Raw genomic sequence first — 57671 nt, 5'->3', positions numbered from 1 at the left:
CGTTGACGCGCACCGCTACGGCACACGATTGGCAGGTTCATGCCGGGAGCAAGGCGGCGGTGAGGGAGTGAGCCGGGTGCACCAGCTCCCGCGCAGGCTGCCACTGTGCCGGCCCATGAACGGGGCGCCATGACGACAGGCTGGCCTGACGGTGGCTGTCCTCACGAGCCCGAGTCGTTGCGACGGCCCCGGCGCTTCTGTTCCCGCAGGTGCACTGTCCGTGCTTTCAGCGAGCGGGCTGCTGCCAGCTGCCTCACTTCCCCCGCTGAGGGCGGCACTTTTCCCGGCCAGGCAGCGTACGCGGGGGCGTGAACCGAGTGCCCGCAGATTCAGTACGTGCCGGGCACCGGCGCCATCCGGTGTTTGGGGATCGTGCAACGGGGTCGGCCGCAGACCGCGCCGTCTACCTTGACCGCCCGGCAGAACTCAGCGTGCCTCTTGCAACGGTCGTCGCCTGGGGCGGGCTCCGTCCGGCACATCCGGAGGGCGCCGTCGCCTGTCCATGTGCAGCGGCCGAGGTCGGCCGCGCGCTCGGGCGTGTGCATGGCACACGGTGTGCCTGCGGTCTCGACCGGGTTGAAGCACCATTTTTTCGGCATGGCCTCGGTGGGCAGAACGGCGTCCAAGGGTTCCATGCAGAGCGGGTGAGAGAACAGCTCAAGCTGCTTGGCCAGCTGAGGTTCGCCCTGGGCGTGTGCCAGGTCGGCAAGGGCCAGTAGGAGCTGGGAGGACGCCTCGACATACCACTCCGCATACTCGTCGCCGTTGACAAAGCCGGGAGTGGGACGAAGCCGGGAGGCGGCTTCGAGGGTCCTCACGACGGAATCGGTAATATCGATCATTTCGACCTTGCCAGGAGCGAGAGCAGAACTGGTGCTGTTGACCGGGCCGGCAGCCTGGTCATATCCGCAACGAGGCTCGCTCCCGAAAGTGACGTCAGGTTCGACGTCTCTCGCAGGGCCCAGGTCACTCCGCTGTGTGCACCAGCAGAGTGTCAGCGTCGCGCGGCTTCGGCATCCTCTTGCACTACCTCGGTCTCGGCGGCGGTGAAGCCTTCCTGGCTGAGAGCTTTGGCATGAGTGCTCCTGGAGCCAGCAGCGCATGGGCGTCTTCTCACCGTCGGGGGTGCGCGCGCTGATGTCGGACGGGGGTGATTTCGGCCTGTCCGGGGCGCCGGTGCGGTAGCGGGCGAGGAGGGAGAACACGTGCCGCCTATCAGGCGCAGTGCGTGGCGTGCGGCCGGCGGATTGCATCACCCGATCGGATGGCGTGCGAGAGGGACCGCGGCGCCCCAGGGCTGTCATGTGGTGGCAGCGGAAGCCCTGGGGCGCAGGCGGCCCGGTTGTTACTGGAGGACTGCCGATGGCCCGGCCACTGGGCAGTCGAGTCTGAGGGTGCCTGGCGTCTTCCGATGAGTCAGTCAGTGGCGTCGTCGTCGGTGTCCCAGTCGATGGTGCGGCGGTATGCGGGGTGGTTTTTGTCCATCTGGATGCCGGCGTGGACGGGCAGGGGGTGGCGGGTGCGGTGTTCCCAGGCCAGGGCGTGGTTGCACAGCCGGGCTGCGGTCAGGGCGTAGGGGAGTGGTTCTTCCCCGTGGGGGTGCTGGATGACGGCGATCTCGGTGGCGGTGAGGTTGTACCAGGTCTCGGCCTGCTGCTCTTTGTCGTCGCATGCCCAACGGCTCTGCGTGCGCCCGGACTTGGCAGAGGGGGTTTTGCCGTCCATCTGTTGGGGGCGGCGGCTCATGATGAATGTGGTGGCGGTGTCGTTGAGTTGGAAGAGAGCGTTGCTGGTCTTGTCGCCGTCGCTGACGTTTCCGTCTTCGTCGATCTCGTGGAAGACCGCGGGCAGGGGGATGCTCGGGCCGGCGCTGGAGGTGGTGCGGATGATCGCGCGTGGCCGGTGTTCGGGTGCGAGTGTGGCGCCGGGCAGGGCAGGCCTGCCGTTGGCGCAGCCGTCGTCGTCGGGGTGCAGGTCGGCGTTCTTGTTGGCCAGCAGTGGCCAGACGGGCCGGGTGGAGTCACCGGAGACGTAGAGGACGTAGCCGTTCTCAAGGTGTCGGCTCAGCTCGTACAGGGCCTGGTCGATGCGTCGGGGAAGAGTTTCGTCGCCGCGGCTGCCTTCGGGGATGGGGCGGCTGCGCGACAGTGCCTGGGCGCGGGCGTAGTTGCACCAGCCGCCGCTACCGTCTCGGCTGGCGGGCAGGTATGCGAGGGCGTTCCAGTGTTCGCCAACGGGTACGAACGCGGTGAGGATCCACATGAGCTTGGGTTCCTCGGTGCGGGTGCGGTGCTTGTCGCCGAGCTGGGCGCGCATGTGCAGGCCGAGGTGGGCGACACGGTCCTGGAGGCCGCCTTTGGCGGAGATGGTGCGGGTCAGGCGTGGATGGACCAGGCCGGCGGAGCGCAGCATGTCTCCGATGGCGTGGTGTCCGGGATAGTCCGCGTCAAGTTCCCTGCCGAGGGTCTCCAGCGGGGAGGTGGCCTCGCGGGCTTTTTTCTTCGAGCGCCGTTTCTTGGTTTCGGGGGTGAGGAACTGAGCGATGACGCCGTGGCGTGCAAGATGCCGGGATACCTCCGGCTTGGCGTCCAGTTCGTAGGGGTCGAGGGCGCCTTCCTCCCCTCGGCGGGCCGCTCGGCGCTGGCGGCCCCACTCTTTTGCGTCGTATTCGGTCTCGACCAGGGCCAGGATCCCGGTGTTTTCTGCTGCGAGGCCGGGCAGTGCGTCGGTGAGTGCGCCGCGCCGGTCATGGTGGCGGCCGTGGGCCAGCAGTTCTGGGGCCCGGTGCAGCAGCACCTCGGTGTGGCAGCCCAGGTGAACGATTTTGTCGTCGGGCATGCCGTCGGCGAGGTCGGGCCGGTTGAAGTGGTAGGCCAGCAGACGCTGCATGCGGGTGCGCATTTCCTGGTGCTCGTACAGGGCCAGGACGCGCAGCTTCGAGCAGCCTGCGGCGGCCATGATGTCTTTGAGGTCGGTGGCGTCGAGCAGCGTGGTATCACGGCCGTACTCGGTCTTCCGGGCGGCCACAGAGAGGACCGTGGGGACACGCGTGCCGTGGATGAGGTTCTGGCCGGTGACGGTGGCCAGGTGGTCGGCCAGGGCGGTGACGGTGTGCAGGCCGACGCCTTTGCCGATGGGGAACGATGTCGAGAAGGGGATGAGCGCGCGGAAGTGGCCGGGCTCGCCGGACAGATCCATGGCGCCTGCGGGCAGGAATTCGGTGTCCTGGGGGTTGCGGGGGAAGACGGGCTCGTCCATCAGCCGCACCCAGGCGTCCAGAGCCAGACGGCTGGTGTGCTCCAGGTGCGTGTACTGGCCCTTGCCGCCCAGGCGCAGGCAGAGCAGGGGGCGGCTGGGGGAGCGCGGCGCCCACCAGGCGGTGCGGGCGCCGTTGATTGTGTTGCTCAGCCGGGAGACGCGGGGTGTCAGGACCACCAGAGGTTTTGGCAGCGAGTGCAGCGATTTCATCGCTACCTCCACCCGGAGGGCGGCATAGTGCCGCCTGATCTTCCACCCCTCCGGCTGCAAGATCTCTTCGGCCGTGTTCTTGGCGCTGTCGTTGGTCTTCTCCTTGGCGGGGCGGGCGTCGAGCCAGTTGTTCGACCACAGGTGCTCGGTGTCCCAGACCATGACGTTGTTTCCGGTGTCCGGACGCAGTGGAATGGTGCGGCCGTCAACCTTCAGGTCGGTCTTGGTGACCAGGGAGGCGAGGTTCCAGCTGGCCGCGTCCCACACCCAGCCGTCTGCGTCCACGGCGCGCTGTCCGATGCTGACGTGGTCCCAGATGGCCACCTGTTCGGGCTCCACGGAGGCGAACAGATCGGCCAGGCTGCTGCTGTAGGCGAGGGAGATTTCGTCCGGCGGAGTCTGGAGCAGGGCCTGCTCCCACAAGGCCACCACGGCGCGCAGGTGCACTGCCGGCAGTTTTGTGGAGAGGGCGAGGAACTGGGGTGGGTTCTTCTTGCTGGTCGGGGAGAGGGAGGCGCTGGTGGAGCCGCTGGCGCGGAGCACCGTCAGCAGTGCGGCATAGGGCAGATTGGCCTTCGACCCGGTTTTGCCCCGGTAGATGGCACGCAGCTTGTTCCACTCGTGTTCGATCTTGTCCGGGAAGCGGTACAGCCACGCTGTGCCCATCAGATCAGAGGTGAGAGGACTGGCCAGCAGCGACATGCGGGTGGTGTTCTGGGGCATCACTCAGGTCCTTGGTCGTCCCCGTTCGGGGCGGGGATGAGGGTGATGGGGCTGGGCAGCAGGTTCTCGCTGTGGGCGAGGTCGAGCCAGGCGGTGAGCGTGGAGCCGTAGACGCGGCGCAGGAGGTCCTGCTCTCTGGAATCGAGTTGTCCGTAGTAGGTGCGCAGCAGGCGGGGGAAGTCGCAGCCCAACTGCTGGTTGAAGAAGGCGTGGTCGACCAGGTAGAGCTCGACGGGGGTGCCGCCGCGGCGCGCGCGCCCGGCAAGTTGGATGAGTTCGACGAGGATGCCGGCCAGGATCTCGGTCTTGAGGAATTTCGGCATGAGGGAGAACCGCGGGTCGGTGCGCAGCAGCAGCTCCCGGTGGCGGACGGCGGCGATGCGCTGGGAGGCGAGCATGGCGGCGGGGTCTGGGCTGAGCGTGCCCGCGGCGATGCCGCAGGCGTTGATACTCGCGTACATGACCGCGGGCTCGTGCAGGTGTGTGATGGGCCTGACGCCCACCCATACCGAGGCGAGCGCCGAGAGGTCGGTGTGGGGAATGAGGATGTTCAGACCACGGGAGACCACCGAGATCGGTGCGCAGACCACCTTCACCCTCGGGTGGGTGGCGGGGAGGTCTTCGAGTTGGTCGATGGTCACCCGCACCACGCCCTCAGGCAGAGCCACGGCCCGCGTGGAAGAGCCACGGTTGCTGACGAGGACCGCGACCCATTCGGGACGCCCGCACGCGGCAGCGATCCCGGTGGCCATGACCTCTGCGTGGAAGTAGGAGTTCCCGGCCAGCAGCGCCAGCTCCCGGCGCCGGTCGTTGCAGGCAGCCTTTTCCAGGTGTGACGACAGGCGGGTGTGCCAGAGCCGCTCGGCGAGCGTGCGCAGCTCGGAGGGTTTACGCCTCTCCTCCACGCCGCCGATCGAGATGGGCTGCCAGCCGGCATCGGTGGCCGACACACTCCCGGCATGGGCGGTGACCGCCCCGTCAGTGGCATCCGTCATCACGTAGGCGGGGAGGGTGTGCACGTGCTGGAGAGCGGCCCGCGGGAAGAACGCGGTGGCGGAAAGGCCGAGCACGCTGCGCCGTACCCCGGCGGTCGCCAGTGCGACGGTGTCGCCGAGGCAGACGGTGGAGGTGTGCGGGTCACCGCTCAGGGACTGCAGTGACAGGCGTCCGGTGCCGCTGGCGTTCTTGTCGAGTTTGAATCCGTACAGGTTCTGCCCGAGCGGTCCGTAAGGAATGGGCTCATCGCGAGTTATCAGCCCCATCGTGGAAACCAGGTCGGTGGCCGCGTTCAGCTGCCCGAGCAGGGGGAGGACCGACCACTTCAGGGTGTGGAGCTCGTTGTGGAGCGCTCCGAGCCAGGCCCGCACGAGCAGGTCGTTGACCAGTGCGGCCCGTTGGGAGGCGGGTACGTTGAAGGGAGCCTCGGCCAGGAGGCGCGCGATGGAGTCCTTGAAGACCGCCAGTTTTCTGCTGCGATGGGTCCCTGGAATCTTGCCGGCCAGGGCCTGGCCGATCTGGTCGGCGAGCGGCTGCCAGCCCTCCGGCAGCTCGGCGCTGGTCCGCTCGCCGGGGAAGAGGGCCAGGTATGCCTGGTGGACGTCTTCGGTGACCTCTGCATCCGCTCTGGCGCCGGTCAGGGCGCGGCACAGTTCGGCGTCCTTCTTGCCCACCATGTACCAGCCGGACCCGGGGCGGTTCTGGCGTTCTTGTTCGGACTCCAGATACAGATGTCCGGTCAGAATGTTGTCCAGGAAGGTTTCGCTCAGTCGGCGCGCTTCCATCAGCGGGCCGGTCACCAGCAGGTTCTCCAGCGCCGACAGGCCGCCTCGGTGCCGGTCGACCTCTTCCAGCCGTCCCGCATGTCCCCGGCCTCGGCTGATGAGGGTGAACTCCTGCGCGCCGTCGGTGCACCAGGTGGACTGGAAGGCGTCGACCTCATCGATGATCACGACGCGGCAGCGGCGCAGCACGAATTCCAGCACGCTCATGTTGCTGACGACCCGGTCACCGTCCACCTCGACGGGCACCTTGCAGCGGCCGCGGATCAGGTTGAGGTGGTTGGTGACGATGATGTCGGCGTCGGCGGCCTGCCGGATGTGCTCAAAGCGCCGGCAGATGCCCATACGCGGACACAGGTGCTTGCCTCCGCCCTCCGGCTCGACGGGGCCATCGACCCACTCCAGCCGGGTGCAGGGCAGCGTCGTGCGATCCAGCCGTGGGCCATCCACCTGCCAGCCGGTCATCTCACATCCGCCGGCGAACCGCTCGAACCGGTCCTCACGCCCCTGGGCGAGCGCGAGCTGCGCCTGGTCGTCGATGCTGGAGGACGCCACCCACGGCACCACTCGAAGCGGCTTTCCGGCCCGCTCGGCAGCGTCCCGCACAGTGCAGGCCGTCTCCTCGACCAGTTCGTTGTCCGCAGCCAGCTGTTCGGCCGTATTCAGCCCCTCGCGGATGCGGCCCACCACGATCAGAACCGGGCCCTGGCCGCTCGCCGCCAGCAGGTGTGCCGCATCCCGCATCAGCACGCTCTTGCCCACACCGGTGGGCGCATTCAGCAGCGTCATGGCCCCGGCCGGCAACCTCAGCTCCGCCGCTGTGCGGCCGCAGGCATCGGTGAGCCGGTCGAAGAACCCCTGAAGCAGACCAGGTTTCCACCCAAACGTCTCCGGCCAGGCCGCCGCCTGACCCACCACGCGTTCCATCACTGCTTCCCGCGTCAGACGCGCCTCCTCCAGGAACGGCTCTGTGCGCAGCCGGACCGGGGCTACGAAGGCGTTCTTCTCGCTGGCAGGGATCTCCACCGTGTACAGCCGATCGCGGCCGAAGGACCACAGACCCTCGCCCGCCGTCGGCAGCTGCCCCTCCAGACTGGCCCGGTAGCCCTCGGCCTCCTGAACAAGGTGCTCGGCCAAGGTGAGGGGCTCTTGCGCATGGCAGGCCACCAGCCAGCGGGCCTCATCCGCGTCCGAGGCATCCGGGATCCTGAACAGCGCTGCGGGCGACACGGCGTACTCCAGGGCCGCCTCGCGGAACGACTCTGGCTGCGCCAGGTCACCCTCCTGCTTGAGCGTCTGCCACAACCGGCCCACCAGCTCATATTCGGCACGCGGCAGCGATGTCCACTTCTCCCACACGTCGGTGCGCCGGGAGGCGAACATCTGGGCGAAGTCCAGCGGCACGCCGCGCCGTCCCTCGACGGTGCCGAAGGCGAAGTACTGCTCGGACAGGGCGAGACACGCTGCGATGGCGCAGCGCTGCAACGCCTCGCGGACATCACCGGCCCTCACGGCTGTGCCCGGCACCAGCGAAGCACCATGGCGACGAGGTCCTTGTCGGTCATCACCTCGAGGTCCGGCCGCCCGGCAAGGCGCACCCGCAGCCGCGGAAGGTCGGACCGGCGCCGGTGGGGGACCACGATGATCAGCGGAACCGCTCCGCCCAGCACGGGACGCTCAAGCAGCGCATCGGCCAGCGCGTCGAAGGACCGCCACGCCTTCGCATCCACCCGCCACTCCCTGGCCACCAGCGGCGCGGCAGCCGTGATGCGCAGGTCGTAGCGGTCACCCTCCGGGTACATGAAGACCTCAAGGCCGGCGATGTCTGCCAGCGCGTCCCGGATCGCGAACTCCATGCGTCCCGGCAGCGTCAGATACCGCCACACCGTCCGGGAGACCGCCAAATAGTCGCCGGCAGCCGGAAAACCTTTCACCCGACCCGTTGAGCAGCCTCCGCCCTCCAGGACCGGAGGCCCGCTGCCGCCCCGATCCTGACGGCAGGTGTACTGCGCCCCTTCCAGCAAGTGGACGTCGCACGAGACGGCGAAGACCCCGCCCCCGGCAGGCTGCGCGCGCATCGGCCAGGCGCACACAGGGCACGGGAAGCACCAGCCCGCCGCATTGCACCACGGCCAGGACGAGACCGGCTCGAAGAACCCGAACCGGCCCCACAAGCCGCCCCACTTCTCCCACAGCACACCCCGCTCCGCCACCGGATGACTCGCCAGCAGCTCACGCACCTTCGCGTAGTCCTCCGGCGGAAGGCGCCGGATCTCCGCGTACAGCTGCTGCTCCTCCTGCTCGGCGCGCAAGCGCGCCCAGGGCCAGTACTCCATCAACGCCTGCTGCGGTACGAGGTGCTCACGGCCCAGGTCCTCCACGGCATCGCACAGCAGGCCGTCCGAGTCCACCAACCTCACCTCGCCCAGAGGGTCATCGCCTTCCCCATCGATGGGCAGGAGAGGCGCGAGCCCCTGACGCAAGCCGCGCCGCAGTGTGCGCATATCCAGGGCAGCCGCTGACCCGGCGCCGTGTGCCGAGCGGAGAACTCCCAAGCAGTCGACGAGCCGGGCTGCTCGCTGGCCCGGATCACCTGTGCGGTCCGCCTCCGCCACGGCGGCTGCGCAGCACGCGGTCACCGCCAAGTCGCGGCGCCACCGGCGGGTGTTCCGTTCCACAAGACCCATGACGGGTGGATAAACGAAAGAAGTGATGAATGTCGCGTACGGTGCCGATCATGGACACCAAAACCGCCCTATCGGCTCAGTATGAAGCCGCCACCAGCATCGTCCCCTCACGCGAGTCCGCCGAGCCCTGGCTGTGGGCGGACGCCCCGGACACCCCTCTGGCCGAAGACGATCACCCCTGGAGTGGGAAGTGGCTCTGGTTCACCCCACTCAGCCTTCTGGACCGCTCCTGGGCCACCATCCGCGCCGCAACCGAAGACGGCCTTCTGGGCTACCGCAGCAAGGCAGGCACGCTCATCAACACCCGCAGAATGAGTGACGACACCCGCCGCCCCATCTGCGTCTACACCCGGGACTGGCACGACATCCCCTATGTCCAACGAGTGCTGACCAACCTGCGGGCCCTCGGCATCGTCGACGTCCTGCTCTACAAGACCGACAGCGATATCCGGCGGGGCCACTACGGCGCCGGCGCCAGCACCTATATCGCACCCGCCACCAAAACGACCGTGGTCATCCCCAAGGGCACCCGCGAAGCACTCGACCACCATCACGCCGCGCGAGCCCAGGCCCGAAAGACTGCAGCGGCCCGCAGGAAGGCGCCAGCGCTGAAGCACAACTGAGCACAGCGCGCTCGTCCACTACGCGGCAGCGGCCTGTCGCAACTCGGGGAACCAGACTTCCCACAGAACCCACGAGGGCGTCGGCAGCGCAGCGGGATCCGAGCGCTCTCGAGCAGAAGATGCCACCGGTGGAACTACGGCCAGTGCGGACCTTGCGTACGGCACCGGGCGTCGGTCATCCACCGAGGGGTGTGGGGACGCCGGGGCCGGCGGGGTGGACTTCCAGGCCGTCATCGGCGTTGAGGACGGGGCGGCGGCCGGGGTAGGTGCGTTGTGCGGTGTCCAGGTCACGTGCGTCGAAGTCGCCGGTGAAGACGAGCACACCATGGAAGAGCTCCGCCTTCTGGGCCCCGGTCGGCCACCGGCTCAGCAGTGCGTCCGCCGTCATCGGCTCGGTCGTCGGCGGCAGGTCCGGTCCGGTCACAAGCACTCCCTACGACGCGCAAGCAGGGCCTTCAAAACAGATGAGCAGGCGCGCGGCCCGGCCTCAGCCCCGCATAGCGGCTCGTGTCGCCTGCTTGAGATCTTGCCCGGCCACGAAGTGTCCGTGCTCTTCGATGAGGCCGCTTTCCTTGAGTGCGGCGATCTTCTCAGTCGTGGCTTGCCGCGCGGCCTCGCGAAGCGGCTCTGCGTCGTCCCCGGTGTAGGTGGCCAGCTCGGCGTCGCGTTCGAAGAAGATCCGCTGGAGCTTGATCAGGTGCGCGTGCTCAGGCCTGTCGGGGTCGATCACGTTGGCCATAGCACCGCATCCTACGACCAGCCTCCGACAAACCCGCCGGTCACGAAGCTGTGCAGAGTCTGTCCACGCGCACGGGAGGCAGGCCGGCCCTGCTCTGCGGGCGGGTGAAGGGGCGGCCGGGTCCGGCTTCGCCTGTCCATGGTCCGGCCGCCGGGCGGTGTGTGTGAACACCTGCTCAGGGTGGTGCCGGTCAGAGAGTGGCCGGCTGGGGGATCTCGAGGGCGTCGGCGACCTTGCGGGCCATTGCGGCCATCTGCGGGGACAGGTAGCTGTTGAGGGCGTCGACATCGTCGCAGAGCTTGGCGGACAGCCCGTACAGGCATGCTGCGGTGAGCAGCTTCTGTGGGTCGTCCTCGGGCGTCAGGGCGTCCTCGGCACGGTGCTGCCCCTGGGCGTAACGCATCGCCAGCACTCGGTCGTCGCCTTCGGGGGCGGGTTCGCCCAGCAGGCCGGCCACCTGGGCGCGGGCCCGGTTCATTTCGCGGGCGTCTGCCCGGCTCTTCTGATAGTCGGTTTGCAAGTAGTACCGGAGCGTGTCCGGGGCCATGCCGGTGCGCTCGCAGTGCGCGGCGATCAGCATGGACGCCATGGTCAGGACGTCTGCCGCGTCGGTGGACCGGTAGAGCGTCATCCGCTTCCAGTCGTGGGCGACATCAGGCTCGGTGTAGCGCAGCACCTCGAAGCAGTTGAAGACGGCTTCGGCCACGTACTGATGGACCGCACGGCGCAGCGGCTCGGGCATCGGGGTGGAATCCATGGCCGCACGGTAAGGCGAGCACCTGGCCGAACAATCGTGCTCGGTCCGAGTTGAGATCGCCGCTCATCCGAACAGCCCAGCAGCTCCCGGGGAGGCTGCAACTGCGGAGAGCGGCGGGCCGCACTACACGTCGAAGCCGATGGCGTCACTTCTCAGCGCGGTGGTGGGAGTGCCAGTGCTCGCATACCGCCTGCCAGTGCCAGCGGGCTCGGGTAAAGCTGTTCCAGCCAGGATTGGGCAGATTCTCGCCCAGATCTTCCAACGCGATCCGCACAGCGACATCCACCCACCGGGGCTGGTATCCACAGCTCACTTCTGCCCGCAGCGCCTGAGGGCTCGACGGCACTTTGCCGACCCCAGGCCCCCAAGCCCGCGCTGCTCGTACCTGCTCGGTGCTCAGCGTGCGGCTGAGCACGATAGGCACGACCAGCCGCAGATATGCCTCCTTCCGCACCTCGTATGCCTCCTGCACCTGACGCATCCGCTGCGCCGATTCTTCGTCTGTGGCAGCGGCGTCCCGGAGCTCGCGGACGCGATCAAGGGCCACAGAAGTGTGGAAGCTGGTGACCAGCCCGCGTGGCGTGGGGGAGTCGACCCCGTCGTCGGGCTCCTGGGTGAGCGAGATGATCAGTCCAGGCCCCTGTGTGCGGCTGACCAGCCGACGTCCTACACGCCGTTGCTTCGCTTCACCGAACGGCCCCTGCTTGGACCAACTCCGCTCTCGGTCCCCGCCGAGAGCGATGGGAGCCCAGTAGACGAAGCGCTGGGTCAGCTGCGCCTGTATGGCATGGAGCCGGTCAACATATTCACGGAGCGTCAGTCCGAGGTAGGCGAGATCCGCTCCGTCGCGCTGGCCGAGGATGCGGCACAAGGTCCCATCGTCCCCCCGGGCTGCTGCCCGGTGGAGGTCGTTCGCCAAGCTCTGGAACCGCCGCTTGGGCAGGCGAAGAGCGGCTTCGAGACACCCGATCCTGCTGTTGCACCCCCCACACAGCGCTCCTCTCACAAGATCACTCTCGTGAGAGTGGTCAACGCACCGAGCGATGTGCCCACAGATATCGCAGTCGGGATGCCGCGCCAGGAAGTCCTCCCGGTCCCGCTCCGTCATGTCGCTGTAGCACGCCTTCACGACCACCCCTTCCGCCCCGGACGCCCCCCTCACGAGCGCCGTTGGCATTCCGTCACGGCTAGCATGTGGCGCCGCCCATCCCGGCGAGAGGCTGCGATGACCCCCGAATACTGCCCGCACCGCCGTGTCGAGGACACCTGCCCGGGCATAGCCCGCATGCTTGCCGAGGCCGGGCTGCTCACCCCGGCCCCCGACGCACCGGCCTCCGCCGGACCTGTCATCGACATCCCGTCCGTCCCGCCCCCGAGGTGACGCGCGCCGTGCTGGCCCACCGCATCAACCTGTGGGGCCGCCCTGTCATTGACCCGAATCTGCCCCATCTGGACCTCGCCGACCCAGGCCGGGCGCGTCGTCTTGGAGGAGGTGGGCGAGGAGTGTGAGTCCGGCAGTGGCGGCGTGTTGCTGGTAGGGGCGTAGGCCCGGCGCGCCGGGTGGTGCGGGTTGGGTGGCGTTACGCTGCCAGTGTCCGGTCAGGGCGGCGAGGAAGGCCAGGCCGGGGAGTGGGTCGGTGGCGAGGCTGTGGTGGCCCCTCAGTGTGCGGGCGACATCGTGGGGCTGGTGTCCGGCGAGGGTGAGCTGGGCTGCGAGGGAGACGGCATCGACGGCGGCGGGGCCGTGGGTGGCGTGGGCCCAGTCGACGAACACGATGCCGCGCTGGTGGTCGGTGACCATGTTGTCGGCCCGCAGGTCACCGTGGATGACACGGTCGCCGTGGTGGGCGAGGGCGGGCCAGGCTTCCTCCAGCTCCCGCAGCCGTGGCAGCAGGCGACGTGCCTCGGCGGGCAGCGGGGTGTCGTAGGGGAGGGTGGTCCAGCCGTGCAGGCGGGCGGTGGCCGAGTCGCCCGTGGCCGGCAGCGCCGCCCGGTAGTTGTCGGGGGCTGGAGTGGAGGCGAGTTTGTCCAGCAGTGCCCACACCTCGCCCGCCTCCTTGCCGGGGGATAGGTCGGGGTGGGAGCCGTCCAGGTGCTCGGTCAGGACGGCGGTTCAGCCGCCGGCATGGAGGATGCCCAGCAGCGCGGGCGCGGGGGCGTGCGGAGGCAGGTAGCGGAGGGCTTCGGCTTCGTGCAGGTTCGCGGCGGTGAGGGAGTCGCCTTCGGGTGCGGCTTTGACGAAGGTGCTGCGCCGGTCGGTGAGGGTGAGGGTGCTGGCGAGCTGGTGGCCGAAGCCGCCCGGCGGGGTGTGTGCGTGGCGGACCGGGGCGCCGAGATGCGCTTCGATCGCCTCCCGCAGCGCGGCGGGAACGGTGTCCCAGGACAGACAGGTCGCGCTCCAGCGCGGCGGCGCTCGGCAACTCGCGCAAGAACCCCAACGGGCGGGTCGGCGTCTCGACCAGCCACTGGTCACGGCGCAGCGTCTGGGCCAGGGCGCAGGCCCGGCGGCCCAGGAGCCGGACGGGGAGGGTGCGGACCGCTGTCGCGTAGTAGAGGGCGGCGGTGATCTCGTGCAGGGTGCCGACCCCGCCGCCGATCGCGACGACCAGATCGGCCTCGTCGAGGTAGGCGTGCAGGCGTTCGCCCATGGTGGAGGCGTAACGGGCGTGCGTGACAAACGGGTTGAGAGGGCCCCATTCGGGTCGGCCGGCCAGTGTCAGGGCGGTGATCTCGGCGCCGTGTGCGGCAGCTCCCCGGGCTGCCGCCTCCATCACGCCGTTGTAGCCGCCGTGCACGATCCGGTACCCGGCCCGGGCCAGGATGGCGACCTGCGCACCCAACTCGCCCGCCGCAAGAACGCTGCCGGCGTCCGCGACTTCCTCGAACTGACGACGTGAGCCGGACCCCAAGGAACGCGACTTCCCCTCCGGAGCCTGAGCGAGTTGCCTGATCTCAGCGGCCGAAAGGAAGCGGCGGACGAGCGGCTCCAGGCAGTCCGCGTGCGGACCCGCCAGGCAGCTCGTCCGGTGAGCGGAGCAAGGCGATGTCGTCGAGTTCGGGTTCGCTGCGAACCTACGTGTCCGCAGCACGAGGTGCGCACCGCGTGCACAACACGCTCGAACCTCGGGTAGGGGTGCTGCCGCTCCACTCGCAAGCACCGCCGCAACGGCGCGGCCGGATCAGCGATCGGCACTCCCGACCTCCAGCGGCTCAACGGAACAGCCCGGCCGATCCACAAAGCGGACGTGGTGGTCATGCTGACCAACGGACGGTTCACCCGGGACGCCCGACCATTCAGCAAGGACACCGGAATACACCTGGTCGACCGGGACCTCCTCGCACGCTGGGCCGCGGGCTCCTGGCCCCTGTGGGACCTGCTGCCGAAAATCCCGCCGCCGCGTCGGCCAGCGCGCTGACCGACGCGGCGCTGACACCGGCGTCCGCCTGGCTGCGACGGTTCCGGGTAGCTGTAGGGCATGGACGACGTCTTCGAGGCCCTGCTCGCCGACTTGATGGTCCGCACGTGCCAGGCCGTCCAGGACGTCGGCCATCTCGCGGCACAGACCGGCATCCCGTTCGAGACAGACGACGTCGTCAACATAGTGCTGCGGCGGCTGTCGGCCGACCACCCCGGCTTGAAGACCATGAGCGTCGCCATGCTGCGCACCTCGGTCGCCGAGCTGGCGCGGACCTTCTGGGACCGCGAAGAAGCCTGACTGCCCCGCAGCCGGCGCGGGCACGCTGACCACGCCCTCGCACGGGCGAGCCGAGCCAGCCCGGGCAGCCCGGGCAGCCCGTTGCCCCTCCGGGCGCGCGCGGCCAGCCCTGTGGCCGCTACCCTCACCGGCCATGGGGCTGGGGCATGAGGAGAACAGCCTGGTGCAGATGGCGCACCGCCCTCAGCACCCCCGTCGATGCAGTCCTGCGCGAACCCGCCGTGCAACTCCGGCGGCCGCACCATGACCGAACGCAGCACCCGCACAGCACGCCCGAAGTACCTCACCGAAGGCGGCCGCTATCACGGCTTCGACCTCGGCGACTTCACCGGCGAGAACCGCGGCCAGCGCTCCCACCTCGCCTGGCTCGCCCCTCATCCTCGCCGAATGTCATCTCCTCACAAGACCGGGCGGCGCCGCATTCGTCTTCACCGACCGGCGCCAAATCCCCGTCACCACAGCCCCCGTCGCGGCGGGTCCCCCTCTACGTCAGACGCCGGACACGCGGACCGGGCGGCCGGGCCGGAGTCTCGTACGCCTCACGTCACGACACGGACACACCGCACCGGAGCCGACGTGGCGCGCACCACTATTCCCCTCTACGCCACAGCCTCTGGAGGGACCATGCAACGCCGCACCACTAACATCGGATCCGCTGCCCTGGCCGTCATTGTGGCCGGGGTCGCCACCTTCCATTTCGTCGACGACGACGCCGCCAAGGTCCTGGAGCGGGCGAAGGAGGCGGCCCAGGGCAAGGACGTCCGCGTCGGTGGCGGCGCCACAACCATCCGCGCCTTCCTGGAGGCGGACCTGGTGGACACCTTGCACGTGGTGGTGAATCCGTCGATCATGCTCGGCTCCGGTGCCCGCCTGTGGGTGTCCCCAAGCGCAGCCGTCGTACGAGGACATCGTCAAGGATTGCCGCCAGGCCCTCTTCGAGCAGTTCAAGGCGGACGTGAAGGGCAAGCCTGACGCCTGCAAGGACGTGACGAAGGACGACTACATGGCGATCGCTATGGACGTCTCCCTCGACGATCTGGGATGGACCGACGAGGACGGGAAGTTCGACAAGAACAAGATGCTGGAGGCGTGCCCCAGGGGCGTGCACTGGGCACCGGTAGCCCGTCAGTTCACGATTGCGTGACGGATCGCGTGGATCATGCGGCTCTCGATGGCGTAGACGGCTTTCTGGGCTTCATCGAGTCGGCGCATGCCTTCGTCGGTGAGGGTCGCGGGGCGGGCGCGGCCGGTTTCGGCGGTGGCGGGCCGGGTGAGTAGGCCCTGGTCTTGCAGGCCGCGCAGGACGACGTTCATCGACTGGCGGGTGACGAAGGTGGCGCGCGCGAGGTCTGCGTTGGACATGCCCGGCCGGGCGGCGAGGACTTCCAGGCAGGCGTACTGCGGCACGGTCAGGTCGTGTTCACGCAGCGCCTGGTCCATGGCACCGCGCAGGGCTGCATGGGCGCGCTTGAGGCGGTACCCCACGTGGTCGAGCACGTCCTTCGCGGGGTGGGGTGGTTTCGCGTGCTGAGTGTCCTGCATGTCCATATTTTGACACCTGCGAGGTTGGGGCCTAACGTTGAGGCTCGAGGAGGAGACCATGCCCGTCAGCATTGATGGCCCCGACTTCATCGCGCTCCAGGTCCGCGACCTGGAGGCGGCGGCCGAGTTCTGCGAGAAGAACCTTGGCCTGCGCCGTGCCCCTGCCTCGCCCCCCGGTGCGGTCGTCTTCGACACCAAGCCGGTCGCCTTGGCTGTGCGTGACCCGTTGCCCGGCACCGACCTGGACGTCGGCCGACCGGGCCTCGGTGTGGCCTTGTGGTTTGCCACCCCTGATACCCAGGCGTTCCATGACCAGCTCACCGCGCATGGCGTCGAGATCCTCACGCCGATCTCGCCGAGCCCGTTCGGCCCGATGTTCTCCTTCGTCGGGCCTGAGGGCTACGTCCTGACCGTGCATCAGACGGGCTGACGGTGACCGCCGTTTCCTTCACGCCCAAGGGTCCCTTCTCGCTGGCCGCCTCTATCCGGTTCCTGGAAGGCTTCACTCCCGCCTCCTACGACCAGGCGCCCGACACGGTGCTCCGGCTGGCCTTTCCGACCGATGACGGCCAGGCCGTCATCGGCTGCGCCCTGCGCCAGAAGGGTGTGGCGGACGGTTCCGCTGCGGTGCACGCCGAGTACAGCCTCTACGTCGACGGCACAGTCACGCAGCCCGCCGACGGCACACCGGCCGCCAAGGCGGCACGGGCCCAGATCGCCCGCGTCCTCTCCCTTGACATCGATGCCACCGGCTTCCCCGCTCTGGCCGACGCCGATCCGGTCATCGCCAGCCTTCAGGCCGAATTCCCGGGCCTGCGGCCGGTGTTGTTCTACTCGCCGTACGAGGCGGCCGCCTGGACGATCATCGGGAACCGCATTCGCAGGACCCAGGCCGCTCGCATCAAAGCCTGTATCGCCCAGCAGTACGGCGAGGTCGTCGAGGTCGAAGGACAACGACTCCACGCGTTCCCCGCCCCGGACCGACTGCGCCGCATCAGCGATGTACCCGGCCTGACCGACGTCAAGATCGAGAGGCTGCGCACCCTCGCCGACGCCGCTCTCGACGGGCGCCTCGACGCCGCCCAGCTCCGGGCGCAGCCAGCCGAGTTCGCCCTCACCGACCTCAAGGAACTGCCGGGAATCGGACCGTTCTCCGCCGAGCTAATCCTCATCCGCGGCGCCGGACACCCTGACGTCTTTCCCGCCCACGAGCCCGGCGTCCATCAAGCCATGGCCGCCGCCTACGGCCTCGACAGCCAGGCGGCCGCCAGTACCACCCGCCTGGCGGCCATCGCCGACGCCTGGCGCCCCTACCGCAGCTGGATCGCCCTCCTCCTGCGCGCCCACGCGCACGAGCGCCGCGCCAACCAGGTGTAACCCGAGCAGCACCGAGCCGACCTACCGATGAGGTCCGCTCGGATCGATACCGAGGCTGGCTGGCTTCGCTCGGTTGGCGAAGGGCGTCACTGTCCGGCGTCGGCGCCATCGCGCAGGGAACAGATCATTCCCTGCAGTATCCGCAACGCGCTCGCCTGCTCGGCCTCGCTCATGCCGGCCAGCATTCTGACCTCAACGGCCCGGACCGCCGCGGACGCCTCGCGCGGGGTGCCCCTTGCGAGCGTCGAGGTGACCGTCACGCTGCTTGCTCGGCGCAGCCACGTACGACGAGTCCGGCACCCAAGTGCAGGTCACCGCATCGGCGTTGACCTCCGATGGCTAACCCGCTGCGAACGTGAGCGCCAGTACTCCCGTCGGCGATGCCCAGACCTTGATCGAGAGACGCGGTGCAGTTGCTCCGCGCTGAAGGCGCCGAGTCTCTCTCCCCCCCCCCGGCCGAGACAGCCGGGGCCCCCTCGCCGCAGGTCCGAGGGCAGATTCGCCCACGGCGGACGAGGAGGAGCCACAAGGGACTGGAACCACCCCCGGAGACCATGTCAACGTACAACCTCCCCGGAAAATACCAGGTCAGAGACGCTTCCAGCGGTGCGGTGCCAGCGGGCCGCGCTGGCTCCGTCTCCCGTCTTAACCCTGGATCCCAGCAAGGAGGCCCACCTGCCGAAAGCCGCACTTCGATCGGCACGCGTTAACTGCTCCGATCCTTCTGGCGCTCGGCGCCATGAACGCGTGGACCGCCGCCGCCGCCCAGACGTACCCGCCAACCGTGGATCCCGTGACTCCGATGCGGTATCTTATTTTGTCCAGCGGAGAGCCCGTCGGAGGCACTCGGGCTTCGGACTGAGCCGCGCCTGTCAGGAGTGACGGAATGATCCATCCGGAGCGTCAACACCTCGTGCGGACCAGGGAGCTCCTGGCGCGCGATATGGGCATGTCCATGGGAACGTTCCGCAACAAGAAGCCCTACACCGCCCAGGGCTTCCCCGCCCCCATCAGTTCGCCCCAGGCCCGGGTCCTCCTCTGGGACGGCGAGCAGACCGCGGCTTACCTCGCCGGCACCCCCGTACCTGACCTGCCGCCGGCGGGAGGAGAACAGGACCTCCTCGACCGCCACGAAGCAGCCGCCGAACTGGGAGTGAAAACCCGTAGCTGGGACGCCTACAAAACCGACCCTCTCCTGGCCTCCCACATGGTGGTCGTGTGCGGCGTCGAACACTGGCCCCGCGGCACCGTACGGGCCTTCCAGGACACGCGCCCCGGGAAGAGCAGCGCGACCGGCCGACCCAAGGGCAAGGGCAACGCGGTACCCCGGAACCAGCTGCACGCCAAAGTGGCCGCGCTACTGGACGCCAAGCCGGCCGTCACAGTCTCCGAGGTCTGCGACGCCCTCGGAGTCGCGCCGGCCACAGCACAACGCGCCCTGGCCAACCTGCGTCGTGAACGCATCGCACAGCTCGCCGGCCAAGCATCGCTCAGCTACGCCGAGGCCGCCGAGCGGCTCGGCTTCCCGCCCACAGTGCGCAGAGCGGCACTCAAGAGCCTCCAGAACGCCCCACGGTAGAGAGGAGCGCACCCGTGCCGGTTCTCACAGCGGCCACCTGGGACGCACGTTACGCGGCAGGCCGCAGATACCGCCCGGTCTCCCCGGAAGAGGATGTCGGTTATCTGTGAAGTTACGACATCGGGAGCTCTGTGAGCTGGGGTGTTGTGGGTAGGCAGAGAGGCTGGGTGAGAGCGCCCGCCATGGGACTGAGCAGGTGGTATAGGTGATTGTCGATGATGAGGTACTGCGTCTGTGACGTAGTGACCTGCGATGTTGTAAGTGCACTTGGAATGTCGTAACTGCACGGATAATTCTTTGGCGTTGGGGAGCTGGCCGGGGGCCGGGGGCCGTCAGGCTCGGCCGGTGAGGGTCCATCCGCCGGGTGCGGGGGTCAGGTTCGGGCTGAGGAGTTCGCCGATCTGCCAGGGGAGGCAGGACAGTTCGGGCAGTGGGGTGTCGGTGGTCTGGGTGGTGTGCGGGTGGGGGAGGGGGAGGCGGCGGTAGCGGCCGCGTGCGGGGCGGGGGTTCGGCTGGTGTGCGGGGTCCGGGTTCTGGTGGCGTGCGGCCCACTGGAGGGCGGGCTGGATCGCGAGGTCGGCTGGCATCTGCCAGTCGTCGAGGAGGGCGGCGACGTGGTGGAGCCATGAATGTGCCTGGTTGGTAGTGAGGGTGCCGCGCAGGCGTCGGCGTTCGCGGGCGGCCATGGCTTCGGCCATGTGTACGGCTTCGGGGTAGAGGACGAGCGGGGCGCAGCGGACGTCGTCTGTTTTGGCGGGTCGGAGGTGGTTTTGGCGCTCGCGCCACACGGGCGGGGAGAGGACGGGCAGATTCCACCAATAGGCGGCGATGGCGTAGGCGTCGGCGAACAGGGCGCGTCCGGATTCGCCGAGGCGGCGTTCCAGCGTGAGGCGTCGGTGGTGGGCTTGGATAATGTCGGGCAGGTGGTGCAGGGGGATGGAGCCGGTGTGCTCCTCGCGGCGGTTGTCCAGCCAGCGCTGGTGCCGGGTGCAGACCTGCCATGTGGTGGGTGAGATGAGGTAGGCGTTTTCGTCGGTGCCTTTGGCGCGGGCGCACAGTTCGCAGGCGCGTACCAGGTAGCCGGAGGCGGCGTCCCAGGGCCAGCGCCACTCGGGGCTCGGGCCGGTGTCCATCAGGTGGTGGGGGCGCAGGTTGGGCAGGAGCCACTGCAGGGTGGCGGCGTCGTGTCCGGCCAGGCGGGCAAGGCGGCTCAGTGCGGCGGCGTTGAGGTAGACCTCGGAGTAGCGGGGGTCGAAGATCTGCCCGCCGTTGCCGACCATGGGCCAGAATTCCTCGGGTTGAAGGCCGTTTTCTGCGGCCAGCCGTCGGGCGAAGGAGCCGGTGGACTCGCCGGCGATGAAACGGATCTGTCGTGGCAGCGGCTGGGCGGGCGCCCAGCTGGTGCGTGTGTGCGTTCGCTTCTTGCGCGGGGTCTTCGGCATGGTGGCTTGGGGCATCCTTCCGCGTGATCGGCCATGACCGTCGTGCACGTCTGCTGCGGCGTCCACCTGGTGTCCCTTGAGACGGCGGCCGGCACCGGATCAGGACCGGCCCCGCAGCGGGCTATGTTCAGCTCAACTCACCTCTGGAGTCGACAAGTTGGCTGGTTTTCGGTGCTGCGCCGATGCCGCATTTGTACAGTACCCGCGCAGATCGCCTGCCGGTCTGCTCTTGGGGATCTGCTGCGTGAGGAAGTCCGTCTCGCTCGTGTTGGACACCGAACAGATGGCCATGGAGCTATTTCCGCACCAGGTCCGGGCCCTTGCCGCGATCCGTCGGGCGGTGCGGCGGGGTGAGCGGCGGATGACGGTGGTGGCTGCGTGCGGCACGGGTAAGACGCTGATCGCCTGCCGGGCCGCCGAGCAGGTGGCCCCATCGGGTGCGGTGCTGGTGTTGATGCCCACGCTCGCGCTGGTCACCCAGACGATCTCCCGGTGGCGGGAGGCCGGCTACCAGGGGCGGGCGCTGGGGGTGTGTTCGCTGCCGCAGTCCCGCAGTGGGCTGGCTCGCTCCCAGGCGGTGATGACGAACGACCCCCTGCGTGTGGCGATGGCGCTGACCGCTGGCGGTCCGCTGGCGGTCTTCGCGACCTACGACTCCCTCCCTGTGGTCGTGCGGGCGCATGAGCTGTTCGCGCTGCCGTCGTGGGACCTGATCATCGCCGATGAGGCCCACCGCACGTGTATGGGGGTGGGGGAGGGCTGGGGCAAGGTCCATGACGACCAGCTGGTGCCGGCCAAGGTACGCCTGTACATGACGGCGACGCCGAGGATCTTCAACGGCCAGGCGCCCAGGGAGTTGGCGGAGTTCGTGGAGCGGGCGCCGACGGCCACGATGGACCGCGAGGACGTCTTCGGGCCCACCGTCTACACCCTCGGGCTGGCCAAGGCGATCGAGGAGGGGATCCTGGCCGACTACCAGGTCCTCATGCCGGTGGTCGGCGACGACGATCTGCAGACGATCCTGGCGGAGCGACGCCCGGCCACCAGCGCCCATCACGACGGGCTGCGCACAGCCGCGATCCAGGTGGCGGTGCTGCGGGCGATGGCCGAGCAGGACCTGCGGCGCGTGCTGGTCTTCCACAACCGGGTCGATGCCGCGCACCATTTCGCCGGCACCCTGCCCGCCACCGCAGCCGCCGTGCCTGCGCCGCTGCGCATCGAGAAACTGTGGGCGTACGCCATCGACGGCGAGCAGGACCCCGGCTACCGCCGGGGTGTGCTGGCCGCCTTCGGCGACGAGGCGATCGAGAAGGCCGTGCTGTGCAACGTGCGGGTGCTCAACGAAGGCGTCGACATGCCCGCGGTCGACGCGGTGGTGTTCGCCGACCCCCGCTACAGCGTGATCGACGCGATCCAGGCGATCGGCCGGGCCCTGCGCCAGCCACCCGGCAGCGGCAAGATCGCCACCTTGGTCATCCCGGTCTATCTGCCCGACAAAACGTCGCCGGGCAAGCTGCTGAAGAACTCCTCCTTCGGCGCCCTGTGGTCGATCCTGCAGGCCCTGCGCGCCCATGACGACTCCTACCTGGACCGGATCGCCCTGCCCGAGCGCCGCCCCGGCGGGCGGGTGCTGGGCCGCCGTCTGCACTACAGCCAGCCGGAGCGCGCCGCGGAACTCGCCGCCGCCCTGGGCCTTCAGATCACCCTGCCGGCAACCGGCACCTGGGAGGAGGCCCTGCGCGCCGCAACCCGCTACGCCACCAAGCACCGGCATCTGGACGTGCCGGAGACCTTCGTCGACGACGAGGGCTTCGCCCTGGGGGAGTGGATCGTCAACCAGCGCCTGCGCTACCTCCTGGGCCGCATCCCACCCGCCCAGGTACGCGCGCTGAAGCGGCTGGGCATGCTGTGGACACCGCCCGAGCACACTTTCGAGCGCATGCTCGCCCACGCGCGGGCTTACGCCGACGAGCACGGGCACTTGGCCGCCCCGACAACCGCCACCGCCGGCGGCTACCGCGTCGGCGCCTGGCTGGCCAGCTGCCGGGCCCGGGCCGGCGCCGGCACCCTGACACGCGAGCAGGAGCAGGCCCTGCGCGGGATCGACCCCTGGTGGAACCCGCCCTTCCCGCTGACCTGGCGGCGCACTTACGCGGCCGCCAAAGCGCATGTGGAGGCCGGCGGCAGTGTGGACCTGCCCGGCGACTGGCGCACCGGTGACGGTGTGCCGCTGGGCCAGTGGCTGAACCGCCAGCGCAACCGGTGGAGACAACTGGACCCCGCCCAGGCCCAGTTGCTCCTCGAGCTCGGCGCCACGCCCGACGTGGACAGCCTGTATCCGGGGCCGTTCGTCACGCCTGAGCGGCAGGAGTTCCGCCGCGGGCTGATCGCCGCGGCCGCGTACCTCGCCCGCGAGGGGAACCTGCTGGTGCCGCGGGCGCACGTGGAGGAAACCTGGATCGGCCCCGTCCGTCTGGGCGCCTTCATTCTCAAGCACCGCCGCTGGCCGCAGAAGCTGACCCCGCAGGAACGGTCGGCCCTTGAGGCGATGCGCATGGTGTGGGATGTCCGCCTCGCCCGTGCCGGCCGTCGCGGCAAGGCCGCCGCACGAGAGGGCATGCCGTCCACGCGCGACCGGCAGAAGTGACCGGCTCACCGGTCACAGGGTGATGCTGCGGCCCAGGTGGAGTGAGTCCAGCAGTTCCTCGGTGATGCGTTCGGTCTTGGTGAGCATGGCCTGCTGCGCGGCCTGGCAGATGAGCTGGGACAGGGCCCGCAGGTATCCCTTGCTCCGCTTGTGCAGGTAGGGGGCGAGCGTGGTCAGCTCACCCGGGGTGTGATGGTGCAGGCGCAGGTCGCGGTCGAAGGCGTCGACGATCTGGGCGAACTCCACCCGTTCGTCGTCGCTGAAGCCGATGCGGCGGGTGCGCAGCACCACGTGGTCGCCCCACGGCTCTTCGCCCTGTGCGCGCTCGGTCTCCCGGTCCCGGGTCATCGGGTCGACGATGGAGCGGGCGCCGCGGCCGCAGTAGATGAACGTCGCCCCGGTCTGCTCGCTGATGTAGGAGAGGTAGTCGAAGGTCTGCTCGGTGTCCGTGCCCGGCCGCAGGTGTTCGATGCCGTCGATGAGGACCAGCAGGGTGCCGCTGGCACGCATGACATGGCAGATGGATCGGGTGGGGTCGGACCCGCCGTCGCGTTCCAGCCCGAGGAAGGCGGCGAACGCGGCCGGCCAGTTCCGTGCGCCGCCGCGGCCCGGAGCGGGCACGCTGAGGGTGATCACCGGGATCCGGTTGTCGTCCGGCGCGTACAGGCGCTGGATCTTGTGCTCGTAGTGCAGGCCGATGGCCTGCAGCAGCACGGTCTTGCCGGTGCTGCGCGGGCCTTCGATGATGATGCCCACCCGGCCGTGGGTGCGCTGGCGGTTGGCCAGGATCTGCTGGTGGACGACGGGCAGCGCACGGCTGATCGCGGGGGTGCGGACCATACGCATCTGACCGTGGTAGAGCAGGCGGGGGTCGCTGTCGGCGATGTCGGTGCCCAGGGGCGCGCAGTCGGCGAGGTCCGGCGGCTGCGGGCGCCTGGCCGCGAAGGTCTTCCACGCCTGCCGGGTGTCCAGCCACCTGGGGGCGGGCGGGGTTGGCGGCGGGGCCACGCCCAGGGCGAGCAGGTCGGTGTCGGGCTGCTTCACGGGTTGGTCCAACTCATCTCAGGGCACAGGGCAAGAGCGGGTGTCACAGGTCAGATGGGGCCACGAGGCGGTGGGCTGTCGCCGTCGTCGTCCAGCGGTGGCAGGGGTGTGATGGCGGGCAGGCCCTTCCAGTACCAGTCGGTGAAGTCCTGCCCGCCGCCCGCCGCGGCGAGGTCTGCGCCGCCGCCCACGGAGCCCGCGCCCGCCGGCGGCGGAGGGGCATGTGAGGCGCCGGGCTCCTCCCAGCGCATCGCTGCAGGCCCCTCGCCGGCCGGCGGCGCGGGCAAGGGGGCGGCTGTGTACATGCCCAGGTCGTCCAGCTCGAGGCTGCCCAGAGGCTCAAGTCCCGTCAGGTCCACCGGCGCGGCCCCCGCGTACGGGTCGAACGGTGCCGGGGCGGGAGCGGGCAGGAGCGCGGGACCGTAGCCGTCCGGGACGGTGACCGCGCCCGGCTCCTGCGGGCCGTGCCCGGCCCGCTCCAGCAGCTCGGCCAGGGCCTGCGCGATCGCCTCCTCATCCTTGCTGCCGCCGCCGCGCTCGACATGCTCGGCACAGGCCACGTCCCACAGGTACTGCGTCCACGGCGCGCCGATCAGGTGCTGGTGGACGAAGGTGGCCTCCACCCACCGATCACGCTGGTGGTCGCGCAGCCACACCCGTTCCGGGGTGTAGGGGTTGTAGCGCAGCTCCCACCCTCCGCGCTTTTTGCCCCGCAGCCCCGACGCCCGGTACCGGTACGGGTTCAACCCCTCGTCGGGGTCGGTGGAGGGGTTCTCGTAGGTGCGGTTCTTGAAGCGGATGCCCTGGTCGGTGACGCCCACCCACGCGGTGGGCAGCAGCCGCAGGTAGTCCTCCTCGCCCAGGGGGATCGGCAGGTAACCCGCGGCCTGCACGCACGCCGCATACATCTGATTTGGCGTCAGGGCAGGGAGGTTCGGGTCGTAGGGGCTGCGCAGCTCTTCGTGCGGATGGTTCTGCCAGCCCAGGGCGATCCACTCCTGCAGCAGGTCATCGAGCTGGGCCAGCGTCCACAGCCGCTGGCCGTCCACCGCCGCAGCGCGGCGGGTGAAGTCGTGCCCGGTGTAGGTGTTCACCCACTGGCTGAACATGGACTTGACGGAGGCGAAGGTGCGCTCGACGATCGCCTTGTCGGTGGGGGTGCGCCGCCGGGCCGGGCGGACGGAGATCCCCAGATAGGCGCAGGCGTCGAAGAAGGTCCGCCCGGCGAACACCGTGCCGTGGTCGATCACGATCAGGTCGGGCACGATGACCGGGCGGCCGGCCGCCTGCGCGAACCGCTCATCGGCGGCGGCGAGTTCGTCGTAGGGAAGGTGCGAGGCGCTGGCGTGCGCCAGCGGGCTGAAGCCGGGCCGCATCGGGGCCGGCACCAGAGCCTGGGCGAGCAGCAGGGAGGCGTCCACGGCCTTGGTGGCCCGCCCGGTACTGCGCTGCGCGCTGATCAGTCCCGGCCGCGCCTGTGCTCCCCGGCGCCGGCGGCGGGGAGTTTTGGGGCGCACCACGGCGGCGATGATGCTGCGGGTGGCGACATCCACGGCAGCGGTCAGCTCGACCGAAGCCGGCAGGCCGTCGTCGCCGAGGACTTTCACGTCCAGATCGGTGGAGTCGATCTGCACCACCTCGCCGGGCGCGATGGCCGAGGTCACCGTGAACGGCGGGGCGGGACGGCCCGCCGCCCGCGCGTGCCGGCCGCGCGGCGCCTGCGGGCGCCTGGCGTCGATGCCGAGGCGCTCGAGCAGCTTGTACAGCGTGGAGTCGGCCGGCACCTTCACTCCCGCCCCGTACCGGGCACGGGCAGCGCGCCGCAGCTGGGTGAACAGCTTCATGGCGTTGCCCGGCACCGCGCCGCGTCCGGCCTCGACCAGTTCCAGCAGCAGGTCCACCACCCGGATATCGGTGCGCCCGTACAGCGTCGTGCTGCGGGTGCGGCGCTTGTCGACCAGTCCCCAGGCGCCTTCCGCCTTGTACTTCAGCCGCTTGGTCTGCACGGTCTGCCACGACATCTTCCATCCCAGCACGGCGCTCAGTTCGGCGGCCTTGGCCTGGTAGCGCTGGATGAGCGTGGTACACCGCGGGTCGTATCCCTCGCGCGGCAGGGAGCCTTCCGGCACACCGGGCAGCAGTCCGGTGTCGACCTCGATGACGTGGCGCTCCCAGATCCGCGCCTCGCGGGCCGCTTCCTCGCTGATGCCCTCCAGCAGCGCCCAGTCCGGCATCACCGTGTGAGGCACCGGCCGGCCCGCCCCGTTCAGGACCGCGAAGTCCTCCGCCGCGGCCAGCGCCGCCAGCAGTACCGCCGCCGGGGGCTGCGGGCTGCCGGCCTGCGGGGCCAGGTGCACGGTCACGCCCGACAGGGCGGTGACGGTGTAGCGGCCGCCGTGCCACTGCACGCCGTCGCCAGGGGCCAGGACCCCGCGCCGGGCGTGCCGCATCACCGGCGGCTGGGTGGCCACCGTGGTCATCACACGTCCTCGGCTTGGTAGGGCTGGCGCATCGCCTGCGGTTCGCTGCCCACCGGCCCCACCAGTGATCCCGGCCCCAGCGGCACGCTCCAGTCGATCCCCAGCCGCCGGTGCCACAGCATGTGGTACAGGCGGGGCAGCGCGGTCAGTGTCGGCAGCCCCGCGCCCGTGACACCCTCCAGCAGCGGGCGCGCAGAGGCAAACGCTGCTTGCAGTTTCCCCTCCACGGCCGCGTCGCCGTTGCGCGGATGCCGGTAGCGCGCCACCCACCGCAGGTTGGCCAGCGCCACCGGGCCGGGCGGCCGCGGCGGCGCCCCGAGCACCCAGCCCGCCTCCTGGCACACCTCGCGCAGCACCGTCAGCTGCCGCTCGAAGCGGGTGGTGGGCCCGGCGGCCGGGGGACAGGCCACGACGATGAGCGTGTCGGCCGCGGTGCGCAGGAAGAAGTCCGGCACCAGACTCTTCTCCCGCCCTCGCTCGCGCCATTCGAGCCGCGCCGACCAGGCCTGGAAGTCCACCACCTGGGGATGGAAGTCCAGCAGCATCGCCACGGTCAGCCGCTGAAGCGACCGGCAGCCCACGAGCCGGCCGGTGGTGGCCGACCACCACCAGGTCGCGATGCTGCGCTTGCTGGGATGCCGAGACGGCGCCCACACCGCCTCACGGCCCGTCAGCGGCACACCTGACGCGCGTGAAGCCGGAACCTTCACCGTGCGCCCCGCGGCGTCCCGGTAGACCACCATGATGTCCTTGGTCACGACGCCCATGCCCCTTGAATCCCCTGTCCGCGACCGGGCAGCCAGGCGCCCCTGGTTCACGGCCGCACAGTCATCCGCAAGCGGCACGGAAGGCTACGCCGCCGGCGTCGCCGCAGCGATTGCTTTCGGTCAACCGCGGCCACCACCGGCCCGTTCGACCGGAGGCGGCTCTGTGGCATCCGGCGCCGCCAGCCACGGGGAGGGGCTCAGCGCGGCGGTGTGACAAATCCGGTGTCGATCACCAAATGTGGGGAGGGTGGTGTCGTCGTCTATCGGGCTGAGCAAGGAACGTTCACCGGCTGAAGTGGTCAGTCACCCTCGGCTGGGCGTGGTCGGGCTGGGGCGTGCTTACAGCTCGAACTGGAGGTCGATGAGGTCGGTGAGTTCCACTTCGAGGCCGTGGGCGCGGCGGCCGTTGTCGCGGAAGTACACCTCGCCCAGGGCCTCGGCGGCGATCTCGCGGAGCCGGTCCTCGGTGAGGCCTGCCTCCCGGGCCTGAAGGAGACGGGCGGCGTGGCGGGGCGGCAGCGCGAGGGTGAGGTGCCGTACGCGGGCCTGGTCGGTGCTGCCGGGGGCGGCGGTGTAGCCGAACCGGGCCTGGACATCGATCATGATGCCGCCGGTGGTGGCCGCGGCCTGCTTCGCCCTGGCGCGGACTTGCGGCTGCCAGCGGGTGCGGACCTCGCGTTCGAGGCGGTCGGCGAGCTGTGGCCGGGGGGCTTTGAACTTGTTCTTCACGTACCGCTCGACGGTGCGCTGGCTGATGCCGAGCAGTTCGGCGACCGGCTTCGTCCGGCCGCCGTGCCTCTTGACGAGGTAGCGCATCTGCGCCCCGGCCGACTTGGGAACGGGTCGGGTAAACGCGCCCTGCACCGCCCTGTCGAGTTCTTCCGCGACCGTGACCATCGCCCCTTGATCCCCCTACTCTCCGGTGTCCCTGGCGGCGTGCTCGCCGGTCTTGATGTGGCGGGCGAGGTTGGCGACACGGCCGTCGGCGCTGAGCTGCTCGAGCACGTCCGCCCCCCACAGCACGCTCTGGGTGCCCTCGTGCTTGACCATCCCGGGCGAGACCCCCAGCCGGAACGAGCCCGGCACCGTCTTGCCGTCGGTGCCGTAGGGCAGGACGTCCAGCGGGCTGGGTCCGTCGGCGGCGTACACCGCGCAGTCCGACAGGACCGCGACCGGGTAGCGGCCGGTGGCCGCCGCCAGGTTGAGCATCTTGCGGTGCATGTTGATCCGGGCCCGGGAGATGACGGTCGCGCGGACGTCCGGCCGCCAGGTCGGCCGGGCGAGAGCGGGCCAGGACTGCCCCGGCTTCCAACCGCCGCCGCGCGCCTTCTCCTGCAGCTTGCCGATGCCCCCCTTGACGGTCATCTTGATCGCGTCCAGGACGATTCCCATCTCCGGGTCACGGCTGCGGTAGCCCTCCATCGCCGTCAGGAACTCGCGCGGGGGCAGCTTCTCGGCGACGCCGAGGTCCGCCATGGTGTCGACGTAGGCGTCGCGCAGCCGCTTGTACCAGCCGTCCAGGAACCGGCCGGCCTCCGGCCGTACCCAGGCCTCAAGCGGAGTGACGTCGTAGCCGAGCTCCACGGCGTACGCCACCGTCGGTGTGGCGTACCAGGCCGGGCCCTGGGGACGTTCACCGGTCGGGGTGAACGGGCTGGGCAGCAGGTCGCCGTCGAGTTCGCGCCATTGCTTTGCGACCCTCACCCTGGAGGGATCGACGTGGGAGAGGTCGACCAGCCAGGAGCCGGGCAGCGCCGGGTCGAAGACGGGGTCGGTGACGTGCACGGGCGGCGACGCGAGGCCGACGACCGCGCCGTTGGCGGCCGCACCGAACGCCAGGTTCACGTCGATGCCGACCAGGTAGCGCTGCATGCACTCGCTATCGGTCAGATCCCGCGCCCAGTCGTACGCCTCCTCGAACAGCCGCTCGCCGGGGCCGCGCACGTGGAACCGGGGCAGGCCGGCGAGAACCGGGTGTCCGTCGGTCGCCTCGCACGGCGCCGGGTCCATCGCCTCCGTCCCCAGTGAGCCGGGCCGGTGCTCGGCATGGCGCCTGCCGTCGGCGTCCGGCTCGCTCGCGCGGGTCGGCGGGTTGAGCGCGGTCATCAGCTCAAGTCCCGTGACGGCGGTGGAGCCGACCGGCGTCATCACCCGTGTCGCGTACACGCCCAGCACCCGGGCGAGCTGTGCCGGCTGAAGCTGGGCGGCATGCCCCCAGGCGCGGTCGTCAAGGGCGCCCCAGGACGGGATGCACAGCTGCACGCAACTTCGACGGCTGCCCTGCGCGGGGCGGTAGATCCGCGCCCACGGCCCGAACCCGCGCTTGGTGAGCTGCCAGTTGGCACGCTTCAGCTGCTTGATGACCTTGTGCCCTTCCCCGAGCCGCCCGGCGAGCCGCTCGGCCTCGGTCAACTCCACGGGCAGGCCGTACCGCTCGCACGCGGTCGGCGTGAGGACCAGCAGCGGGTCGGCGTCCTTGCCGCAGCCGTGCAGCCTCGCAGCTCCCAGCTGTGCCTCGGTCAGTGTCCACTCGACCAGGGCGGGCAGGGACGTGGCGGGTACGTCCAGGATGAGGCCGCCGATGCCGTAGCCGGTCACCTCCCGGCCGGCGTCGGCGTCGAGGACGAGCAGCGGACCGTGCGCGTACGCGCCGCCGGGCGCGGGGTTGTTCGCCCGGGCGGCCTTCTTTTCGCCCGGGTGGCGCGATGTCTGCGAGGGGCGGGCGGTACGCGCCGGACGTGATGCGGCGGGCGGTGCGGGAACAGCGGTGCGGGCAGGCGGAGGGATGTTGCCGGATGCGGTGCTGGCCGCAGCCTCAGGCTCCCCGCCCGCGGGCACAGGCGCCGCCGTGGGCGCCGGGCCGGCGAACGTTTCCGGCGCAGCGCTGTCCTCCTGCGGTGCGCCGACGCTCTCGGCGGCGGGGGCCGGGTAGAGCTGCGCGAGCTGCTCCAGCAGGCGCGCGTAGGCCTCCCGCTGCGGCGGCCGCGGCTCGGTCCTGCCCGACTCCCAGTCGCCGACGGTCGCGCGCCGCACGCCCAGGGCGGCGGCCACTTCATCAAGGGTGAGCGCATGGGCCTGACGCAGCCGCTTGCGCTGCGCCGGCGGCGGCAGCGGAGACCGTGACGCCACCAGCGCGTCAACCGCGTCGAACAACTCGGACATGAGACACCTCCGCTCGCACCCTACCCCGTGAAACGAACTTATCGCGTACCTTCCTCGCGCATTCTCCATGCATTATGCGTACGAAGGGGGTCCGGGGTGGTACGGTGCCCGCTGGAAGGTCCCGCTACGGCCCCACAGCCTCCCCGGCCCCGGCCGCTGCCCGGGGGCGCCGTCCCGCTTCGGATCGAGGAAGACCTGTATGACCGTGGCTGCTGTTGCCGCATCCGGCCGGCCTGAGAAGCGGCCGCTGTTCGCCGACCAGCTCCAGGCCGTCAAGCGGCTGGTGCGGCATCTGCGGCGTGCGGGCACGCGCGGGCTGTACGTCTCGGCGACAGGGACCGGCAAGACCCTGGTGTCCATCCGGGTGGCGGACGAACTCGGCGCACGGCTGGTGCTGTTCGTGGTGCCCACGCTGGACCTGGCGGCGCAGACGGCGCTGGCCTGGCGCCGGGACGGGCACGCCGAGCACATGGTGATCGTCTCCTCCCTGGATGCCACCGGCCGGGACGATCTGGTGGCCGCTCGCGTCATGTCGACCACCGACCCGCACGCGCTGGCCGCCCTGATGTCGGTGGTGGGGCAGGACCAGGACCAGATCCCGGCGCTGACGGTGATCTGCACCTACGACTCCCTGGACAAGATCGAACAAACCCAGAGCACGAAGTACGCGGTGCCGCCCTTCGATCTGGCGGTCATGGACGAGGCACACCGGATCGCCGGCCGCGCCGACAAGAAGTGGGCCATCGTCAACGACGCCAAGCGGATCCACGCGGAGCGCCGCCTCTACATGACCGCCACCCCCCGCATCTTCGCCGCCCCGGAACTGGCCGAGTCCGCCGACACCACCCGCCCGCGCCGTCGCCGCGCCACGGCAGTGGCCGCAGACGCGTTCGCCAATTCCATGGACAACGAGGCGGTCTACGGCCCGAAGGTCTTCGATTACCCGCTCGCCCAGGCAGTCGCCGACGGCCGCGCCGCGGACTACCGCATCGTGGTGCCCACTCTCACCGACGCCGACCTGCGCCGCCGCCTGAACCTCCCCACCCCCGGCACCGCGGCCACGGGCGGCAGCACCACCGAGGAAGACAAAGACGACGGTGCGCTGCGCACCACCGCCCTGCACCTCGCGGTGCTGCGCGCCATGACCGAGCACGGTCTGAAGAAGGTGCTGGTCTACTTCAACCTCGTCTCCGACGCCCGCCGCTTCGCCCGCGAACTGCCCCACACCCTGCGCCTGCTCCGCCACACGGATCCCGACCTGTGCCCCGACATCACACCGCAGTTGTTCTTCGCCCACGGCGAGCACACCCCCGCTCAGCGTGCCGACATCTTCGCCGGCTTCCGCGCCGCCGACTGCGCGGTCCTGGCCAACTCCCGCCTGATCGCCGAAGGCGTCGACATCCCCAGCGTCGACGCCGTTGTCTTCGCCGACCCCACCCGCAGCGTCATCCGCTGTGTCCAGGCCCTCGGCCGTGCCCTGCGCCTGGACGTGTCCGGCAAAACCGCCTCACTGATCGTCCCCGTCTATGTCCCGCCCAGCGCCGAAAGCGAAAACATCCTCGGCACTCCTTACGAACCCGTCTGGGCGATCGCCACGGCACTGGCCAGCCACGACCACCGCATCCTGGAGCGCCTGCCCGACAAGGCCAACCGCCTGCCCAAGGAGACCAGCGACGTCATCGAACGCCGCTGGCACTTCGACTTCACCGTCCACCCCGAGCGCATCGCCCGCGCCATGGACCTGGCATCCTTCGACCCCCGCGACCCGGCTGTCTCCCGCTCCCGCCGCCTGGGACTTGCCGCCGCCCAGTCCTACCGCGACGAACACGGCCACCTCGACGTCCCCACCGACTACACCGACCCCACCGGCTACGCGCTCGGCACCTTCATCACCACCATGCGCGACGCCCGCACCGCCGGCCGCCTGGAAGCCGACTGGATCGCCGAACTCGACGCCCTCGGGATGATCTGGGACAAGCACGACGCCGCCTGGCGCGCCCGCCTGGCCGCCGCAGCCGACTACCTGCGAACCCACGGCCACCTCGCCGCCCCCGCCACCACCCCCGTCGGCGCGTGGCTCGCCGAACAACGCCACCTCGCCGCCAAAAACCAGCTCGATCCGGCCCGCGCCGACGCCCTGACCGCCCTCGCCCCCGACTGGCGCCTGCCCCACGGCGCGGACTGGCACCGCAAGTACCACCTGCTGCGCGCCCATCTCGCCGACGGCGCCGACCCCGGCGCCCTCACCCGCGACACCCTCCTGCAAGGTGTGAAGATCGGCTCCTGGCTGCACCGCCAACTGACCACCTGGCACGCCCTCCACCGCAGTAAGCAGCAGATGCTGACCTCCCTCGGCCTGACCCCCGCCAGCAACCCGCTCGCCCCGACGCGCCGCACCCGCCGTACCTTCGAACAGGCCGTCCAACTCCTGGAACTCTTCCTCCACCGCGAAGGCCGCGCCCCGACCGCCCGCGAAGAGATCACCGTCGACGGCGAGCGCGTCAAAATCGGCCCGTGGCTCGCCAAGACCCGCACCAAACAACGCGCCGGCCAACTAGCCCCCGAGCAGGAAGCCCTGATCTCCTCCCTGTTCGACGGCGACTGGACCGACGACACCGCCCCGCCCGCCTCCCTCGGATAAGGGGCGTGATGCCCCACTGGGCAGGCCATCGTGAAGGCAATCGTTCATTGAGGAGGGCAAGGAGCCCGCACATCTCCCGCACATACCGTCCACTCCGCCGGGAGCCCGGCCCGGACCAGGAATTCGGGCCGGAAGCGCGCCACCGAAGCAGCGCGTGAACTCGGCACCGCCTACACGGAGGAGATACGGCGCCTCGGCCAGGCCGCCTGGGACACGATCCGCGCCCCTCAGGGCGGCACAGCCTCGGAAACCCGACAGCAATAGCTCATGGTCCGGTAGGGCGGCCGAACCCCGGCCCAGCCGGGCCGTCATAGGTCCGGACTACCAGGTGGCGCTCCGGGTAGGCGTCTTCCACGCGCCGGCAGTGTGCCACCACAGCTCCCAGCGATCCGCCGCGGCCGGTGCCAAACCCCAGCAGCTGACCGGTGTCCGCGTCGTGGATCCGGTAATGGATGTCCTGACTGGTGGGCTTTGCATCTGCCAGGGGCTCGCCGTTCCAGGTCTCGGCCACGGACGCATCTCCTTCTCACCCCAACGCCTGGTGATCCGTTCCGAAGCCCATTCTGCCGAGCTGCGCCGCTGCGCGGAGAAGATCCATGCAGGTGCGTGAAAGCCAGACTGGGGCGCGTCTTCACACAGGTCTTGCGGAATTGGCGGTCCTGACCCGTGCGCACCCGGCTCTGTTGCTGTCGCCTCTGCGCGGGGGCGGCCTCGGGGCCGGGCCGTGGACGGCAGGACCCAGGCCACGTTGGACCACCGGCGGGCGGGGAAGGCTTGGGGACACATGCCGGTGGATGGGGGAGGGGGGCGGTGTCGATGGCCGCGGCAAGTGGTGGGGATTCGGCGCTCAAGCGGGCGAGGCTGGCGCGGAACATGACGCTGGAGGAGGCCGCCGATGCCCTGAACGCGATCACCGGGCTGGCGGCGGATGCGAGTCTGCTGAGCGCGTTTGAGTCCGGGCGGCGCCGCACCGGCAAGCGGAACCGGGCCGGGCTGTGCCAGCTCTACCGCGAGCGCCCGGAGGTGCTGTTCGCGCACCAGGACGGTGCGGCCACCAGTGTGCTGGAGACCTCCGGCACTGCCGTGGTCGTCAAGGTGCTCACCCGCTGGACGGATCTGATCGAGGCGATGGTCGACGTCGTCGCCTCGGCGCGCGAGCAGCTGGTCGTCACCGGCTCCCGGTCGCGGGAGAAGGCGTATCTGGCGGCGATCGAGACGGCGGTGGCCCAGCACCCGGACCTGGTCCACTACCGGGTTCTGTACGGCCCACCGCGGCACCGGGCGCTCGCCGACCACCTGGTGCGGCTGCTGGAGCTGCGCGACCCGTCCGCCCGCCGCAACGGTGTCAAGACGCTCCACATCGGGCTCGTTGAACCCGCGGAGGCGCTGGAACGGTTCTTCGTCGCCTCCGAGACCGCCGCGGTGGTGCCGCTGCCGTCGTTCCACGGGGCGGACGGGTTCGACTGCGGCGTCTTACTCAGTCGCGAGGCGGCGGTGGGTCTGGTCCACCATGGCCGGGAGGCGTGCGCCTCGGCGCGGCCGGTGGAGACGATCGAGGCCGTCCGTGCACTGCCGGTTCGGCACAACTGATACGTGGTGGGGAGAGGCGTGAGCGAGAACCTTCAGCAGGTGGCCGGGGCCCGCACGGCGTCCGTGGTGGAGCTGGCGAGCGAGCTGATCCGCCGGCCGAGCCGGGCCGGGATCGACGAGTACGGGCCGGTCTTGGGCGTGCTGGAGGACTGGCTCGCCGCCCGCGGACTGCCGCACCGCCGGCTGCACGACGACGCGGGCGCTCTGGTGGGGCTGCTCGTGGAGATCCCCGGCGGCCGCCCAGGTTCGTGGTGGGCCCTGGACGCATGTGTGGACACTGCCCCGTACGGCGACGAGACCGCCTGGTCCTTCCCGCCGGCCTCCGGCGACATCGTGGACGGCTGGCTGCTCGGCCGGGGCTCGGCCGACTCCAAGCTCGCCGCAGCGATGTTCTGCCACATCGCCGCCGACCTCGCGCCTCGCGCCGCCGACCTGCATGGCGGGCTCGCCGTGCTCCTGGACGTCGACGAGCACACCGGCGGCTTCGGCGGCGCCCGCGCCTACCTCACCGACGAAGCCGCGGCCCGCCCCGCCGGAGTGATGATCGGCTACCCCGGCATGGACGAAGTCGTGGTCGGCGGGCGGGGCCTGTGGCGGGCCACCATCACCGTGCACGCCCCCTCCGGGCACTCCGGCTCCAGCAAGACCGTGGTCGGCGCGATCTCCCGCGCCGCCCACCTCGTGCGCCTGCTGGACGCCGCCGAACTGCCCGGCGTGGACGGCGACTCGGGGTTCCCGCTGCCGCCGAAGCTGTCGGTGACCTCCTTCCACGGCGGCCAGGGCTTCTCCGTCACCCCCGACCGGTGTGAGCTGAACGTCGACATCCGCACCACCCCGGCCTTCGACGCCCACGACGCCGAGACCCTCATCCGCAAGGCCGTCGCCGAGCTCGATGCGGACCTGCCCGCCCCGAAGCCCACCGACATCACCCCGGTCGCCGCATGGCCGCCCTTCCGCCTGGCCGAGGACGAGCAGCCCGCCGCGGCACTTCTCACCGCCGCCGCCGAAGCTGGGCTGACGGTGCGCGCGAAGACCGCGGGCCCCTCCAACATCGGCAACCTGCTGGCCGGGGAGGGCATCGCGGCAACCGCCGGCTTCGGGGTGCCGTACGAGGGGCTGCACGGCATCGACGAGCGCGCCCACCTCGCGGAACTTCCCACGGTGTACGCCGTCTACCAGCGGGCCGTGCTCGACCTCCTTGGGGCCTGACGTCCCAGGCACATCCCAGTTTTCTCCCAGATCCACTCCCAGCAAGTCCCCAACTCCGTCTCTGGGAACACCTCTTCGGTCGCGGTGACATAGAGGCAGCACCACCTCACATCCAACGAGGACAAGGGAGGCCGGTCATGGCCGAGCAGACCATCGTCACCACCAAGCCCACCGTCGAGGACACCCCCGCCGCAGCGCCGAGCACGGGCGGCTTCGCGCCGCAGATCAGCACCCACCCGGTGGCCACCCTCACCCTGGGCCGCCAGACGTTCAACGACTCGGACAAGTCGAACTACTTCGAAGGCTGACACAGCCCGCAGGACCTGAACCGAACCCCGGGGGGCCGGCCGTACGACGGCCGGCCCCCCGGGCGCGTCACAGGGCTGATCGAAGGGGAGGCGAACGGGTGGAACGGGAGTGGATGACCGGCGGCAGTGCCGCCGTGGACGCAGTGGCGATCGACGGGCTCGGTGATGTCCACCGGGCTCCGGGCACGCGCGTACAGGCGGTCGCCGAAGGACCGGCCGCCCTCGCGGTCGTGGGCGACTGCCCGGTCACCGAGCAGGAACTTCACGCCGCGCTCGCGGCCGTACGGGCGGGCCACTGGGGCGAGCTGACCCGGTGGCCGGGCTCGTACTGGGTGGTCGCCAGTGACGGGCGGCAGCGGTTCGTGTGCGGAGACCTGGCCGGTATCCGGGCCGTGTACTACACGCTGCGCGGCGACGAAGGGGCGGCGTGGGCGACCGAGGCCCGCCTCCTGGGGCGTCCGCTCGTGCCGGATCTGCCGTGGCTGGCGGCGCGGCTGACGGTGGGTGAGCACCACTGGCCGCACCGCAGCCCGTACGAGGAGATCCGCATGGTGCCCGGCGGGTTCGGGCTGCTGCTCGCGCCCGGGGCGCCGCCGCAGCTCATCGACGTCTCCGGCATCACACCGGTAGACGAGCTCCGCGAGGGCGCCGACCGGTTCGGGCAGGTGCTCACGGAGGCTGTCCAGTACCGGGTCCGTGCCGCCGGCGGGGTGGTGGGGGCGGACCTATCGGGCGGGCTGGACTCCTCGGCGGCCGTCGTGCTGGCCGCCGACGCCGGACCGGTGCACGCGGTGACGTACACCGACGGCTACACCAGCGCGGAGGACATGGCCTTCGCCTCCCGCGTCGCCGAGCACACCGGGATCACGCACACGGTCGACATCGGCGCCTACGAGCAGTTGCCGTTCTCCTTTCCGGCCGGGCAGCCGACGGGGGCAGAGCCGGTGCTGGAGGCCGCGATGTTCGCCATGGACACCAGCTACTTGCACCCCGTGCGGGGGCTGCCGCTGCACCTGACCGGGCACGGCGGGGACATCGTCCTCGACGCCTCCAGCTCCTGTTGGGTGCGGCTTCTGCAGGACGGCCGGCGGCGCGAGGCCCACCGCCAGGTCGTGGCGTTCGCCCGGCTCCGCAACACCGCGCCCGGCCCGTACTGGAAGGCCCTCAAGCAGGCCGCCGACCTCGGCCGGGCCGGCTCCCTCGAACGCGCCGCCGAGGCCCTGGAGCGCGGGCCCGTCAGGCCGCAGACCGCCGTGACCGGCTGGTCCTGGTGCCGTCTGGGGGCCGCAGCGTCCTGGCTCACCGGCTACGGCCGCCACCAGGTCGCAGCCCTGCTGCGGCAGGCCGCACGAGACCAGCAGCCGGAGCCGGCGGACGAGTTCGACCAGTGGGCCGCCCTGCGCTCGGTGGGCGCCTCGGCCCGCGGCTGGGCCCCCTACGGCCACGCGCTCGGCATCCGGCCGGTGTATCCGTACCTGGACAACCAGGTCGTCCGCGCCGCCTTCGCCGTCCCGGCCCTCGCCCGTCGCGGACTGGTGGCCTACAAGCCGCTGCTGCGCGAGTCGGTGCCCGAGCTCCCGGACTGGCTGACCTCCCGGCGTTCGAAGGGCTCGTTCACCGCCCAGCGCATCGCCGGTCTCGCCCGGCATCGGGACCGGCTCGACGGGCTGATCGTGTCCAGTCCGCTCGTCGGCGGCGGGCTCATCGACCCCGCGGCTGTCCGCTCCGCGCTCACGCAGGCGGCCCGGGGCCAGTGCGCCACGGTGATCGCCGACCTGCACCAGATGCTCGTGACCTGCTGGTGGCTCAGTGGCCAGACGACCGAGCTGGAGGCGGCATGCTGACTCCCGCCGCTCACGTCCACCACGCCACCGGTCCGTACGGCACGGCGGTGCTCGATGTCCGGCGCGGCCGGTGGCTGATGCTCGATCCGGACGCCTCGAAGATCTGGCACGCCGTCACCGTCCGGGGCGGCACCGGCGGGCTCGCCGACGAGATCGCCATCCCGACCGGCCAGGACCCGCAGGCTGTCGGCGAGCAGATCGTCGCGTTCGTCGATGAGCTGGTGGCCACCGGCGTACTGGTCGACACCGACCGCCCGCCCCGGGGGAGGTGGTGGCGGTGACGGTCATGGTCCCCACTGCCCGGCCCACCGCGCCGCGGAGGGACCGCCTGGTCGCGGGCGTTGCGCTCACGCTCTCCTTGGTGATGAGCCGGTGCCCGCTGCGCTGGCAGATCGGCGCCGTACGGCTGCTGTGCTGTCTGCCGCTTGCGCGGCTCGCCCGGCTGGAGGCCCTGTATGCGGCGGTGCTGGCGGTGATTCCGTCGTGGTGGCCGGGGCGGATCGCGTGCATGGAGGTCAGCCTCGCCACCGTTCTGGCGACGGCCCTCACCGGCCGCCAGGCCCGCTGGGTGCTCGGTGCCCGCTTCCTGCCCGACGCCGCGCACGCCTGGGCGGAGGTCCCCGAGGGCGCGGTCGGCCGGGACATCGGCGACGCCGTTGACCGGCCGTGGATGCCGGTTCTGTCGGTGCCGTAGGGCCACCGGGCTGCCGTGGTCCGGGGCCGGCGCCGTGCCTCCCCGCCCCGGACCATGGCCTCACTCGAACGAGTGAAAGCCGGGCGGTGGGGCTGACGTTCGGTCCAGGCGACCAGCGGCGATAACAGGGATGCGGAACAATCCCGTTGCCCGGCCGCCTGGTCCGGCTCCCTGATGGGGGTCGTGAGTTCTTCCGTATCCTCGCCGCCCGTCACCGGCGCGGGTCAGCCGCCCGTGATGCGCCTGGCCTCCGACCGGCACTTCGAGGCGAGCGTCAACCTGTCCACGGTCGCGATAGCGCGCCGGCTGCCCCGCACCCTCGCCGAGGCGGCCCGGCTCGGCTGGCGCACCGACCGCCGCGCCGTCCTGGCCCTGCTCGGCTGCCAGGTCGGTGCCGCCGCGCTCACCGCGACCGCGCTCGCGGCCACCACCCGCGTCCTGGCCGCCGTGTTCGCCGGCGGTGACGTCGCCGCCAGTCTGCGCGAGAACCTGACCGCCCTGATGGTGCTTGCCATCGCTGCTTGTGGCCGCTACCTGCTGGATGCCGGAGCCCGCGCCGCGGCGGCCCGGCTCGCGCCGAAGGCCGTACGCGAGGCCGACCTTGAGGTCATCACCGCGGCCACGGCCGCCGAGCTGGTGGCGTACGAGGACCCGGACTTCGCCGACGCCCACGCCGCCGCTTCCGACGGGGCGGAGAAGACCGGCGACCTCATCCTGGACGCCCAGCTTCTGACCTCCGCCGCCGCTCAGATGGCCGCCGCGGCGACGGTCGTCACCGTCCTGCACCCGGTCATGCTCCCCCTGCTGGTCCTGTCCGTGGTTCCGTGCGCGTGGGGTGCCGTACGGGGGGCGCGGATCGAGCACGCGGCCCACCACCGCAATCTCGCCGACTCCCGGCTGCGGAACGTGTTCCGCTCGTACACCGCCGAACGGAACACCGCCGATGAGGTCCGCGCGGGCACCATGGCCGGGTTCCTGATCCGGCAGTACCGCATCGTCTCCGGCCGCCTGGAGGCCGAACAGCTCAAGGCCACCCGGCAGGCCCTGGTGGTTCAGGGCGTCGGCGACGCCCTCACCGCGGTGGGCACCGCCGCGACCTGGGGCGTGCTCGCGGCTCTGGTGGCGAGTGGCCGCATGGAGCTTGCGGCCGCGGGGACCGCGGCCCTGGCGGTGCGGACCTCCGGGGCGGCGCTGGCCACGACGGTCCGGGCGGGGGCCCGGCTGTTCCGCACCTCACTCTCCTTGGACGACTGGGCGCGCTTCCTGGCCGTGGCCAAGCCGTGGACGACCCGCCGCGGCACCGCCGCCGTCGCCGAGGACGGCCCGCAGGTCATCACCGCCCGGGACGTCTCCTTCACCTACCCCGGCGCCGACACACCCGCGCTCGAGGGCATCAGCCTGGACCTCAAGTGCGGTGAGGTCATCGCCCTGGTGGGCGAGAACGGTGCCGGCAAGAGCACGCTCGCCCGGATCCTGACCGGTCTGTTCCTGCCCACCCGCGGTTCGGTGCGGTGGGACGGGGTGGACCTGGCGGACGCCGACCCGGCGGGGGTGCTCGCCAAGGTGGCGCTGGTCCCGCAGGACTACACGCGCTGGCCGCTGGCCGCCCGCGAGAACATCACCCTCGGCCAGCCCCGCCCCGAAGGCGATGCGGCTGTGCACGCCGCCGCCGAGGCGGCCGGCGCCGACAGCGTCATCGCAGCCCTCCCGCACGGCCTGGATACGTCGTTGGCCCGCTCCTGGTGGGGAGGGCACGATCTGTCCGGCGGTCAGTGGCAGCGCGTGGCGGTTGCTCGCGCCTTCCACCGCGATGCGCCCGTGCTGGTGATGGACGAGCCGACCGCCGCGCTCGACGCCCGCGCCGAGCACCGGATTTACACCCGCCTGAAGGCCCTCGCCGACGGCCGGGCGACCGTGTTCATCACGCACCGGCTGGCCAATACCCGCCTCGCCGACCGCATCATCGTGCTCGACCGAGGGCGCATCGCGGAAATGGGCACGTTCGACGAGCTGGTCAGCCAGGGAGCGACCTCGATCTTCTTCGAGATGCTCAAGTTGCAACAGGACCGGTAACACCTGGTGATCGGGCCAGGCGGCGGTCGGCCTCGCCGTCACTCAAAGCCGTGTCAGGAAGCTGTCGTAGCCTTACGCGGATGATGTTGAGCAACGATGAACGCGACCTGCTGAAGCTGGTCGCGCAGGCCGGCAGGCCGGTGTGGATGTCCGAGTACTTCCCGGTCCTGAACCCGGCCGAGCCCGGCATGGACGAGAACCATCCCGGCCACGAGGCGTGGACCGAGCGGCAGATGGCGTGGTACGGCGTCTCGATCAGTCTGTGGAAGCGTGGCCTGGTCCGTGTCGTGGTGCCGGCCGACGGCAGCCGCGGCGATCTGGTCGAGCCCACTCCCGAAGGACACGCTGCTCTGGCCGCTGCGGGCGCGTGAGCCGCACGGCGGCGTGCGGGCGCCCGGGAAGCGGCCGGGAGACGCCGACCGGATCGTGCTGACGACGAAGCTCTTTGATCCCTGGCTTCGTCCGTCAGCACGGAGCATCGGGCAACTGCCCGCGTAGTTACTGCGGCGGTGTGCGGCCGATACGGTTCTGCCACAGGGTGCGGGCGTGGCCGAGGTGGAGCAGGGCGATGTACCACCATAGGTCCGCCTCGCCGCCGTCGCTGTCGGCGGCGGTGCGCCGGGCTGCTGACTGGGCCTCTTGCAGCGCGTCGCTCACGCGCCACCACCCTGACGCGCTGCCGTCTGGGAACGCGACGCGGCGCCGGGTGGCCTCGCCGGCTGCTTCCCATAGGGCTTGGAGGGTGTAGCGCAGCGACCGCTCCTCCAGCGAGGCCACGTCCGCGTGCGGGAGGGTGGGGTCGATGACGACGCGACCCCAGGTGTTGATGTGCTCCGCGATGAGGGGCAGCGTGACCTCCCGCGAAGGGACGGGCGCCACGTCGCCGGCGGCTGTCCCGCAAGCGGCGGGCGCGTGGGGTGCGGGGTCGAGCAGGCCGGCCTGGACCAGCAGCCGGGCGGTGGCCGCGCAGGTGTCCTCGCGGCGGTGGAAGGGGCAGTGTTCGGGCTGCATCGGCTCCTTCTTCTCGTGGGGGAGCGCGCCATGCTAGCCCCCGCCCGGGGCGCGGCCGGGCCGGCTATCGATCGAGAGCGGTGATCCCGGCCTCGAGAGCTTCCTGGACGCCTTGGGCGATGCTGCCCGGTGCGCCGATGCGGGCCAGGGCATCCCATTGCGCGGGGGTGACCATCGCCTGGACCTGGGTCTTCTCCAGCGGGCCGAAGGAGTCGTCGGGGCGTGTGCCGAACTCGGTGGTGCGGCCGGTCCACATCTCGGTGAGCTGTTCGAGCATGCGCTGGTGCCATTCTTCGGGCAGGGGCCCGAGTTTCTCGGCGGCTGCCCGGGCGATCACGTGTGCGGCGGCGCCGGAGGGCAGGGCGCCCAGTTCGCGGACGATGAGTGCGAGGCGTTTGGCGAGGCCGTCGAGGGTGGCCGCGTACGTGTCGCTGCCGCTGTAGAGCGTGCCGTGCACGTCCCGGCGCATCTCGTCGCTGATGCTCTCGGCTGCGACCTCCTCGATGGGCCGCTGCTGGATCTCGGCCGCGCGGTGCAGGCGCCTGGCGCTCTGGCCGGTCAGGCGGACGGTCACGGTCAACTCGGCGTGCTCGCCCACGGCGTCGTCGGCGGGGCGTGGTGCGGGGGTGTCCATGGGCGCCGACCGTAGTACCCGGCCGCCCGCGCGCGCAGCGCCTTCGACCCGCGCAGAGGGCTCGACATGCTCCGCGGGCACTGTCCTTCCGCCGGGATCGGGCACATCGGGTGGGGCGGTGTCCGGCTGGGGGCTTGGGAGGAGTTGGTCGAGCCAGTCGCGGGCGGCCCGTGCGGCGCGGCGGATCACCTGCTCGTCGGCTCCGACGCGGGTGGTTACCCCGATGGTCCGGTTGATGCGGGCGTTGACGTAGCCGTGTGTGCGGCCGGTGGCCGCCACGAGTTCGTTCGCCATCGCGGTCAGCCGCATGCGCGGGTCGGGCCCGGCGTCGACCTCGTCCGGTAGCGCGTCCGGCTCGTGGTGGAGCAACGCCTCCTCCGTCGTGCACCGGTCGCAGCACTCGAGGATGTCGCCGACTTCGGCCTCGCCGCAGGATATGCACACGTAGCCGTCGCAGGTCGCGCACAGGCTGGAGGCGCTGTCCGCCTCGCGGCCCCAGGCGCGCGCCTGGGAGATGCACTGGCCGGTGCACGGCCGTGGGACGTAGTCCGCCACGGCCGGGGCCGGCTGCGCCTGTTCGCCCCGCTCTTCGCGTGCAGCCGCCTCCGCTGCCCGGCGGGCAGCGGAGGCGGCGCTCGCCCGGGCACGCGATTCCTGGCAGGCGGCCCATTCCGCCGGCGTGAGGTGGCTGGCGCACGCCACCACGGGCGCGGGGAGATCGTCGTAGCGAGGCCACTCGGCGGCCTCGCGGCGGCATGGGCGCCGGGTCGACTTGGCCCGGCGGGTACACATCGGCACCCCGCACCTCCCGTCTGATCACACGGCCGGGCGCCAGCGCGGTGCCGACCGGTTCCCCAACCTGCGGCAGCATAGAAACCGGGACTGACAACTCCTGCCGGATTCGGGGAAGTTCGTCGTCTTGATTGCGTCGACGCGGGTGGATCGCCAGGAGGGCCGGGGAGCGGAAACCGGCAGCACACAGGCTCGCGGTGCAGCCCTGCAGACTCCGCCCGGGGTCGGCCGGAAAAGGCTACCGAACGTATGACTGTATTGACGGTTGGTCATCGACTGTTGAAGCCTCTGGGGTTGCGGTACATGAAGCCGCGCTTCCCAGAGAGGAATTCATGGCCATGGAGCCGACGAAGGAGCAGCAGGCTGCCCGTGAGGTGTTCGCCTCCGGCCGGGACTTGGCCCTGGTCGCAGGTGCCGGGACGGGCAAGACGTCCACGCTGATCCTGATGGGCGCGGCGACCCGCAAACGCGGGCTGTACGTGGCGTTCAACCGGGCGATCGCCGACGACGCGCGCGGGCGGTTCGGGCCGAATGTGGAGTGCCGTACCGCGCACTCCCTGGCCTTCCGTGCTGTCGGCCACCACTACCGGGAGCGGCTGGATGCCTCGGCGCGGATTCCCGCCAAGCACACCGCCCGCCTGCTCGGCATCACCCGCGACCTTGACGTGGGCTCCCGCCAGATCAAGGTCACTCACGCCGCGCGTCTGGTGATGGGCATGGTCCGCAAGTTCTGCTACACCACCGACCGGCAGGTCATGGCCCGCCATATGGAGCCGGTCAACGGCCTCGACGGCCCCGGACAGGACTATCTCGCCCGCACTCTGCTGCCCTACGCGCATCGTGCGTGGGAGGACATCTGCTCGCCCGCGGGCCGGCTGCGGTTCGAGCACGACCACTACATGAAGCTGTGGGCGATGACCTCCCCGCGGCTCGGGGCGGACTTCGTCCTGCTGGACGAGGCCCAGGACACCAACCCGGTGCTGGAGGAGGTCTTCCTCGCCCAGGACGCGCAGCGGGTATGTGTCGGGGACCCGGCCCAGCAGATCTACGGCTGGCGCAACGCGCGCGATGTGATGACCGGCTTCCCGGCCGAGCAGCTGCGTCTGACCCAGTCCTTCCGCTTCGGCCCGGCGATCGCCGAGGTGGCCAACCGGTGGCTGGGGCACGCCGAGTCGGAGATGCAGCTGACCGGCCACGGCCCCGGCTCTCGGGTTGGCGAGGTGGCGCAGCCCGAGGCGGTGCTGTGCCGGGGCAACGTGGACGCGATGAGCGAAGTCCTGTCCTACCTGGAGCTCGGCATCCCGGTGGCGCTGACCGGCGGGGGCAGCGCGCTGCAGCGCATCGCCAAGGCCGCACTCGAGCTCAAAGCCGGTCAGCGCACCAGCCACCCGGAGCTGTTCTTGTTCTCCTCCTGGGGCGAGGTGCAGGAGTACGCCGAGCAGGACAAGGCTGGCCAGGACCTCAAAGCGATCGTGCAGCTGGTCGACACCTACGGCCCCGACCAGATCATCGCCGCGGTGGACCGCCTGTCCCCGGAGGACAAGGCGCAGGTCACCGTCTCCACAGCGCACAAGGCCAAGGGACGGGAGTGGCCGTCGGTACGTATCGGCAAGGGCTTCATGGCTCCGTCGGTGGATGACCACGGTCTGCAGCGCGCGCTGAATGCGAGCGAGGCCCGCCTGATCTACGTCGCGGTCACTCGCGCCCGCCATCTGCTGGACACCGAGGGCCTTGCCTGGATCGACGAGTACGAAAAGACCATGGCCGCCACCGGCCGGGACGGCACGGTGGCCGGGCGGCCGATGATCGAGCTCAGTCTGACCGGGCAGCTGAAGTACGACTCCTCACCCATCTCGCAGTTCATGGCCCGCCACTTGCCCCACAGCGAGAACCTGGTCCGCGACTACCAGAGGCGTATCGCCGGCCTGGCGCACCCGGTGCAGCCGATCGACGTGCAGTACCCGAACTGGTCGGCCCTCGGACATGCCATCGACTACCGTCTCCGCCTCAGCCTCGGCGGATGGCTCGGACTGGCCGTTGCCGCCGGTGTGATGCTCCTTGACGAGACCGGACCGCTGCGCGGCGCACCGGCCCGTGCCTCCCGCAAGGCCCTGCACACGGCGGGCCGGGAGCTGCTGGCCGCCGTCGACACCTACCTCGCCGATCCCTCCAGTCTGGAGGAGAACGCGCTCATCCGGCTGTGCTTCGTTGCCGGCTTCTTCGAGGACATCGCCCGCACCGGCGAGATCCGCCGCTTCAGCATGCTCAGCTCCGCCACCCCCGCCACCACCCTGGACGACCTCACCGCCGCCGTCCCCGGCTACGTCATCACCGACATCGACCAGCAGATGCATCTGGCCGAGAAGCCGTTCACCCCGTTCCGCGCCCTGCCGTCCACCTCCCGCGTGTGCGGTCCGGTCTTCGCCGGCAGCGGCGACATCGGCGGCGCCGACGCCGACTACATCCTCGGCGGCCTCCTGCTGGACTGCAAAGCCACCAAGGACCCCCGCCGCCTGGGCCGCGAGGAGATCTACCAGCTCGCCGGATACCTCCTGTTGGACTACGACGACCAGTTCGGCATCGACCAGGTGGGCCTGTACCTCTCCCGCCAGGGCGGCCTGATCACCTGGGAGGCCGCCGACTTCCTGCGGCGGCTCGGCGCGAGCGCCCCCCTGGCCCACCTGCGCGCGCAGCTGCGCCAGCACCTGCGCGAGGCTGCCCGCTCGTGAAGGTCTTCAACCGCTGCCTCCACCCCAGCCCCCGCTGACCGGTGATCTTCATGTTCAGCCGGAACAGGCCCCGCCTTGCAGCGCTCCATAGCACATCGAAAGCGATGATTCCGTGACATTCGTCGCACTGTTCCCCGGCCGTCAATGTCAGTGGCGGCGGATACCGTCGCAGACACCGGCCAAGCAGGGCACGAACCGAGGCGGGCCACCACAGGACGGACACGAGCGAGCGCGCCGAGGCGCCATGGAGCAAGAGGGGTGAGCGATGAGCCCACCGCGGATGTGGTGGCAAGAGATCCATCCCAGTGACTGGGCGGCTTTCGCCCTGCCCGATGACCTGGTCCGCGAGCGGTACACCGCGCTGCTGGCTGCCCTGGAGGAGTTGTCCACGCGCGGCCCGATGTCCACGCTGGCCGACATTGCCGACCAACTGCGCGCCATCGGCTACCACGACCCGCTTCCCGAGCCGGACCTGTTGGGGGCGCTGGACCAGCTGGCGAAGTGGGGATTCGCCGAGCCGTTCCGTGACTACGCCGCCCCCGTGCGCAGCTACCAGGGCATGATCATCCGGCAGGAGGCGTGGGCGCTGACCCGCAAGGGACGCGGCATCGTCGCCGCCGTCCGGGCCGCCGTGGTCGACGTCTCCCGCGCGCTGCAGCTGCCCAGCCGCCTGCTGGACAGCGTCGAGCACACCGTGCGCGCAATCCTCGACCACCTCAGCGCCGACCACGGGCTCCTTCCGGTCGATCTGGAGGACGTCCGCACCCGCATCGACGAGCTCCAGCGAGTCACCGCCGACTTCTACGCCGCCCTCGCGCAGATGGTCCAGTCCGACGTCACCGACGACGGCCTGTTCGGCGACAACCGCGACCGGGTCATCGAGGCGCTGCGCCAGTTTCCCCGCGAGTACGGCCGAGCACTGCGACGGGTCGAGGCCGCGCTGGAAGATCTGCAGGCGGCAGGCCCCCGCCGGATCGTCGAAGCCGCCGTACCCCACGCCGGCCTGATCGACCCCGGTGACCAGCAGCACTGGGTCGACGAACGGGTGCGCCGCCTGGGGGACCTCCAGGCGTGGTTCCGCCCCGACGGCACCGTGCACCGCCTGATCGCCTCGGCCACCGGCGCCGTGCACACGCTGCTGGTCGCCATCGACCGGCGCTACACCGCACGGCGGCGCGGCTCCGACCTGGGCGCTGACTTCCGCTCCCTCGCCTACAGCCTCCACGCCCAGCCGACCCCGGCCGGCGCACGGCGTGTGTATGCCGCCGCCTTCGGCGACTGGCCGGCCTGGCACGCGGTCATCGGTCCGGCGGAAGAAGACGTCGCCCACGGCACCGCCGCCCAAGCCGGCACCGGCCGGCACCAGGTGGAGGTGACCTTGCGGGAACACGAGCGGCACGGCCCATCCAGTGGCCGGCCCCGCAAGGTAGCCGACACCGCGGCGGACCGGGCGGCCGCGCTGGCCGAAGCCGCCGCCGAGGCGGCACGCAGGCGGCGTTTCGCCACCCTGCTGATCACCGATACGGAGGTAGGGCTGGAGCACTTCGTCGGCCTGCCTATCGACGCGGCGGTCATCTTGTTCCGCGCCATCGAGGTCGCCTACGCCCAGATCGACCCTTCTACCGGCCGCGGGCAGGCCGAGGCCGACGGGGCGGGCGTCGTGGTCCACGTCCGCCGCGGCGACCCGGACCGGACCGTGACTGTGGCGCTCGCCGAGGGCCACCTGACCGGCCCCGACCTGCGGGTACGGGTCACCGCCACCGACCATGCCGCCGCGAGTGATCCACCAGAGCGCGTCCCGAAGACCTGGAGCGTGGCATGACGCCGCCGCACCTTCTCGATCCGGACCTGCGCGAGGCAGCACGCCGGCTCATCGCCACCGGCCGTCTGCGCGCGGAGAGCGACCCGGAGCTCTACCGCACCGCCGTCAAAGGCGCCACGGCGCTTGCCCAGTTCTTCCGCGCCGAACTCGGCTGGCGCCTGGAGGTCCATGAAGTCGCCGAACTGGTCCGCCTCCACAAGCGCCGCGCCGACGTACCCGACGATCGCGGCCCCCACCTTCCCCGCGACGGCCGCGCCACGCAGACGGCTCCCACCGAGGTCCTGGTACTGGTCTGTCTGGTCTGCGAGCAGCTGTGGCGCCGCCCGCGCGTGACTCTGCGCGAGCTGTTGCAGGCCGTCGCGCAGGTATGCGCGGCCGAAGCCCCCACCGGGCGGCTGCCACAGTTCCGTATCGTCGCCTCCGATGGCACAGGCAAGAAGGAAGCCCGCGAAAGCCGCCGGCACCTGGTCGACGCCCTCAAGCTCCTGGTCGCCGAAGGATCACTCACCGTGGACGCCGACCTCGACCGCGCCGTCACCGATGAGGACAGCGACTTGGTCGTCACCGCATCCAGGGACCGTCTCGCCGCCAAGTTCTCCTCGCTTTCCCCCACTCTGCTCGGCCTGGACGACCTCTCCCCGCAAGCGCACGCCGCCGCCCTGTCCGCCGAGTCGCTGCTGGACCACACCGCCGCCGCCCTCGACGAACCAGCGGGCGGACCGACCCGGGACGAGCGGCGGCTGAAGGCGCTGCGCCGACTCGTCGACGACCCCGCCACCGACCCCCACGATGATGCCGCACAGACCACCGCCTACCTTCACACGCTCACCGGACGTGAACGGGCCCTGAGCGTCGTGTCCTGTCTCGGGCTGGCCGCCACCGTCCGCCGCGACTGGTGGCAGATCACCGATCCAACCGGTCTGGGCAGCGGCATCGACTTCCCTCAGGGCCGTCGCACCGAGCGGCAGGCAGCCCTCGCCCTGCTCGCCGAGCTGCCCCGCCGCGCCGACCCCACTGGCCCGCTTCCGCTCACCGAGGTGACCGCTCTGTTCCAGCGGCACCGCGACGACCTGCCCCGCTGGGCCGCCGCCTACGACCGGCGCCTGCCCGCCCTGGCCCGCGCCGCCACCGCCGAACTCGTCCAAGCCGGGCTGCTCACCGCAGACCCCGACATCCCCGACCACTGGCACCCCACCCCCGGGATCTACCTGTGGCGCACCCACCTGCGACACCCTCCCAGCCCAGTCCCGGCCGAACACGCCCCGTCCGCGACCCCACCGCGCCATACGCCAGGCAGGCAGGAACTCAACCCATGAGCGTCACCGACCACCCCACTGCGCCCCCCGCCACGACCGTGCCCCTCGGCCAGCCCGGCGCCGACGGCCGCTGGCAGCCCACCCGCGCCGGCATCGTCAACTCCTGGGCCTGGGCCAGCGAAGACCTGCTGTTCGCCGACGGCTGGCTCACCCTGGCCGGCCCCAATGGCTCCGGCAAGTCGTTGACCGCCTCCATGCTCGTCACCGTCCTGCTCGACGCAGACACCTCCCAGACGGCCCTGTCCGTGTCCGGCAAAGCGGCTGGCACACTCACCAGCCGCCACACCGACTTCAACGACCGGGAGGACCGTACCGGCGCCTGGTGGCTGGAGTACGGGCTGCGCGACCCAGGCACCGGCGAGGTGAGATTCCTGACAACCGGACTGTGGCTGCGGGCAACCGGCGGCCACTTGCACCGCGCGTTCTTCCTCGCCCCCGCACGCATCGGGACCGACCTGCTGCTGCAACGCGACCGCGAGCCCGTCCGGATCGAGGACCTGGCCGAGCAACTGGCCGCCTGTGACGGGGAACTGTTCACCGCCTCACCCAGCCTGCGCACCAAGGCGCTGGCCCACCTACCCGTCGTCGAGGACGAGCGGGACTACCGGTCAACCATCCGCACCCGCCTGTTCGCCCCGCTCGACGAAGTCCAGTTCGATGCGCTCATCGCCGTCCTGCGCAGCCTGCGCAGTCTGCGCACCGCCGAGGCCATCTCGCCCACGCGTATGCGCCAGGTGCTCACCGATGCGCTGCCCGCCCTCGACACCGACAGCCTCACCCTGATTGCGGAGGCGATGGAGCGCATCGCCGAACTGGAGACGCAGCTGCAGCGCACCCGCGACGAGGCCAAGCTGCTGCAGAGCACCGACCGGGCCTACCGCCGCTACCTCACCACCGTCGCGCAAACCCAGGCCGCGGCGCTGACCGCTGCCAACACCGAGGTCGACGACCAGACCCGGCGGACACGGGAGGCGACCTCCCAGCTCCAGGCAGCCCAGGCCGCCGAGGCGGCAGCCGACACCGAGCACACAGCCACCCTCAGCCGGATCTCCGAACTCGAAGGCCGCCTCGAGGCAGCCGACAGCGAGCTGCGCGGCCACGCCGGGGCCGATCTGCCGCTCCGGGAAATCCGGGCCGCCGAACTGGCCACAGCCGCCGAGGAGGCCGCCGAACGAGCCGAGCAGGCCACCACCGACGCTTCTGCGGCCACCGAGCAGGCCGACAGCTCGGCGGATCTGGCCCGTACCAGCCAGCACCATCTGCTCCGCCTGGCGGATGAACTGCGCCACACCGCCTCGACGCTGGGTGCTGAAGCCGCCATCGAACGCCTGTTGGCCGCCACTGGGCAGCTGACGTCGGCCGACATCGGCAGCAACACGGCCATCGATATCGACGCCCTGTGCGCAACCCCTGGGGCCTGGGCCGAAGCACGCACCAGCCAGATACGGGCGGTAGATGACGCGCTGCGCCGCCACCAGCTGGCCCAGGAAGCCGAATACACAGCTGCCGAAGAGCTGCGCGCCGCCGAAGATGGCGAGGACACCCACCGCCGGCTCGCCGCTGAAGCCACCGCCCACCGGCAACACACCGAGCACGAACTCGCCTCCCGCACCACCGAGTGGTCGGCCGCCACCCGGCAGCTGGAACCCGCCCCCAGCGAACTCACCACCTGCCCTGACGACGAGCGCCGCGTGGACCTTGGGCAGTTGACTACCTGGCTCGCCTCTGCTGCCGCAGCGGCCCGCGCCCGCATCGACCTGCCCCGCCACCAGCAGACCGCCGCCACCGACGCCGCCCTGGCCGCCGAGGCCGCCGCCACCGCTGAGCGAGCCCGCGCCGTGCACCAGGCCGCGCAGGCCGCAGCCGCCGAAGCCATGGCCGCCTACCGCGACGCGCAGGAGACCGCCCGCGCCGAGACCGAGGAAGCCGAACGGCAACGAGACCAAGCCCACGCCGCCTACCAGCAGGCCACCGACGCCGCGCGCGCCGACCTTGCCGCCGCCCAGCAGCGATGGAACGCCGGTGTGGACGCCGCCGCCCGAACCGCCCGCACCTGGCTGGGGGACGTACACCGCTGGCGCGCCGACCTCGTCCATCTGTCCGCCGAGGCCATCCAGGTACCCGACGCCCTCGCACCGGACTGCCCCGCGGACGACACCGAGACCTGGCTGGGCACCTTCCGCCCGGCCGACATCGAACTGATGGCACAGCGCGCACACGCGGCCACCGCTCCGCGCCTGCACCACCACGCTGAGGCCGCCGAGCACCAGGCCGACCTGGCCGCCGCCGATGTCGCCGCCATCGAAGCCAAGCTGGCCGCAAGCCGCCAGGCAGCCGCCACCCCGCCCGCCCCGCCGTGGCGGACCCGGCAGGAAGGCGACGGCATCCCCCTGTGGGCGCTGGTCGACTTCGCCCCCCACCTGACCGACATCGAAGCCAGCCGCCTCGAAGGCGCCCTCCTGGTCGCCGGCATCCTCGACGCCCTGGTCACCCCCGACGGCCACGCGGTGGCCGGCGACCTCACCCTCACCCCCACCCTCCACCCCGCCGCCGGCACCACTCTGGCCGACCTGCTCCGCCTCGAACCAGACCCGGCCATCGACCCCGACCGTATCCGGCGGCTCCTGCACGCCATTCCCGTCGATGCCCCCGGCAGTGACCTGGCCACCGGCCGGCTGGCATCCGGCGTGCTCACCGCCGCTGCCCCCGACGGCTACCGGGCCGCGTACATCGGCCGCACCGCCCGCGAACGCGCCCGCCTGGAGCGCGTCGCAGCCATCGAAAGCGACTTGGCCGCCGCCGCGCAGCGCCTGGCCGCCGCGCGAGAGGAGGTCCGCCGCCGCCGCCAGGACATCCAGGCCGCCGACGACGAACGCGACGCCTTCCCCAACGCGGCAGCGCTGCTGACCGCAACGCAGAACGTGGCCCGGCTGCGCCGCGACACCGAAACCGTCCAACGACAGACCGACAGCCGTATCGCAGACGCCGGACACTCGCGCCAGCAGGCCCTCGCCCAGTTGGAGACCGCCGCCGTCGCCCGCGCCGCACGCCTGGCCGCTGCCGAACAGGAACTGCGCCACGCCGAGCAGGCCGCCACCGACACCGGCACCCAGGCCGACCAAGCACACCAGGCACTCGACCAGCGGCAGCAGGACGCACAGCGCAGCGAGGCCGCCCGGGCCGCGGCCGCCGACGCGCAACAACAGGCGGATGCCGAACAAGCCGCCTTCCCCCACGCCGCCCTCGCCGCAGCCCGCACCGCCCAGGAGGCCGAGGACGACGCAGACGACGCCCTCACCCGCGCCCGCAGCACGGCATTGGCTGCCGCCGAACGGCACCGCACGGCCGGCGAGACGGTCAAAGGCGCCCTGCGTACACTCAACCGACGGGCCACCTTGCCCGACGGAACACTCCTGCCCACCGAGCCGGCCGCCCTCGACCGCCACCACCGCGCAACCGAACAACTCGCCTCACAGACCGAGGCCTGGAAACACGCCGCGCTGCGCGCCACCGACCTGCTCCAGCGAGCCAGCCGCGACGCCCATGCAGCCAAGGACTGGACGAGCCGCTGCGAACGCGCCCACCAGCAGGCGGATGCCGCTCGCCGGGACGCCCAGCGAGAAGCCGCCGCCGTCGCCGAGATCCGAGCCCTGCACGGCGCCGAGTACGAGCGGCTGCGTCAGCACCGCGCGAACACCGCCACCATGCTGAACCACACCCGCACCCAGGCCGAGCAACTCCTGCAACAGCGCAACAACGCCGCCGTGCAGGCCGCCACCGCCCAGGCGACCCTCGAGAGCATCGCCCCCTACCGTCAGGCGGCCGAGAGCCGCCGCGACGCCTGCCTGCGCCAGCTCAGTCGGCTCGCCGAGGAAAACCTCGCCACCGTGCCCGAGGACCTGCCCACCGACGACACAGGGCGGCCCGCTCACCTCACTGCCGGCCTGGCCTGGGCCCGCCGTCTGCTCGCCGACCGCCCCGCCTCCGCTGACCGCCTCGCCACCCTCACCCAGAACCGCGACCGCGCCCTGGCCGTACTGGAGACCAGCGCCCGCACAGCGAACACCGCGCTGGTCCGCTTCGACCGCCAGGTCACCTTGATCAGTATCGAGAACACCGACTGGCGCCGCGCCGTCGTCGCCGATCCAGGCGCCGCGCGCGGAGAAGACCTCCACACCGCGGTCCAGGCCCTTGAGGCCACCGCCGGCCAGCTCGAGGACGACCTGCGCGCAGACATCAAACAGACCCTGAAGACCAGCCTATTCACCCGGCTGCGCAGCGATGTGCGCCTGCGCCGTGAGGCGGCCCAGGAACTGGTCCGCAAGATCCGCTCCACCCTCAGCGAAGTCCGCACCGGCGTCGCAGGCGTCGGCGTCCAGGTCGAATGGACGGTGCGCGAAGACGAGGACGCCCAGCGCATGGTGGAGCTCATCTCCCAGCCGCCCTCCGACGCGGTCTTCGAGCAGATGTACGCCGTGCTGCGTCAGCGAATGGACGAAAAAGCCGGCGAGCCCTGGGCCGACCGCGTCGCCCACACCTTCGACTACCGCGCCTGGCACGACTGGGAAATCTCCCTGACCCACGCCTCATTCGGCGACGGCAGCACGGAAAAATTCCGCAAGGTAACCGCCCGCTCCAACCCGCTGGAAGCACTGTCCACCGGAGAGCGGCGACTGGCCACCATGCTCCCGCTGCTGGCCGCAGCATGGTCGATGTACTCCGGCGAAGGCTTCCACGGACCCCGGCTGCTGTCCGTCGATGAGATCGACGCAGCATTCGACGAACCCAACCTGCGCCAAGTCCTCGCACTCCTGCGCTCCTGGGACTTCGACGTGCTCGCCACCGCCCCCTTCATGACCCCCATGATCAAGCAGGAAGCCGGAAAGGTCATGGTCCATCAAGTAGTCACCGCCGGACGACACCGGGTCACCGTGCCCTGGCTGTGGCAAGGCCACGGCGAACCACAGCCCCTCACCCTCGACCTGGCCCTGGACCCCGCCCACCGCGAGGAGCCCATGTGAGCGCCGACCTCAACCTGATTGCCGACGATCCCGACCTGGCCCCCCTGTGGACGGCCATCCACGACCGACTGTGTTCCGGCCAGACCCCCGAGTCCATTGCCGCAGTCCGGGTGCCCGAGTTGAACCCAGCGGGAATCGCTACCCTGCGCGCCTGGCTGGACACCACCGCCCGCCGCCGCAGCGTCCGCTCCGCCGTCGCCGTCGGCCCCACCGGCGTCCGCGTACCGCTCCGCGAACTACTGACGGTCCTCGGCCTGACCGCCGCGCACCTGCAACCGCTGGTGGAACGCGCCATCGGCCGCACAGTGCAGGACCGAGCAGCAGACCGGCGCACGGCCGCAACGCTGCGCCAGGAACTGTGGGACTACGCAAGCGGAGCCCTGCCGCACCTACCCACTCTGGTGGCGCGGATGCGCACGGCCGGCGTCACGGACGACGACGCGACCTCAATACGCCGCCTCATCGACGCCCTGGCCGCCGCCACCTCGCAGCTGCCGCACACGCCCGCGGTCTCTCTGGCGAAGCTCTCACACGACTGCGCGGGCGACCCGCACTACTTCGACCTGGACACCACCGCCGGCGCCCGACTGGTCGCAGCAGTCGCCGAACTGGCAGGGCGCCCCGAGCCGAACCGCCCCGACCTGGTCCGGGCGCTGCTCGCCGACTACGGAGTGATCGCCGACCGGCTGTCGGCCACCGTGCTGCTGTACCAGGTACAGGCAGTGGGCGACGGGCCAGTGGACCGGCGGCTACGAGAGGCGGCCACGCCCGTAGCCCTTACCCTGCTCGACCTGACCCACACCCCGCCGACGCTCGCGCCCCAGGTCCTCACCGTAGTCGAGAACCCCTCGGTCCTCGAAGCAGCCATGGCCTGCGACAGCCCCAGCCCGCTGGCATGTACCAGCGGGCAGCTCAGCAGCGTCGACCACACCCTCCTGCAGCTCGCGGTCGACCAGGGGATCCACCTGAGATACAGCGGTGATCTGGATGGCAGTGGTCTGCGGATTGCTGAGTACGTAGCACGCACGTACGGAGCCGAGTTGATCGCGATGGACGCATCGACGGTGCAGGAGGCGGGCCCTGAGCCGTCATCAGTCCCTCTCGCGCCAGCTCTTGAAGCAGGAGAGGCCACCGTGCGGGATGCCTTGAGGGCAGGCGGACGGGTGGTCTTCCAAGAGCACGACGCTGTACTGCGCCAGGTGCTGTGGGCTTGACCCCGCTGCGCGAGCCGGCCCCTGGCGGCCCGGCGGCGGCCGGCTTCGGTCAGGCCGCCTGAACCGCCCGGGGACCAGTCGGCATCATGATGTCCATGGACGATGTGCGCCACGTCCTCACCGAGGACGAGACAGGCGATCTGCCCGATGGTGACCGCGACGCCGGATGGGACGCGGACGACGAGTACGAGTGGGTGCGGTGACCATGGCCAGGTGCCAGGGCGAGGGGAACCGTCACGCTCCCCGCCCTGGCGCCTGGTGTCTTGCGGGCCCGCTGCTGGTCAGGGCCGGGGAAGGGGCAGGACGGGCAGGTGGGGGTGGCGCAGGTGCTGGCCGCCGTCGTTAGACGTGCATGGTGAACGTCTGAGGCCCGGGCCGGCCTGCGTCGTCGTATGCGGACAGCACGCGCTCGATCCGCTCCCACAGCCGCACCGGGCCGCCCTCGCGCACCTCCCACCGGCCATCGGTGGGGACGAGGGTGGCGGCGGGCCGGTGCCGTCGCCGTTCACGGTGAGCAGGACGCGGCCGTATCCATAGAGCCACCCCGGGTGAGCAGGATCTTCCCGCCGGGCCGGGCCTGGGCGATCAGGGCGGGCGGGACGGCGCGGAAGGAGCAGGCGGCCACGATCCGGTCGAAGGACGCCTCCGGTCAGTAGCCGTACAGCCCGTCCGCCATCGCCAGTGTCGGCGTGTAGCCGCAGCCGTACAGCACGCTGGCCGCCTACTCCAGCCGGTGGGTGTGAGGTTCGGTCGTGATGTCACTGGCTGTGCGACCGATGCTGCGGGATTGTCAGAAGCGAAGGCCATCATGGGTGCCATGACCGACACAGAGCCCTCGGGCCTGGAGGTCCTGGTGGCCTTCTCGCCGGAAGAGTATGCCCTGATCAGCGAGCACGCGGCCGAGCTCGACGTTCCTCTCGTGGCCTATGTCCGGCAGGCCGCCGGGAGACAGGCGCGCGACGGCCAGCTCAAGCGTCAGCTCCTTCGGGAAATGGCCCAGGGGCAGGGCCCGGCCGCTGACGTGGTCACCGGCCTGCTCATCGACGACGTCCTCGACAGGGCTCCCGCCACGCTCACCCAGGCGGAGAAGGAAGCCCGGACCCGGGAAGCCGCCCGGGAATGCGGGATCGAATACACCCCTGTGGTCCGAGATCTGGGCAACGCGCTCTGGGCGAAGATCGAAGCCTTCCAGAACGACACGTCGGCCAGACCCACGAACGGGAAGCACGAGTGAAGGTTCATTTCCGAGCCGGCGAGGGCCCGCAGCGAGGTTTCCTCCATGGTGGTGAGGTGGTCGGCGGCGGTGCGCAGGGTGGCGGCGGTGGCGATGGCATCGCCGTCGTCGAGGATGAGCGGGGCGTGGCGGTGCCGGGGGCGAGGCTGGGGCCGGTCCCGCTCTGCCTGGTCCCGTCTGCGTTCGGTCTGGGATGCCGGTGGCGGGGTCTGCAGGACGGTGTGTGTGGGGGGCTTTTACTCACGTGCTCCCCGCGCCTGGTTGAGGGCAGGGCTCTTGCCTGTGGGTGTGGCGTGCGCTGGTCATCCGGTGGGGGAGAGTTGGTCGGTGGAGGGTCGGTTGGGAAGGGTGGAACGTTCCGGCGGCATCGTTACGATCTTGGGGGCGAGGTGGTGAGCGACGTGATGGATCCGGCGTTCGTACAGCCATTCCTCCTCGGCCCGTCGCTTCCCGTCGGTCCCGGGCTGTGTTGGCACGGGCCCGTCGAAGCGCGCGCAAACCGGGCAGTTGCTGACTGGGCCGGGGTCGGTGCAGGTAGATCTGGTGCTCGCACCATTGACCAGCGCCACCAGCATTGCAGCGTACGCAGGACCGGGGTCTTCGCGATGCTCCTCCTTGTTCTCCGCTGCCTCGTACCGGCCGCGCGCACGCGTGTATGCCGTTCCCAGGACGGCGCCCAGCGGTCAACACCACATCGGTTGGGGCTGGTAGACGGCCATGCTTCGGGCTGGGGAGGCCCTGCCCGCAGTGTCCGGCCCTTCGGACACTCCAACCCGGACGGGGCGAGTTCGGGTCGACTGAGAATGCAGGAGAATCCCGGGGGAGACTGCCGACGGTGGGGAGTTGGGGCGGGTGCGCTCAGCCGGCAGATGCCTGAGATCGACGTCGTCCAGTACGGCGCCCCCGTCCTGACTGAGGCCCGGCCCTTCGACCTGCCGGGCGAGCGGGAAGCCGCGGAGCGGTGCGTCGACCAAATCCACGCCACCATGGAACGAATCGGACAGGTCC

45 protein-coding genes and 4 pseudogenes are annotated in these 57671 nt (G+C 70.8%); 25 read left to right on the top strand and 24 right to left on the bottom strand.

Features of this window, described 5'->3' with window-relative positions; genetic code table 11:
• Window positions 1–329 precede the first annotated feature (329 nt).
• From IO40_RS0129225 to IO40_RS0129210, 4 genes are all read right to left on the bottom strand, one after another.
• Window positions 330–842 (bottom strand): hypothetical protein, encoded by a 513-nt coding sequence (locus tag IO40_RS0129225; RefSeq protein WP_051698764.1) that lies wholly within the window; start codon window positions 840–842, stop codon window positions 330–332.
• Between the two features lie 574 nt (window positions 843–1416).
• The gene (locus IO40_RS0129220; RefSeq protein WP_031176446.1) at window positions 1417–4191 is read right to left on the bottom strand and encodes an RNaseH domain-containing protein; all 2775 of its coding nucleotides are present in this window, start codon (window positions 4189–4191) and stop codon (window positions 1417–1419) included.
• Window positions 4191–7496 (bottom strand): ATP-dependent DNA helicase, encoded by a 3306-nt coding sequence (locus tag IO40_RS0129215; RefSeq protein ID WP_051698765.1) that lies wholly within the window; start codon window positions 7494–7496, stop codon window positions 4191–4193. The genes IO40_RS0129220 and IO40_RS0129215 overlap by 1 nt, the downstream gene beginning before the upstream one ends.
• Window positions 7478–8380: a restriction endonuclease-related protein gene (locus tag IO40_RS0129210; protein ID WP_135567045.1), complete on the bottom strand. Its 903-nt coding sequence runs from the start codon at window positions 8378–8380 to the stop codon at window positions 7478–7480. The genes IO40_RS0129215 and IO40_RS0129210 overlap by 19 nt, the downstream gene beginning before the upstream one ends.
• 326 nt (window positions 8381–8706) lie before the next feature.
• Here IO40_RS0129210 and IO40_RS35095 point away from each other — a divergent pair, with 326 nt between their 5' ends.
• Entirely contained in the window at window positions 8707–9279 is a 573-nt protein-coding gene (locus tag IO40_RS35095) for a putative phosphothreonine lyase domain-containing protein (RefSeq protein WP_157846460.1), read from the top strand.
• A 175-nt stretch (window positions 9280–9454) separates the two neighbouring features.
• On the opposite strand, the gene IO40_RS0129200 is transcribed toward IO40_RS35095, so the two are convergent.
• The 5 genes and pseudogenes from IO40_RS0129200 to IO40_RS39965 form a co-directional block, all read right to left on the bottom strand.
• Window positions 9455–9703, bottom strand: a complete 249-nt coding sequence (locus IO40_RS0129200; RefSeq protein WP_041968705.1) for a hypothetical protein — start codon at window positions 9701–9703, stop codon at window positions 9455–9457.
• 63 nt (window positions 9704–9766) lie between these two features.
• Window positions 9767–10018 (bottom strand): hypothetical protein, encoded by a 252-nt coding sequence (locus IO40_RS0129195; RefSeq protein ID WP_030409496.1) that lies wholly within the window; start codon window positions 10016–10018, stop codon window positions 9767–9769.
• A 190-nt stretch (window positions 10019–10208) separates the two neighbouring features.
• Entirely contained in the window at window positions 10209–10775 is a 567-nt protein-coding gene (locus IO40_RS0129190; RefSeq protein ID WP_234315712.1) for a hypothetical protein, read from the bottom strand.
• Between the two features lie 145 nt (window positions 10776–10920).
• Complete coding sequence (locus IO40_RS0129185; protein ID WP_234336615.1) at window positions 10921–11646, bottom strand: hypothetical protein; 726 nt, start codon at window positions 11644–11646, stop codon at window positions 10921–10923.
• Between the two features lie 96 nt (window positions 11647–11742).
• Window positions 11743–11883: pseudogene (locus IO40_RS39965) on the bottom strand (endonuclease domain-containing protein); the annotation flags it as partial.
• Between the two features lie 117 nt (window positions 11884–12000).
• Here IO40_RS39965 and IO40_RS37815 point away from each other — a divergent pair.
• The gene (locus IO40_RS37815; RefSeq protein ID WP_157846459.1) at window positions 12001–12156 is read left to right on the top strand and encodes a hypothetical protein; all 156 of its coding nucleotides are present in this window, start codon (window positions 12001–12003) and stop codon (window positions 12154–12156) included.
• Between the two features lie 45 nt (window positions 12157–12201).
• Here IO40_RS37815 and IO40_RS39170 read toward each other — a convergent pair whose 3' ends face one another.
• The 3 genes and pseudogenes from IO40_RS39170 to IO40_RS39160 form a co-directional block, all read right to left on the bottom strand.
• On the bottom strand, window positions 12202–12867 hold the full coding sequence (locus IO40_RS39170) for a phosphotransferase (RefSeq protein ID WP_262070657.1): 666 nt from the start codon (window positions 12865–12867) through the stop codon (window positions 12202–12204).
• 21 nt (window positions 12868–12888) lie between these two features.
• Window positions 12889–13248, bottom strand: a complete 360-nt coding sequence (locus IO40_RS39165) for a hypothetical protein (RefSeq protein WP_051698768.1) — start codon at window positions 13246–13248, stop codon at window positions 12889–12891.
• Window positions 13249–13294: 46 nt separating this feature from the next.
• Window positions 13295–13570, bottom strand: a pseudogene (locus IO40_RS39160) (SLOG cluster 4 domain-containing protein); the annotation flags it as partial.
• 390 nt (window positions 13571–13960) lie between these two features.
• Here IO40_RS39160 and IO40_RS0129165 point away from each other — a divergent pair.
• From IO40_RS0129165 to IO40_RS37810, 4 genes and pseudogenes are all read left to right on the top strand, one after another.
• Window positions 13961–14191 carry a restriction endonuclease gene (locus IO40_RS0129165; RefSeq protein WP_078659832.1) on the top strand — a complete coding sequence of 77 codons (231 nt, stop codon included), beginning with the start codon at window positions 13961–13963 and terminating at the stop codon, window positions 14189–14191.
• A gap of 60 nt (window positions 14192–14251) precedes the next feature.
• Window positions 14252–14491: a hypothetical protein gene (locus IO40_RS0129160; protein ID WP_031176442.1), complete on the top strand. Its 240-nt coding sequence runs from the start codon at window positions 14252–14254 to the stop codon at window positions 14489–14491.
• Window positions 14492–15178: 687 nt separating this feature from the next.
• Window positions 15179–15463 (top strand): annotated as a pseudogene (locus IO40_RS36410) (dihydrofolate reductase family protein); the annotation flags it as partial.
• A complete protein-coding gene (locus tag IO40_RS37810) occupies window positions 15447–15635 on the top strand; it encodes a hypothetical protein (RefSeq protein ID WP_135567047.1) in 189 nt (62 codons plus the stop codon). The pseudogene IO40_RS36410 and the gene IO40_RS37810, both read left to right, overlap by 17 nt.
• Here the strand turns inward: IO40_RS37810 and IO40_RS0129145 are convergent.
• Window positions 15617–16033 (bottom strand): MarR family winged helix-turn-helix transcriptional regulator, encoded by a 417-nt coding sequence (locus IO40_RS0129145; RefSeq protein WP_041968714.1) that lies wholly within the window; start codon window positions 16031–16033, stop codon window positions 15617–15619. The genes IO40_RS37810 and IO40_RS0129145 overlap by 19 nt on opposite strands.
• Window positions 16034–16091: 58 nt before the next feature.
• On the opposite strand from IO40_RS0129145, the gene IO40_RS0129140 reads away from it, so the two are divergent.
• Both IO40_RS0129140 and IO40_RS0129135 read left to right on the top strand, forming a co-directional pair.
• Complete coding sequence (locus IO40_RS0129140; RefSeq protein ID WP_030409505.1) at window positions 16092–16463, top strand: VOC family protein; 372 nt, start codon at window positions 16092–16094, stop codon at window positions 16461–16463.
• 2 nt (window positions 16464–16465) lie between these two features.
• Window positions 16466–17410 (top strand): DNA-3-methyladenine glycosylase family protein, encoded by a 945-nt coding sequence (locus IO40_RS0129135; RefSeq protein ID WP_031176440.1) that lies wholly within the window; start codon window positions 16466–16468, stop codon window positions 17408–17410.
• An 86-nt stretch (window positions 17411–17496) separates the two neighbouring features.
• Here the strand turns inward: IO40_RS0129135 and IO40_RS36405 are convergent, their stop codons facing one another.
• On the bottom strand, window positions 17497–17670 hold the full coding sequence (locus IO40_RS36405; RefSeq protein ID WP_374117455.1) for a hypothetical protein: 174 nt from the start codon (window positions 17668–17670) through the stop codon (window positions 17497–17499).
• A gap of 626 nt (window positions 17671–18296) precedes the next feature.
• Between IO40_RS36405 and IO40_RS0129125 the strand changes: the two genes are divergently transcribed.
• On the top strand, window positions 18297–18989 hold the full coding sequence (locus IO40_RS0129125) for a MarR family transcriptional regulator (protein WP_051698819.1): 693 nt from the start codon (window positions 18297–18299) through the stop codon (window positions 18987–18989).
• 332 nt (window positions 18990–19321) lie between these two features.
• On the opposite strand, the gene IO40_RS37805 is transcribed toward IO40_RS0129125, so the two are convergent.
• On the bottom strand, window positions 19322–20431 hold the full coding sequence (locus IO40_RS37805; protein WP_051719338.1) for a TniQ family protein: 1110 nt from the start codon (window positions 20429–20431) through the stop codon (window positions 19322–19324).
• A gap of 244 nt (window positions 20432–20675) precedes the next feature.
• Between IO40_RS37805 and IO40_RS0129115 the strand changes: the two genes are divergently transcribed.
• Complete coding sequence (locus IO40_RS0129115) at window positions 20676–23078, top strand: DEAD/DEAH box helicase (RefSeq protein ID WP_158706070.1); 2403 nt, start codon at window positions 20676–20678, stop codon at window positions 23076–23078.
• A gap of 12 nt (window positions 23079–23090) precedes the next feature.
• Here IO40_RS0129115 and IO40_RS0129110 read toward each other — a convergent pair whose 3' ends face one another.
• The 5 genes from IO40_RS0129110 to tap all read right to left on the bottom strand — a co-directional run bounded on the left by IO40_RS0129110 (window position 23091) and on the right by tap (window position 30531).
• Window positions 23091–24122 (bottom strand): AAA family ATPase, encoded by a 1032-nt coding sequence (locus IO40_RS0129110; protein ID WP_031029911.1) that lies wholly within the window; start codon window positions 24120–24122, stop codon window positions 23091–23093.
• 50 nt (window positions 24123–24172) lie between these two features.
• Complete coding sequence (locus IO40_RS0129105) at window positions 24173–26602, bottom strand: DDE-type integrase/transposase/recombinase (RefSeq protein ID WP_051719340.1); 2430 nt, start codon at window positions 26600–26602, stop codon at window positions 24173–24175.
• Window positions 26602–27360: a TnsA-like heteromeric transposase endonuclease subunit gene (locus tag IO40_RS35075; protein WP_157846458.1), complete on the bottom strand. Its 759-nt coding sequence runs from the start codon at window positions 27358–27360 to the stop codon at window positions 26602–26604. The genes IO40_RS0129105 and IO40_RS35075 overlap by 1 nt, the downstream gene beginning before the upstream one ends.
• Window positions 27361–27708: 348 nt before the next feature.
• The gene (gene tpg, locus IO40_RS0129095; RefSeq protein WP_031176436.1) at window positions 27709–28266 is read right to left on the bottom strand and encodes a telomere-protecting terminal protein Tpg; all 558 of its coding nucleotides are present in this window, start codon (window positions 28264–28266) and stop codon (window positions 27709–27711) included.
• Between the two features lie 15 nt (window positions 28267–28281).
• Window positions 28282–30531: a telomere-associated protein Tap gene (tap, locus tag IO40_RS0129090; RefSeq protein ID WP_031176435.1), complete on the bottom strand. Its 2250-nt coding sequence runs from the start codon at window positions 30529–30531 to the stop codon at window positions 28282–28284.
• 199 nt (window positions 30532–30730) lie between these two features.
• Here tap and IO40_RS0129085 point away from each other — a divergent pair, with 199 nt between their 5' ends.
• Window positions 30731–33172 (top strand): DEAD/DEAH box helicase, encoded by a 2442-nt coding sequence (locus IO40_RS0129085; RefSeq protein ID WP_031176434.1) that lies wholly within the window; start codon window positions 30731–30733, stop codon window positions 33170–33172.
• Between the two features lie 265 nt (window positions 33173–33437).
• Here IO40_RS0129085 and IO40_RS37800 read toward each other — a convergent pair whose 3' ends face one another.
• Complete coding sequence (locus IO40_RS37800) at window positions 33438–33683, bottom strand: hypothetical protein (protein ID WP_135567277.1); 246 nt, start codon at window positions 33681–33683, stop codon at window positions 33438–33440.
• Window positions 33684–33988: 305 nt separating this feature from the next.
• Here IO40_RS37800 and IO40_RS0129080 point away from each other — a divergent pair, with 305 nt between their 5' ends.
• The 8 genes from IO40_RS0129080 (at window position 33989) to IO40_RS0129045 (ending at window position 41261) form a co-directional block, all read left to right on the top strand.
• Window positions 33989–34762: a helix-turn-helix transcriptional regulator gene (locus IO40_RS0129080; RefSeq protein WP_031029893.1), complete on the top strand. Its 774-nt coding sequence runs from the start codon at window positions 33989–33991 to the stop codon at window positions 34760–34762.
• Between the two features lie 18 nt (window positions 34763–34780).
• Window positions 34781–35971, top strand: coding sequence for a M20 family metallopeptidase (locus IO40_RS0129075; RefSeq protein ID WP_031029890.1), 1191 nt, complete (start codon window positions 34781–34783; stop codon window positions 35969–35971).
• A gap of 137 nt (window positions 35972–36108) precedes the next feature.
• On the top strand, window positions 36109–36279 hold the full coding sequence (locus IO40_RS37795; protein WP_157846457.1) for a hypothetical protein: 171 nt from the start codon (window positions 36109–36111) through the stop codon (window positions 36277–36279).
• Between the two features lie 98 nt (window positions 36280–36377).
• The gene (locus IO40_RS0129065) at window positions 36378–38123 is read left to right on the top strand and encodes an asparagine synthase-related protein (protein WP_051719350.1); all 1746 of its coding nucleotides are present in this window, start codon (window positions 36378–36380) and stop codon (window positions 38121–38123) included.
• On the top strand, window positions 38117–38404 hold the full coding sequence (locus IO40_RS34225; protein WP_033230313.1) for a PqqD family protein: 288 nt from the start codon (window positions 38117–38119) through the stop codon (window positions 38402–38404). Before IO40_RS0129065 ends, IO40_RS34225 begins: the two co-directional genes overlap by 7 nt.
• Before the next feature lie 5 nt (window positions 38405–38409).
• Window positions 38410–38817, top strand: coding sequence for a lasso peptide biosynthesis protein (locus IO40_RS34220; protein ID WP_106967481.1), 408 nt, complete (start codon window positions 38410–38412; stop codon window positions 38815–38817).
• A gap of 183 nt (window positions 38818–39000) precedes the next feature.
• Complete coding sequence (locus IO40_RS0129050) at window positions 39001–40890, top strand: ATP-binding cassette domain-containing protein (RefSeq protein ID WP_234324724.1); 1890 nt, start codon at window positions 39001–39003, stop codon at window positions 40888–40890.
• Window positions 40891–40970: 80 nt separating this feature from the next.
• The gene (locus IO40_RS0129045) at window positions 40971–41261 is read left to right on the top strand and encodes a hypothetical protein (protein ID WP_031029883.1); all 291 of its coding nucleotides are present in this window, start codon (window positions 40971–40973) and stop codon (window positions 41259–41261) included.
• A 127-nt stretch (window positions 41262–41388) separates the two neighbouring features.
• Here IO40_RS0129045 and IO40_RS0129040 read toward each other — a convergent pair whose 3' ends face one another.
• Window positions 41389–41901: a hypothetical protein gene (locus IO40_RS0129040; RefSeq protein ID WP_031029881.1), complete on the bottom strand. Its 513-nt coding sequence runs from the start codon at window positions 41899–41901 to the stop codon at window positions 41389–41391.
• Window positions 41902–41965: 64 nt separating this feature from the next.
• On the bottom strand, window positions 41966–43333 hold the full coding sequence (locus tag IO40_RS35070; RefSeq protein WP_164439097.1) for a hypothetical protein: 1368 nt from the start codon (window positions 43331–43333) through the stop codon (window positions 41966–41968).
• A gap of 332 nt (window positions 43334–43665) precedes the next feature.
• On the opposite strand from IO40_RS35070, the gene IO40_RS0129030 reads away from it, so the two are divergent.
• From IO40_RS0129030 to IO40_RS0129010, 5 genes are all read left to right on the top strand, one after another.
• Window positions 43666–46056 (top strand): UvrD-helicase domain-containing protein, encoded by a 2391-nt coding sequence (locus IO40_RS0129030; RefSeq protein ID WP_234324723.1) that lies wholly within the window; start codon window positions 43666–43668, stop codon window positions 46054–46056.
• Window positions 46057–46321: 265 nt separating this feature from the next.
• A complete protein-coding gene (locus IO40_RS0129025; protein ID WP_031029872.1) occupies window positions 46322–47878 on the top strand; it encodes a DUF2397 family protein in 1557 nt (518 codons plus the stop codon).
• On the top strand, window positions 47875–49194 hold the full coding sequence (locus tag IO40_RS0129020; RefSeq protein ID WP_051705825.1) for a DUF2398 family protein: 1320 nt from the start codon (window positions 47875–47877) through the stop codon (window positions 49192–49194). Before IO40_RS0129025 ends, IO40_RS0129020 begins: the two co-directional genes overlap by 4 nt.
• Window positions 49191–54215, top strand: coding sequence for an SbcC/MukB-like Walker B domain-containing protein (locus tag IO40_RS39520; RefSeq protein WP_051719349.1), 5025 nt, complete (start codon window positions 49191–49193; stop codon window positions 54213–54215). Before IO40_RS0129020 ends, IO40_RS39520 begins: the two co-directional genes overlap by 4 nt.
• Window positions 54212–55429 (top strand): TIGR02679 domain-containing protein, encoded by a 1218-nt coding sequence (locus tag IO40_RS0129010; RefSeq protein ID WP_031029863.1) that lies wholly within the window; start codon window positions 54212–54214, stop codon window positions 55427–55429. The genes IO40_RS39520 and IO40_RS0129010 overlap by 4 nt, the downstream gene beginning before the upstream one ends.
• Before the next feature lie 281 nt (window positions 55430–55710).
• On the opposite strand, the pseudogene IO40_RS39145 reads toward IO40_RS0129010, so the two are convergent.
• Window positions 55711–56150, bottom strand: a pseudogene (locus IO40_RS39145) (methyltransferase domain-containing protein); the annotation flags it as partial.
• A gap of 96 nt (window positions 56151–56246) precedes the next feature.
• Here IO40_RS39145 and IO40_RS37790 point away from each other — a divergent pair.
• Window positions 56247–56663, top strand: a complete 417-nt coding sequence (locus tag IO40_RS37790) for a hypothetical protein (protein ID WP_135567281.1) — start codon at window positions 56247–56249, stop codon at window positions 56661–56663.
• Window positions 56664–57671: the final 1008 nt, after the last annotated feature.

The organism is Streptomyces albus subsp. albus, assembly GCF_000725885.1.
GTDB lineage: Bacteria > Actinomycetota > Actinomycetes > Streptomycetales > Streptomycetaceae > Streptomyces > Streptomyces albus.
Note: the sequence above shows the minus strand (reverse complement) of the source record. Positions and strands in the feature narration are given on the sequence as shown.

Coding starts and splice junctions, on each gene's coding strand:
- IO40_RS0129030 (WP_234324723.1), top strand. CDS start 43,666: ATGGAGCCGACGAAGGAGCAGCAGGCTGCCCGTGAGGTGTTCGCCTCC.
- IO40_RS0129125 (WP_051698819.1), top strand. CDS start 18,297: ATGATCCATCCGGAGCGTCAACACCTCGTGCGGACCAGGGAGCTCCTG.
- IO40_RS0129190 (WP_234315712.1), bottom strand. CDS start 10,775: ATGGATTCCACCCCGATGCCCGAGCCGCTGCGCCGTGCGGTCCATCAG.
- IO40_RS34225 (WP_033230313.1), top strand. CDS start 38,117: ATGCTGACTCCCGCCGCTCACGTCCACCACGCCACCGGTCCGTACGGC.
- IO40_RS0129220 (WP_031176446.1), bottom strand. CDS start 4,191: ATGCCCCAGAACACCACCCGCATGTCGCTGCTGGCCAGTCCTCTCACC.
- IO40_RS0129080 (WP_031029893.1), top strand. CDS start 33,989: ATGGCCGCGGCAAGTGGTGGGGATTCGGCGCTCAAGCGGGCGAGGCTG.
- IO40_RS0129105 (WP_051719340.1), bottom strand. CDS start 26,602: ATGACCACGGTGGCCACCCAGCCGCCGGTGATGCGGCACGCCCGGCGC.
- IO40_RS0129195 (WP_030409496.1), bottom strand. CDS start 10,018: ATGGCCAACGTGATCGACCCCGACAGGCCTGAGCACGCGCACCTGATC.
- IO40_RS0129140 (WP_030409505.1), top strand. CDS start 16,092: ATGCCCGTCAGCATTGATGGCCCCGACTTCATCGCGCTCCAGGTCCGC.
- IO40_RS39520 (WP_051719349.1), top strand. CDS start 49,191: ATGAGCGTCACCGACCACCCCACTGCGCCCCCCGCCACGACCGTGCCC.
- tap (WP_031176435.1), bottom strand. CDS start 30,531: ATGTCCGAGTTGTTCGACGCGGTTGACGCGCTGGTGGCGTCACGGTCT.
- IO40_RS0129040 (WP_031029881.1), bottom strand. CDS start 41,901: ATGCAGCCCGAACACTGCCCCTTCCACCGCCGCGAGGACACCTGCGCG.
- IO40_RS37815 (WP_157846459.1), top strand. CDS start 12,001: ATGACCCCCGAATACTGCCCGCACCGCCGTGTCGAGGACACCTGCCCG.
- IO40_RS35095 (WP_157846460.1), top strand. CDS start 8,707: ATGGACACCAAAACCGCCCTATCGGCTCAGTATGAAGCCGCCACCAGC.
- IO40_RS0129085 (WP_031176434.1), top strand. CDS start 30,731: ATGACCGTGGCTGCTGTTGCCGCATCCGGCCGGCCTGAGAAGCGGCCG.
- IO40_RS37790 (WP_135567281.1), top strand. CDS start 56,247: ATGACCGACACAGAGCCCTCGGGCCTGGAGGTCCTGGTGGCCTTCTCG.
- IO40_RS0129025 (WP_031029872.1), top strand. CDS start 46,322: ATGAGCCCACCGCGGATGTGGTGGCAAGAGATCCATCCCAGTGACTGG.
- IO40_RS37805 (WP_051719338.1), bottom strand. CDS start 20,431: ATGCCGAAGACCCCGCGCAAGAAGCGAACGCACACACGCACCAGCTGG.
- IO40_RS0129145 (WP_041968714.1), bottom strand. CDS start 16,033: ATGCAGGACACTCAGCACGCGAAACCACCCCACCCCGCGAAGGACGTG.
- tpg (WP_031176436.1), bottom strand. CDS start 28,266: ATGGTCACGGTCGCGGAAGAACTCGACAGGGCGGTGCAGGGCGCGTTT.
- IO40_RS37795 (WP_157846457.1), top strand. CDS start 36,109: ATGGCCGAGCAGACCATCGTCACCACCAAGCCCACCGTCGAGGACACC.
- IO40_RS0129160 (WP_031176442.1), top strand. CDS start 14,252: ATGGACGACGTCTTCGAGGCCCTGCTCGCCGACTTGATGGTCCGCACG.
- IO40_RS0129045 (WP_031029883.1), top strand. CDS start 40,971: ATGATGTTGAGCAACGATGAACGCGACCTGCTGAAGCTGGTCGCGCAG.
- IO40_RS34220 (WP_106967481.1), top strand. CDS start 38,410: ATGGTCCCCACTGCCCGGCCCACCGCGCCGCGGAGGGACCGCCTGGTC.
- IO40_RS0129225 (WP_051698764.1), bottom strand. CDS start 842: ATGATCGATATTACCGATTCCGTCGTGAGGACCCTCGAAGCCGCCTCC.
- IO40_RS0129020 (WP_051705825.1), top strand. CDS start 47,875: ATGACGCCGCCGCACCTTCTCGATCCGGACCTGCGCGAGGCAGCACGC.